The sequence below is a fragment of the Pseudenterobacter timonensis genome (assembly GCF_900021175.1).
GTDB classification, from domain to species: domain Bacteria; phylum Pseudomonadota; class Gammaproteobacteria; order Enterobacterales; family Enterobacteriaceae; genus Enterobacter; species Enterobacter timonensis.
Genome location: NZ_FCOP01000007.1, coordinates 228,698 through 273,637, shown reverse-complemented (window position 1 = coordinate 273,637; position 44,940 = coordinate 228,698). Strand labels below are relative to the sequence as shown.

The window sequence follows — 44,940 nt, the reverse complement described above, 5'->3', positions numbered from 1 at the left end:
GTGTTAGGCCTGCCGCCAGCGTTCAATCTGAGCCATGATCAAACTCTTCAATTTAAAAGTTTGATGCTCAAAGAATTAAACTTCGTAATGAATTACGTGTTCACTCAATGAGACTTGGTATTCATTTATTGTCCGAAGACATTAAGAATCCATGTCACCTGAGTGCCCACACAGATTGTCTGATAAATTGTTAAAGAGCAGGTGCGACGCGGCTTTCAGCTCACCGTCGCGAGGTGGCGTATATTACGCTTTCCTCTTTCAGAGTCAACCCTGTTTTTCAGGATTTTTTCTCTTCAACCAACCGGCTGTTTCTGAAGTGATTCACATCCGCCGTGTCGATGGAGGCGCATTATAGGGAGTTCTCTGCAGGCCGCAATAGAAAAATTGCAGAAAAATGACTGACTGCTGCATTCCCCAGCAAAACCCCGCCTTATACCCTGTTACACACAGAGTTATCCACATCACCTCGAAAAGATGAAAATTCGCGAGCGTTGCGCAAACGTTTTCGTTAAAATGCTCGCGCTAAATAAAGATGCCCCGTCAGATGTGTTAGCTGAGTTTTTCAGAGGAAAATTCATCTAACGCTCTCTGTAATCGTGAAATCCAGGGGATTTACCATGCAACAACGTCGTCCAGTCCGCCGCGCGCTGCTCAGTGTTTCTGACAAAGCCGGTATCGTCGAATTTGCTCAGGCGCTTTCTGCGCGTGGCGTGGAGCTGCTTTCCACAGGCGGTACCGCCCGCCTGCTGGCAGATAAAGGTCTGTCGGTCACCGAAGTGTCTGACTATACCGGTTTCCCGGAAATGATGGATGGGCGCGTCAAGACGCTACACCCGAAAGTGCACGGCGGTATTTTGGGCCGTCGCGGTCAGGATGATGGCATTATGGAAGAGCATGGTATCGCGCCGATCGATATGGTGGTTGTGAACCTCTACCCGTTCGCCCAGACCGTAGCCCGCGAAGGTTGCTCGCTGGAAGACGCGGTAGAAAATATCGATATCGGCGGCCCGACCATGGTCCGCTCCGCGGCCAAGAACCATAAAGATGTAGCTATCGTCGTTAAGAGCAGCGACTACAACGCCATTATTAGTGAGATGGATGCCAACGACGGCTCTCTGACCCTGGAGACGCGTTTCGATCTGGCGATTAAAGCGTTCGAACACACCGCCGCCTATGACAGCATGATTGCGAACTACTTCGGCAGCATGGTTCCTGCCTACCATGAAGAGAGCAAGGAGCCTTCAGGCCGCTTCCCGCGTACCCTGAACCTGAACTTCATTAAAAAGCAGGATATGCGTTACGGGGAAAACAGCCACCAACAGGCTGCCTTCTATATAGAAGAAGAGATCAAAGAGGCTTCCGTCGCCACCGCGCAACAGGTACAGGGTAAAGCGCTCTCCTATAACAACATCGCCGATACCGACGCGGCGCTGGAGTGTGTCAAAGAGTTTAGCGAGCCGGCCTGTGTGATCGTGAAGCATGCTAACCCATGCGGCGTGGCGGTAAGCAGCTCGATTCTGGAGGCTTACGATCGCGCCTACAAAACCGACCCCACCTCCGCTTTCGGTGGCATCATCGCTTTTAACCGCGAACTGGATGCGGAAACTGCCCGTGCCATTATCTCCCGTCAGTTTGTGGAGGTGATTATTGCCCCTTCTGCAACAGAAGAGGCGCTGAGCATCACCGCGGCGAAACAGAATGTTCGCGTCCTGGTTTGCGGCGCGTGGGGTGAGCGTGTACCGGGCCTGGACTTCAAACGCGTCAACGGCGGTCTGCTGGTACAGGATCGCGATCTGGGAATGGTCACTGCGGGCGAACTGCAGGTCGTCACCAAACGCCAGCCGGACGAGCAGGAGCTGCGTGATGCGCTGTTCTGCTGGAAAGTGGCGAAGTTCGTAAAATCGAACGCTATTGTCTATGCCAAAGAGAACATGACCATTGGCATTGGCGCCGGGCAGATGAGCCGCGTCTACTCCGCGAAAATTGCCGGTATCAAAGCAGCCGACGAAGGGCTGGAAGTGAAAGGCTCCGCAATGGCCTCTGACGCCTTCTTCCCGTTCCGTGACGGTATCGATGCCGCCGCCGCCGTTGGGGTGACCTGTGTCATTCAGCCGGGCGGCTCTATCCGCGATGAAGAAGTCATTGCCGCCGCCGACGAACACGGTATTGCGATGATCTTCACCGATATGCGCCACTTCCGCCATTAATGGAGCAGACGATGAAAGTTTTAGTAATTGGTAACGGCGGGCGCGAGCACGCGCTGGCGTGGAAAGCGGCGCAGTCGCCCAAAGTGGAGACCGTTTTTGTCGCCCCGGGCAACGCCGGCACCGCCCTGGAGCCGACCCTGCAGAACGTCGCGATTGATGTCACCGATATCCCGGCGCTGTTAAGCTTTGCGCAGAATGAGAAGATCGATCTGACCATTGTCGGCCCGGAAGCGCCGCTGGTCATTGGCGTAGTGGATGCGTTTCGTGCCGCAGGACTGAAAATTTTTGGTCCTACCGAGGGCGCCGCCCAGCTGGAAGGCTCGAAAGCCTTTACCAAAGATTTCCTCGCGCGACATAACATCCCGACCGCCGAATACCAGAATTTTACCGAGGTTGAGCCCGCGCTCGCTTATCTGCGTGAGAAAGGGGCGCCCATCGTCATCAAAGCCGACGGCCTGGCTGCCGGTAAAGGGGTGATTGTGGCGATGACCCTCGAAGAAGCCGAAGCGGCCGTTCAGGATATGCTGGCAGGCAACGCCTTTGGCGACGCGGGGCACCGTATCGTTATCGAAGAGTTCCTCGACGGCGAAGAGGCGAGCTTTATCGTTATGGTGGACGGCGAGCATGTCCTGCCGATGGCCACCAGCCAGGACCACAAGCGCGTAGGCGATGGCGATACTGGCCCGAACACCGGCGGTATGGGCGCTTACTCCCCGGCGCCAGTCGTTACCGACGAGGTCCATCAGCGCACCATGGAACGTATCATCTGGCCAACCGTGAAAGGAATGGCGATGGAGGGGAATACCTATACCGGCTTCCTGTATGCGGGTCTGATGATCGATAAACAGGGGAATCCGAAGGTCATTGAGTTTAACTGTCGCTTTGGCGATCCGGAAACTCAGCCGATCATGCTGCGCATGAAATCCGATCTGGTCGAGCTCTGCCTGGCCGCCTGTGACGGCAAGCTGGACGAGAAAACCTCAGAATGGGACGAGCGCGCCTCGCTGGGCGTGGTGATTGCCGCAGGCGGATATCCGGGCAGCTATCGTACCGGCGATGAGATCCACGGCCTGCCGCTGGAAGCGCTGGACGCCGCGAAGGTCTTTCATGCCGGTACTACGCTTTCGGATGACGACCGGGTGCTGACCAACGGTGGCCGCGTACTGTGTGCCACGGCGCTTGGCTCGTCGGTCGCAGAAGCGCAGCAGCGCGCCTATGCGCTGATGGCGGATATTCACTGGGACGGTAGCTTCAGCCGCCGGGATATCGGCTATCGTGCCATTGCGCGCGAGCAAGGCAAATAACGTTCCCCGTAACGCGTTCCTCCCGGTAATGACGAGGGGAGCGCGTTAAAAATCCTCTTCCGTTGGCTGCCAGGTGCAGTAATCTTCGTTCGCCACCAGCAACAGCTGTGCCCCTTCCGGCGCTTCCAGCCAGGCGATGCTCACTTCAAGTGAGGAATGACGCTGCCGGCGTTGAATATGCGCGATCTCCCAGCTTTCCAGCTCAGGCTTTACCGTCTGTCCTTCGCAGGTGGTAACCGACCCATCGGCATGCCAGCGTCCCTGACGTAACACCACCTGCCCCAGACGCAACGCATCGCTGGTCTGACGCACCTGTGCGGCGCGATAGCGGTAGAGATCGATTTGATCGCTGGAGAGCTGCTGTTTATGGCCGCTAACCTCATGCTGCATAAAACTCACGTCACCGTTATCGTCGAAACGAACGCGCACATGCTCTGGCGTTTTGCTGTAGATATTGAGGTCGATCAGCGCCAGCATCTCCCCCTGCCAACGGTATTCCGCCGTCGTGGTATTGCCGGTATGCCATGGGCTAAATGCGGTGAGGAGGTGAACGTCGTTGCCGGTATCTTTGCGCCAGATGCGGACCGCGCCCTGGTTATCGGCGTAGCCGCTGGCGGTGAAGGGCGGCAGAGAGGAGTCGTGGCTACAGGCCGTGAGCAGCAGCGCTCCCGCCAGCATCGCCATACGCCAGACAGACAAAAGGGGCGAAACCGCCCCTCCGTTAAATCTGTTCACTGCCACGCGTCTTACTTAACTGCGTCTTTCAGTGCTTTACCAGAAACAAATGCCGGTACGTTAGCCGCGGCGATTTTGATCTCTTTACCGGTCTGCGGGTTGCGGCCAGTACGCTCAGCGCGGTGGTTCACTTTGAAGGTACCGAAACCTACCAGTTGTACAGCATCGCCTTCTTTCAGAGACTCAGTAATTGCAGCCAGGGTGGATTCCAGAGCAGCTTTCGCCTGCACTTTAGACAGGTCAGCCTTGTCAGCAATTACATCAATCAGTTGAGTCTTGTTCATAAGTTATCCTTACAATGTGTTTATCGCTTGCTAAGCATCGAGTGCGACGAAAAGGCCTGAAAAGCACTCTCCTGCATACACGCACCGATAGCCACTTTTTTTCGCCCCCCAAATGTAGACCAGACGGGGGGCGGATGGGAAGAGTCGAGGCATGACAAAACGGACGTTAAATCACGTTTTGTTGTCTCATTGATTAATTTTTATACCGATATTGCTCTCGCCCGCCTCGCGCAGGTCCGCACGCAGCCCTTTAATCAGTTCAGGATCGCGTTCTTCACAGGCGGCCAGCAGGCGAAATATCTCCCACTGAATATCCCATTCCTGCTCAACGGCCGGGTTAACGCGCAGTTCATCGTCCGTCATTTCCCGCCCTTCCTGGGTCATCTCCAGCATCGCCACGGTGGTAATAGACGCCTTGCTCACTTCAATAGCATGCTCCAGCGTTTCGCCGCTCAGACGGGAGTGAATCAGCTCGCTTAACGCCACGCAGGCGTCAATGGCCGGATAGACGCCATAGATATCGTAATCATCCGCCGCCGGGATCGCCTCTTCGAGCTTTTCGAGCTGGGAGTCGAAGTTCACCTTCGCATCCTTCACCGTCAGCGTCTCCCAGATCAGGTCGAGAATGCGGCGGTAGATATGGCCGTCGCCAAACCCGGTCTCCTTGCAGAAGGCGGCATAATTAGGGTACATGCGCTCGCACAGGCAGGCCATAAAGGTGACGTGCTGCCAGCTCTCCAGTTTCTCCAGGCGCAGATGGATCGGGTTTTGTAGCATGATGATCTCTCGAATCGGAAATTGGCGGCAGTTTACCTGAATCAGCGCTGAATTTCTTGCCAACGAACAAAGGCCGGACGTCCCGATGCGACGGCATCGGCCCAGCGGGTTGGCTCCGGCAGGCGGTAGCCCTTCATACAGCGCTGGACCCATGCCAGAGCGGTATCCACGCTCACCCGGTGGCCGGTGGCGACAAACAGGGGATTACAGCGCGCTTTACTGCGCCAGACCCACGCCAGCTGCTCGCCTTTATCGATAAGCGGCGCCAGCGCGCCCGGTTCGGCGGAGAGAGGCTCAAATTTGCCGCAGAGGCGTTTTTTCGCCACGCCGATGGTCGGGACATCCACCAGCAGGCCAAAATGACTGGCGACGCCGAGCCTGCGCGGGTGTGAAATACCGTGACCATCCACAAACAGCAGATCGGGTTTTTGCGAGAGTTGCTCCCACGCTGCCATCAGCGCGGGATATTCACGAAAGGAGAGAAAGCCGGGAATATAGGGCATGGTGGTGGGAATGCGCGCCACCTTGTACTCCACCAGCTCCAGTTCCGGCCAGGACAACAGCACCATCGCCGCTCGCGTCACCTCCCCGCCCTGCTCAAATCCGACGTCTGCGCCGCCTATCAGCCGCGGCGGGTCCTTTTCCAGACGATCCTCACGGATAACCGATGAGGCCAGTTCGATTTGTTGCGCGCGTAATGACGCGAGATCCATAACAGCTCCTTAGCGGTGGTACTGCGCAGAAAGTCGGTGTACCGCCTCTACAAACGCGCCAGCGTGTTCTGGCGGCACATCCTGATGAATGCCGTGGCCCAGGTTAAAGACGTGGCCTTCCCCCTGACCAAAGCCGGCAAGTATAGTGGCAACCTCTTCCTCGATGCGGGCGGGCGCTGCATAAAGCATAGACGGATCCATATTGCCTTGCAGCGCCACCTTGTCGCCCACGCGACGACGCGCATCGGCGATATCGGTGGTCCAGTCGAGTCCCAGCGCGTCGCAGCCGGTCTGCGCCATCGCCTCCAGCCACTGGCCGCCCCCTTTGGTAAAGAGCGTCACCGGCACGCGACGGCCGTCGTTTTCACGCAGCAGGCCATCGACGATTTTATGCATGTAGTAGAGGGAGAACTGCTGATAGTCGCGCCCGGTCAACACGCCGCCCCAGGTGTCAAAGATCATGACCGACTGCGCGCCCGCTTTGATTTGGGCGTTAAGGTAGAGGGTAACGCTTTTCGCCAGCTTATCGAGCAGGGCATGCAGCGTCAGCGGCTCGGCGTACATCATCTTCTTGATGACCGTAAAAGCCTTGCTGCTGCCGCCTTCCACCATATAGGTCGCCAGCGTCCATGGGCTGCCGGAAAAGCCGATCAGCGGCACCTCCCCCCTCAGTTCACGGCGAATGGTCCGTACCGCGTTCATCACATACCCCAGCTCCTGCTCCGGGTCGGGAACGGGCAGCTTGTCTACATCCGCTTTGTTCTTAACCGGCGAGGTAAAGCGCGGACCTTCGCCCGTCTCGAAGTAGAGTCCCAGCCCCATGGCGTCAGGGATGGTGAGGATGTCTGAAAAAAGGATCGCCGCATCCAGCGGGTAACGGCGCAGCGGCTGGAGGGTCACCTCGCAGGCCAGCTCCGCGTTTTTGCACAGCGACATAAAATCGCCCGCCTGGGCGCGCGTGGCTTTGTACTCCGGCAGATAGCGGCCCGCCTGGCGCATCATCCACACGGGGGTAACATCCACGGGCTGGCGCAGCAGCGCACGCAGATAGCGATCGTTCTTCAGTTCGGTCATTTTGCTGTTCCTTAATGCGTCAGACGCCTAGTGTAACATCACTCATACTCTGCCCGACACAGCGCCACCGTATCTTCAATTAAGCGCCGCGCCACGGTGCCCGGCGGCGGTAACAGCGGTAGATCGTCGTAGCGATACCAGTTCGCCTCCAGCAGCTCTTTCGGATCGATAACGATATCCCCGCTCTCATACTCCGCCATAAAGGCGGTCATCAGCGACTGCGGGAAGGGCCACGGCTGCGAGGTGACATAGCGCAGATTTTTGACTTTGATGCCGCTCTCTTCCATCACCTCGCGGGCTACCGTCTGCTCCAGCGTCTCGCCCACTTCAACGAAGCCGGCCAGTACGGTATGAATACCGTTGCGATGGCGGGTATGTTGCGCCAGCAGGATGGAATCCTCCCGACGGATGGCGACGATGATGCACGGCGCGATTTGCGGGTAGTAGCGCTCACGGCAGTGGCCGCAGAGCATCGCCCACTCGGTTTTGCTCGGATGCATGGGGTGGCCGCAATAGCCGCAGAACTTATGCGAGCGGTAAAATTCAGCCAGCTGCACGCCGCGTCCCGCCAGCTGAAACAGGCCGGGATCCCGATCCAGTAGCTGACGAAGCGATCCCATCTCCTGGCGACGCGCCTGCTGGATCAACCACACCGGCTCGCCCTGCCATTCCCCGATTACGCGTGCGTGCTGGCCCACAAGATCGAAATTTACAGCCTCGCCGTATGGTAAATCTCCGCCGGGCATCCATAATTTTTGTTCATGGCTGACGATCCACCAGCCACGATCTGATTTTTCAATTATACGATCCATATCTATTGCACAACCTTTGCTTCACAGGCATGTTGGTAACATTATTCTTACATTTGGTGGGCAGCTTTTAATCTTAAACTTGCGGAGTCAAAAAGGGAGCAGCCCGAATTTTGCCGGTGCCAATATTTTTCCTCAGCTGGAAGCCAATACCCAGCGCATCATGGATTATTACGACTCCACGCTGGAGAACGCCATCGATCACGATAACTATCTGGAGTTTCAGCAGGCGTTATCCGATCTGGGCGAGGCGCTGGAAGAGCGCTTTACGCTGGAAGATGCCCTGATTGTTCTGGCGCTGGCGAATCCGCTTAACGCCAGCAACGAAGAGAACATGGTGCGACCCGCTTGAGTTCTTAATCATTAACGCGTAATTTACAAACACCGCTCCTGCTCTGCAGGAGCCTTTTCTTGTCGGAGTGCCCATTCGGGCTGAGACCGTTAATTCGGGATCCGCGGAACCTGATCAGGCTAATACCTGCGAAGGGAACAAGAGTCAATCAGCTGTTGCATCGCCTGCGGGCGATCTCCTCTTGCTTCATCCGTCGTCTGGCAAGCCATATCCTTCACTTTTGGAATGAGCTATGTCTGCAACAAAACTGACCCGCCGCGAACAGCGCGCACAGGCACAACACTTTATCGATACGCTGGAAGGCACCGCTTTCCCTAACTCAACACGCATTTACATTACCGGCTCGCGCCCGGACATTCGCGTTCCTGTGCGCGAAATCCAGCTCAGCCCGACGCTGACGGGTGGGACGAAGGCGCAGCCGCAGTTCGAAGAGAATGAACCGATTCCGGTGTATGACACCTCCGGTCCTTACGGCGATCCCGACGTCGCGATTAACGTCCAGCAGGGGCTGGCTAAGCTGCGTCAGCCGTGGATTGAGGCACGCGGCGACAGCGAAGCCCTTCCTGACCGCAGCTCCGCCTATACCCGCGAGCGGCTTGCCGATGACGGACTGGACGAGCTGCGCTTTACCGGCCTGCAGACACCAAAGCGTGCCCGACCAGGCCAGCGCGTTACCCAGCTGCACTATGCCCGCCGCGGGATTGTGACGCCGGAGATGGAGTTTATCGCGATCCGCGAAAATATGGGCCGCGAGCGCATACGCGCCGACGTGCTGCGCCGCCAGCATCCGGGAGAGGGTTTCGGCGCACGCCTGCCGGAAAACATCACGCCGGAGTTTGTCCGTGACGAAGTGGCCGCAGGCCGCGCCATTATTCCGGCTAACATTAACCATCCGGAATCGGAGCCGATGATCATTGGCCGCAACTTCCTGGTCAAAGTGAATGCCAATATCGGCAACTCGGCGGTGACCTCCTCCATCGAAGAGGAGGTAGAAAAGCTGGTGTGGGCCACCCGCTGGGGAGCCGACACGGTGATGGATCTCTCCACCGGACGCTATATTCACGAAACCCGCGAATGGATCCTGCGCAACAGCCCGGTTCCCATCGGCACGGTTCCCATCTACCAGGCGCTGGAGAAGGTTAACGGTATCGCCGAGAACCTCACCTGGGAAGCGTTCCGCGACACCCTGCTGGAGCAGGCGGAGCAAGGAGTGGACTACTTCACCATTCATGCGGGCGTGCTGCTGCGCTACGTGCCGATGACCTCCAGACGGCTGACCGGTATTGTCTCGCGCGGTGGTTCGATCATGGCGAAGTGGTGCCTCTCCCGGCACCAGGAGAATTTCCTCTATGAACATTTTCACGAGATTTGTGAAATCTGCGCCGCCTATGACGTCTCGCTGTCGCTGGGCGACGGCCTGCGTCCCGGCTCTATTCAGGATGCCAACGACGAAGCGCAGTTTGCCGAACTGCATACGCTCGGCGAACTGACCAAAATCGCCTGGGAGTATGACGTCCAGGTGATGATCGAAGGCCCTGGCCATGTGCCAATGCAAATGATCCGCCGCAATATGACCGAGGAGCTGGAGCACTGCCACGAAGCGCCGTTTTATACGCTGGGGCCGCTTACTACCGATATTGCACCGGGCTACGACCACTTCACCTCCGGCATCGGCGCGGCGATGATCGGCTGGTTTGGCTGCGCCATGCTCTGCTACGTCACGCCGAAAGAGCACCTCGGCCTGCCAAACAAAGAGGATGTTAAGCAGGGGCTAATCGCCTACAAAATCGCCGCCCACGCAGCCGATCTGGCGAAAGGTCATCCCGGCGCGCAGATCCGCGATAACGCCATGTCTAAGGCGCGCTTTGAGTTCCGCTGGGAAGATCAATTCAACCTGGCGCTAGACCCGTTCACCGCCCGCGCCTGGCACGACGAAACCCTGCCGCAGGAGTCGGGCAAAGTGGCGCACTTCTGCTCCATGTGCGGGCCGAAGTTCTGCTCCATGAAAATCAGCCAGGAGGTGCGGGACTACGCGGCGGCCCAGGCCATTGAAGCGGGCATGGCGGAGCAGTCAGAAAACTTCCGCGCCAGAGGCGGCGAAATCTACCTGCGCAGGGAGGAAGCGTAATGTATCAGCCCGATTATCCGCCGGTTCCCTTTCGCCTGGGGCTTTACCCGGTAGTGGAGAGCGTGGTGTGGATCGAGCGCCTGCTGGATGCTGGCGTGCGCACCCTCCAGCTGCGCATCAAAGATAAGCGCGACGATGAGGTGGAAGCCGATGTAGTGGCCGCCATCGCGCTGGGACAGCGCTATAACGCCCGGCTGTTTATTAATGATTACTGGCGGCTGGCGATAAAGCATCAGGCGTACGGCGTCCATCTCGGTCAGGAGGATCTACAAACTACCGACCTTAAGGCGATTCGCGAGGCGGGTTTACGCCTGGGCGTCTCGACCCATGACGATATGGAGATCGACGTAGCGCTGGCGGCCCGCCCTTCCTATATCGCTCTCGGCCACGTCTTTGCGACGCAAACCAAACAGATGCCCTCCTCCCCGCAGGGGCTGGCGCAACTGGCGCGTCATGTTCAGCGTCTTGAGGATTACCCTACCGTCGCCATCGGCGGCATCAGCCTGCAACGCGCGCATGACGTACTGGCAACGGGCGTGGGCAGCATCGCGGTGGTCAGCGCCATTACCCAGGCTCACGACTGGCGGGCGGCCACGGCGCGGCTGCTGGAACTGGCGGGGGTGGGCGATGAATGACAGCGATTTCATGCGCTACAGCCGGCAGATCCTGCTGGAGGATATCGCCATTGACGGTCAGCAAAGGCTGCTGGCCAGCCGGGTGCTGATTGTCGGACTGGGTGGTTTAGGCGCCCCTGCGGCGCTCTATCTGGCGGGCGCGGGCGTCGGCACGCTGGTACTGGCAGATGATGACGAGGTACATCTTAGCAACCTGCAACGGCAGATCCTCTACACCATGGAGGATATCGCCACACCGAAAGCCCAGGCCGCCCGGACAAGGCTGGCGGCGTTCAACCCGGCCATCCGCCTGCTGGCAATGCAGGAAAAACTGGCAGGGGAGACCTTGCGCCAGCAGGTGGCGGAGGCGGACGTCGTGCTGGACTGCACCGACAACATAGCCACCCGACAGGCGATCAACGTTGCCTGCGTGGCGACCAACACGCCGCTGATTACGGCCAGCGCGGTGGGGCTGGGCGGGCAGGTAATGGTGCTGACGCCGCCCTGGCGCCAGGGCTGCTATCGCTGCCTGTGGCCAGATGACGCAGAGCCGCAGCGCAACTGCCGCACCGCAGGCGTGCTTGGCCCTGTGGTGGGCCTGATGGGTACGCTACAGGCGCTGGAGGCGATTACGCTGCTCAGCGGTATGGCCACGCCGCGCAACCAGCTTCGCCTGTTCGATGCCCGCGCAGGAAGCTGGCGCCAGCTGGCGCTGCAGCGGGCAGAGGGTTGTCCGGTATGCGGAGGTCATCATGCAAATCTGGTTTAACGACGAACCGATGCAGTGTGTGGACGGGTTTACCGTCGCGGTACTGCTCGACCAGCTTCGCCAGCTCAGGCCGGGAACAGCGCTGGCGCTTAATCAACAGATCCTGCCGCGCGAGCGGTGGGAGATTCAGCAGGTACGCGAAGGCGATAATCTCCTGCTTTTTCAGGTTATTGCAGGGGGCTGATATGTTACGTATTGCGGATAAAACTTTTACCTCGCATCTGTTTACCGGCACGGGAAAATTCGCCTCATCGCAGCTGATGGTCGATGCCATTCGGGAAAGCGGCAGCGAGCTGGTGACGCTGGCGCTAAAGCGCGTGGATCTGCGTAACCACAGCGACGCGATCCTTGCGCCGCTGCTGGAAGCCGGGGTGACGCTACTGCCTAACACCTCCGGCGCGAAAACCGCCGAAGAGGCGCTCTTTGCCGCGCGGCTGGCGCGGGAAGCACTCGGCACACACTGGCTGAAGCTGGAGATCCATCCCGATGCCCGCTGGCTGTTGCCCGATCCCATCGAGACGCTAAAAGCGGCTGAGCGGCTGGTAAAAGAGGGCTTTACCGTCCTCCCCTATTGCGGCGCCGATCCGGTGCTCTGCAAACGGCTCGAGGAGGCGGGCTGCGCGGCGGTGATGCCGCTCGGCGCGCCGATTGGCTCCAACCGGGGGCTGGAGACCCGCGCGATGCTGGAAATTATTATTGAGCAAGCAACAGTGCCGGTGGTTATTGACGCCGGGATTGGCGTGCCGAGCCAGGCGACGCAGGCGCTGGAGATGGGCGCCGACGCGGTGCTGGTGAATACCGCCATTGCGGTGGCGAACGACCCGGTAGCCATGGCCCGGGCCTTCCGGCTGGCCGTCGAGGCGGGCGTGCTGGCGCGTGAGGCGGGGCCAGGCGCACACGGTTTTGAGGCCCGGGCCACCAGCCCGCTGACCGGCTTTCTGGAGGCGTTTTGATGCTGACCTTTACCGACCGCTGGAGAGAGCTCGACTGGGACGACATCCGGCTTAAAATCAACACAGCCACCTCCGCCGACGTGGAGCGCGCCCTTAACGCCCGCCGCCTGACGCGCGACGATATGATGGCGCTACTCTCCCCGGCCGCCAGCGACTGGCTGGAACCCATGGCGCAAAAGGCCCGCCGTCTGACCCGCCAGCGGTTCGGCAATACGGTGAGCTTTTACGTGCCACTCTATCTTTCTAACCTGTGCGCTAATGACTGCACCTACTGCGGCTTCTCCATGAGCAATCGCATCAGGCGCAAAACGCTTGATGCTGACGATATCGCCCGGGAATGTACGGCGATCCGCGAAATGGGATTTGAGCATCTGCTGCTGGTGACCGGCGAGCACCAGGCAAAGGTGGGAATGGATTATTTTCGCCAGCATATCCCGGCCATTCGCCGCCGTTTCGCCTCGCTGCATATGGAGGTGCAGCCGCTTTCCACGGCGGAATATGCGGAGCTAAAAAACCTGGGGCTGGATGGAGTGATGGTCTACCAGGAGACCTATCATCAGGCGACCTACGCCCGCCACCATCTGAAGGGGAAAAAGCAGGATTTCATTTTCCGGCTGGAAACCCCCGATCGGCTGGGCAAGGCGGGCATTGATAAGATTGGGCTTGGCGCGCTGACGGGCCTTTCCGACAGCTGGCGCGTGGATAATTATATGGTGGCGGAGCATCTGCTGTGGCTGCAGCAGCATTACTGGCAGAGCCGCTATTCCGTCTCCTTTCCGCGTCTGCGTCCCTGCGCGGGCGGTATCGAACCGGCATCGCTGATGGATGAGCGCCAGCTGGTACAGACGATCTGCGCGTTTCGCCTCTTCGCCCCGGAAGTGGAGCTTTCTCTCTCCACGCGTGAATCCCCGGCTTTTCGCGACAGCGTCGTACCGCTGGCCATCAATAACGTCAGCGCCTTCTCGAAAACGCAGCCCGGCGGCTATGCCGATAACCGCCCTGAACTGGAACAATTTGCTCCGCACGATGGGCGAACGCCCGACGCTGTCGCGAAGGCGCTGGCAGCTCAGGGGTTACAGCCGGTCTGGAAAGACTGGGACGGCTGGCTGGGACGCAGCTCGCAAACGTGATGAATGCGGCGGTAAAAGGATAAAAAACTGTCGAGCCGCGACGCAAAGCCTGCAACGGGTCGTTGTCCGGTACGGCCCGCGTTTTTATTCTCTCGTCGTCAGCAACGGATGCTGACCAGGGCGAAAAAGCTTCTTCCTCGTTTCGCCCTGCCCTCCGAAAAATCGGGATTATTTAGAATGTTCTTAAGATAAATCATTTTGAACAAATTGACGGTGCTTATAATAGATACGCCTCGTTAGCGGACAACCGGGGTTAGCCTTCTCTTTTCATCTGTTTTTCTTCAGGACTGATAGGCAATTCATGGCATTTCACAGCAGAAAACTCTCTTTTACCACGCCGATTCTGGTGAGTTTTGCAGGCATCTTTTTCAGCTTTCTGCTTATTGCTGTATTTATCACTCTTACTCAGAGAAATGATGTTCTTGAGAATTATCACGAGATTAACCATAAATTCACCCATAACCTGGCGGTAAATTACACCGAGTCGATTCTGCGTGAGAACGACTATATCCTGGCCCGCGCAGCCAACTTCTTTTCCGTCGACGATCGGCTGGAGGAGACGATCAACCGCGATCCCGGGCGCGGTTTGCAGCTCCTGATGCAGCTGCAAACCCTGATGCCCGCCGTTTCATCCATCTCGCTGGCGGATACCCGAGGGCATTACTTACGCGCACCAGAAGTATCCGCAACCGATGCGAATAAGCGGTTTGATGTCCGTCGCTCGCCCTGGTATGTGGTACAGGCTGAAGCCAGCACTTTCAATCGTTATACCCGCGTCTACATGGATAACTTTACTCACCAACCGACGGTGACCGTCTACAAACCGGTTATTACGGCGGGCGGCAGGCTGAAAGGAAGCCTCGCGTTTCATCTCGATCTCGCCGCCATGGGTTATACCCTGCGTCATATGGCGGCGCCAACGCAGGGAGAGTTTTTCATTGTGGAGCGTGACGGCCGGGTGGTGCTGCATCCCAATACGGGAGCGCTCTTTAAACGCTACGTCAGCGACACCCTGATGGAAAAAATGACCAGCGGCGAAGGGCATATTTACGATCCAGAGAGCCGGGAATGGTATTACTATTACTCATTCACCAATCCCGACTGGTTTGTCATCTACCGGGTCTCCGACGCTACGCTGAATAACCTCACCCGCCATGCCACCACGATGGTGATCTGGGGTTTTGCGCTGGCCGCCTTCGTCATTGTGCTGTTCGGGCTCTATCTGCGCCACGCCTCGCGCACGGTGCTAATGAATATCATCCAGGCCATTAAAACCGGAGAAGTAAATCGCGTACCGCGTCTGGAGGCGATGCTCAGCAAGGCGATCGAATCCAGCAAAGCGCGCGAACAGGCTTATGCCCGGCAGGCGACCCATGATGCTCTGACCGGCTGTAAGAACCGTCGCGCCTTTGACAGCGATATCGCGGCGCTGATGAACGATCATCAACCATTTATCCTGGCGCTGGTCGATGTCGATAACTTTAAGTTTATCAACGATACCTGGGGGCATCTCACCGGTGATGTCGTGCTGCGCCATATCGCCCATGAAGGGCTTAAAATTTTTCATCCGCACAATGTCGCTCTCTACCGCTATGGCGGAGAAGAGTTTGCGGTCATCTTTACCGCATCGCAAATGCATGAGGCCTGCCCCCTGCTGGAAGCGTGGCGCCAGCGCGTGGCGGCGCGAAGCTGGCGTGAAAAAGGGCTGCAGGTAACCTTTAGCGCAGGCTATGGCGAGTGGCAGTTTGAACCGCTGGAAAATCTCCTCAGCAGCGTTGACGAAGCGTTGTACACGGCTAAACGACAGGGTAAAGATCGTATCCTTTCTGTCACTTCCCGCTGATCGTTCGCGGATAAAAAAGCCTGTTACAACAGGCTTTCTGCCGTTGCAGGCAAAATTGTAACCGGTTTCATAAAAATAGACCTTTCTTTGTGATGCCTGGCACACAATCATCGCAAAGCGATTGTTGTCGCGCTCCGCACGGGCTAATTATCCTTAGACACATGTACATCGAGGCTGATTATGAAGAACATCGTTTTATGCTGTGCAGCGGGAATGTCAACCAGCATGCTGGTTCAACGTATGAAAGATGCCGCTCAGAAGAAAGGGGTTGAAGTCACGATTAAAGCCGTGCCGGTTGCGGAGTTTAAGGAAAACATCGCCACAGCCGATATCGTTCTCCTGGGGCCACAGGTGAAATACGAGCAGGCCAAACTGCAGGCGCAGGCGGAGCCGCTGGGTAAAAAGGTGGCCGTAATCGATATGATGGATTACGGCATGATGAAAGGCGATGCCGTCCTGGAAAAAGCGCTTAAACTGCTGGAGTGAGCCATGGAAGATTTAGAAACGACCATTATGGAACTGCTGGTTAACGCAGGCGCCGCGCGAAGCGCTGCCCTCACCGCTCTGCAGATGGCACGTAAAGGCGACTTTGCCGAAGCCGAAAAGGCGATGGAGGAGTCGCGAGAATATGTTAAGCATGCGCATACTATCCAGACGCAGCTGATCGGGCTTGATGAGGGTACCGGCAAGCTGCCGGTGAATCTCATCACCGTCCACTCTCAGGACCATCTTATGAACGCGATGGTCATTCAGGATCTGGCGGGGGATATGATTGAGCTTTATCGACGGATCCCGTTAGTAAATTGAAGATATACAGATGTAAAAAAACCCGCCGAGGCGGGTTTTTTATTGTCGGGTGGCGCTACGCTTAGCCGACCTACGATTTATATGCCCGGTAATTTTCACCACCGGGCATCAACGATTACTCGTTGTCGGAACCGCCCAGACCTGCGTTCAGCAGTTCTGCCAGGCTGGCAGAAGCTTCTTCTGCGCTAACCTGCGGTGCAGCCGGCATTTCGCCCGCCGCGCGACGGCGCATACGATCCTGGTGGTACGCATAACCGGTACCCGCCGGGATCAGACGACCCACGATGACGTTCTCTTTCAGACCGCGCAGTTCGTCGCGTTTGCCCGCAACGGCTGCTTCGGTAAGCACACGCGTGGTCTCCTGGAACGATGCCGCGGAGATGAAGGACTCGGTTGCCAGAGACGCTTTGGTGATACCCAGCAGATCGCGTGCGTAAGTCGCACCCACCTTGCCGTTCGCTTCCAGATCGCGGTTAGCGATCTTAACGCGAGAGTATTCCACCTGCTCACCTTCGAGGAACTCGGAGCTGCCCGCGTTCACGATGGTGGCTTTACGCAGCATCTGACGAACGATAACTTCGATGTGCTTATCGTTGATCTTAACGCCCTGCAGACGGTAAACGTCCTGCACTTCGTTCACGATGTAACGAGTTACCGCGTGAACGCCACGCAGACGCAGAATGTCGTGCGGCGCTTCCGGACCGTCGGAAACCACGTCACCACGTTCTACGCGTTCACCTTCGAACACGTTGAGCTGACGCCATTTCGGAATCATCTCTTCGTACGGCTCGCTACCGTCAACCGGGGTGATCACCAGACGGCGTTTACCTTTGGTCTCTTTACCGAAGGAGATAATACCGCTGATTTCCGCCAGGATTGCCGGCTCTTTCGGACGACGTGCTTCGAACAGGTCCGCAACGCGCGGCAGACCACCGGTGATGTCCTTGGTACCGCCGGATTCCTGCGGAATACGCGCCAGGGTGTCACCAGAGCTGATCTGTACGCCATCTTCCAGCTGAACAATCGCTTTACCCGGCAGGAAGTACTGAGCAGGCATATCGGTGCCTGGGATCAGAACGTCGTTGCCCTGAGCGTCAACAATTTTCAGCGCCGGACGCAGGTCTTTACCACCGGTAGTACGTTCCGCAGAATCCAGAACCACCAGAGAAGAGAGACCGGTCAGTTCGTCGGTCTGACGAGTAATCGTCTGGCCGTCGATCATGTCGGTGAAGCGGATGAAACCCGCCACTTCGGTGATAACCGGCATGGTGTGCGGATCCCAGTTTGCTACGGTTTCACCGCCTGCAACCTGCTCGCCGTCGCCTTTCGCCATCACCGCGCCGTAAGGCACTTTATAGCTCTCTTTGGTACGACCAAATTCGTCGATCAGCTTCAGTTCAGTGTTACGGGAGGTAATCACCAGTTTACCGCTGGAGTTCACAACCGACTTCGCGTTGCTGAGCTTGATGCTACCTTTGTTTTTCACCTGGATGCTGGATTCAGCAGCCGCACGAGATGCCGCACCACCGATGTGGAACGTACGCATCGTCAGCTGAGTACCCGGCTCACCGATGGACTGTGCCGCGATAACGCCGATGGCTTCACCTTTGTTGATGATGTGGCCACGCGCCAGGTCACGACCGTAGCAGTGCGCACATACACCAAAGTCGGTGTCACAGGATACGACGGAACGGACTTTGACAGAGTCAACGGAGTTCGCTTCCAGCAGGTCACACCACTGTTCGTTCAGCAGAGTGTTACGCGGAACCAGAATATCCGCAGTGCCCGGCTTCAGAACGTCTTCAGCAGTTACACGACCCAGTACGCGATCGCGCAGTGGCTCTTTAACATCGCCACCCTCGATAACCGGAGTCATGACGATACCTTCCAGCGTGCCGCAGTCATCCTCGGTCACGACCAGATCCTGCGCCACGTCAACCAGACGACGAGTCAGGTAACCGGAGTTCGCCGTTTTCAGTGCGGTATCCGCCAGACCTTTACGCGCACCGTGCGTGGAGATGAAGTACTGGAGTACGTTCAGACCTTCACGGAAGTTCGCGGTGATCGGCGTTTCGATGATGGAGCCATCCGGCTTCGCCATCAGACCACGCATACCCGCCAGCTGACGAATCTGTGCAGCAGAACCACGCGCACCGGAGTCGGCCATCATGTAGATGCTGTTGAAGGAAACCTGCTGCTCTTCCTGACCGTCACGGTTAATCACGGTTTCGGTTTGCAGGTTATCCATCATCGCTTTGGATACACGATCGTTCGCCGCAGCCCAGATATCGATAACTTTGTTGTAGCGTTCGCCCGCGGTCACCAGACCAGACTGGAACTGCTCCTGGATTTCGGCAACTTCAGCTTCCGCTTCGGAGATGATCTCGTGTTTCTTCTCCGGAATTACCATATCGTCGATACCAACAGATGCACCTGAACGCGCTGCATAAGCAAAGCCGGTGTACATCGTCTGGTCAGCGAAAATTACGGTCGGCTTCAGGCCCAGAATGCGGTAACAGGTGTTCAGCATTTTGGAGATAGCCTTCTTGCCCAGCGCCTGGTTGACGATGGAGAAAGGCAGACCTTTCGGCACGATCATCCAGAGAATCGCACGGCCAACAGTCGTGTCTTTCAGGCTGGTTTTCGCGACAAATTCGCCGTTAGCATCTTTTTCATATTCGGTGATACGCACTTTAACGCGCGCATGCAGAGAGGCCAGGCCAGCGCGATAAATACGCTCAGCTTCTTTCGGGCCAGTCAGCACCATGCCTTCGCCTTTGGCGTTAACACAGTCGCGGGTCATGTAGTACAGACCCAGTACAACGTCCTGAGACGGAACGATGATCGGTTCGCCGTTCGCCGGAGAGAGGATGTTGTTGGTAGACATCATCAGCGCACGCGCTTCGAGCTGGGCTTCCAGCGTCAGCGGTACGTGAACAGCCATCTGGTCACCATCGAAGTCGGCGTTATAGGCCGCACAAACCAGCGGGTGCAGCTGGATCGCTTTACCTTCGATCAGAACCGGTTCAAACGCCTGAATACCCAGACGGTGCAGGGTCGGCGCACGGTTCAGCAGTACCGGGTGTTCGCGGATCACTTCATCCAGGATATCCCAGACGACAGCTTCTTCACGCTCAACCATTTTCTTCGCGGCTTTGATGGTGGTGGCGAGGCCACGCAGTTCCAGCTTGCCGTAAATGAACGGTTTAAACAGCTCCAGCGCCATTTTCTTCGGCAGACCGCACTGATGCAGACGCAGGTATGGACCTACGGTGATTACAGAACGACCGGAGTAGTCAACACGCTTACCGAGCAGGTTCTGACGGAAACGACCCTGCTTACCTTTGATCATATCGGCCAAAGATTTCAGCGGACGCTTGTTAGAACCGGTGATCGCACGACCGCGACGACCGTTATCCAGCAGGGCATCTACCGCTTCCTGCAGCATACGTTTTTCGTTGCGTACGATGATGTCCGGCGCAGCCAGATCCAGCAGACGCTTCAGACGGTTGTTACGGTTGATGACGCGACGATAGAGATCGTTCAGGTCAGACGTTGCGAAACGACCACCATCCAGTGGAACCAGCGGACGCAGATCTGGCGGCAGAACCGGCAGAACGGTCAGGATCATCCACTCTGGCTTGTTGCCAGACTGTACGAACGCTTCCAGCAGTTTGATACGCTTGGTCAGCTTCTTACGCTTGGTTTCAGAGTTAGTTTCGTTCAGCTCTTCACGCAGCTGCTCGCACTCTTGCTCCAGATCCATGCTCTTCAGCAGGGCCTGGATCGCTTCTGCACCCATCTTCGCGTCAAATTCGTCACCGAACTCTTCCAGCGCGTCAAGATACTGCTCTTCGGTCAGGATCTGGTTACGTTCCAGATTGGTCATACCGCCTTCGATAACCACATAGGATTCGAAGTACAGAACGCGTTCGATATCGCGCAGCGGCATATCCAGCAGCAGGCCGATACGGGACGGCAGAGATTTCAGGAACCAGATGTGCGCGGTCGGAGAGGCCAGCTCGATGTGGCCCATGCGCTCACGACGCACTTTGGTCTGGGTCACTTCAACGCCGCACTTCTCACAGATCACACCACGGTGTTTCAGGCGCTTGTACTTACCGCACAGGCACTCGTAATCTTTTACTGGCCCGAAGATACGCGCGCAGAAAAGGCCGTCACGTTCAGGTTTGAACGTACGGTAGTTAATGGTTTCCGGCTTCTTAACTTCACCGAAAGACCATGAACGGATCATGTCTGGCGAAGCCAGAGCAATTTTGATCGCATCAAACTCTTCGGTTTTAGTTTGCGCTTTCAGAAACTTTAATAAGTCTTTCACGGATTTGCTCCCGTCGGAGTTAGCACACTCCGCTGTCGGGTTTTACCCCGACAGCGGTGACCTGTTTGAGCGAGAATTACTCGTCTTCCAGTTCGATGTTGATACCCAGCGAACGAATCTCTTTCAACAGTACGTTGAAGGATTCCGGCATGCCCGGTTCCATCTGATGGTTGCCGTCCACGATGTTCTTATACATCTTAGTACGGCCGTTCACGTCATCAGACTTAACGGTGAGCATCTCCTGCAGGGTGTAGGCGGCGCCGTAAGCTTCCAGCGCCCACACTTCCATCTCCCCGAAGCGCTGACCACCGAACTGCGCTTTACCACCCAGCGGCTGCTGAGTAACCAGGCTGTAAGAGCCGGTAGAACGAGCGTGCATCTTGTCGTCGACCAGGTGGTTCAGTTTCAGCATGTACATGTAACCTACGGTTACCGGACGCTCGAACTGTTCACCGGTACGGCCGTCAAACAGCGTGATCTGACCGGAAGTCGGCAGGTCACCCAGCTGCAGCAGCTCTTTGATTTCAGCTTCTTTCGCACCGTCGAATACCGGCGTTGCGATCGGCATACCTTTGCGCAGGTTCTCTGCCAGACGCAGCACTTCTTCATCGCTGAAGGTGTTCAGGTCGACTTTCTGACGAACGTCGGCGCCCAGATCGTACGCACGCTGGATGAACTCGCGCAGTTTCGCGACTTCCTGCTGCTGTTTCAGCATGGCGTTAATCTTGTCGCCGATACCTTTCGCAGCCATACCCAGGTGGGTTTCAAGAATCTGACCGATGTTCATACGAGACGGTACGCCCAGCGGGTTCAGTACGATATCTACCGGCGTACCGTTAGCATCGTGCGGCATATCTTCGATCGGGTTGATCTTAGAGATAACACCCTTGTTACCGTGACGACCTGCCATCTTATCACCAGGCTGGATCTGACGTTTAACCGCCAGATAAACCTTAACAATCTTCAGCACGCCCGGTGCCAGATCGTCGCCCTGGGTGATTTTGCGGCGTTTCGCTTCGAGTTTTTTCTCGAACTCGTGTTTCAGTTCGTCATACTGCTCAGCCAGCTGTTCCAGCTGATTCTGTTTCTCTTCGTCGGTCAGGCCCAGTTCCAGCCAGCGATCGCGCGGCAGTTTGTCGAGCTTCTCAGCTTCAACGCCACCGGCAACCAGCACCGCATAGATACGGCTGAACAGACCTGCTTCGAGGATCTGCAGTTCTTCAGACAGGTCTTTCTTAGCCTGTTTGAGCTGCATCTCTTCGATTTCCAGCGCACGCTTATCTTTCTCAACGCCATCACGAGTGAAGACCTGAACGTCGATAACCGTACCGGAAACGCCGTTCGGTACGCGCAGAGAAGAGTCTTTCACGTCAGACGCTTTCTCACCGAAGATCGCGCGCAGCAGTTTCTCTTCTGGCGTCAGCTGGGTTTCGCCTTTCGGCGTCACTTTACCAACCAGAATATCGCCGCCGGTCACTTCCGCACCGATGTAAACGATACCGGATTCATCCAGTTTGGAGAGCGCAGCTTCACCCACGTTCGGGATGTCAGCGGTGATCTCTTCCGGCCCCAGCTTGGTGTCACGGGAGACACATGCCAGTTCCTGAATGTGAATCGTGGTGAAACGATCTTCCTGGACCACACGCTCGGAAACGAGGATGGAGTCTTCGAAGTTGTAACCGTTCCACGGCATGAACGCTACGCGCATGTTCTGACCGAGCGCCAGTTCACCGAGGTCGGTGGACGGACCGTCTGCCAGCACGTCGCCGCGTTCAACTGGCTCACCCAGAGATACACAAGGCATCTGGTTGATACAGGTGTTCTGGTTAGAACGGGTGTATTTGGTCAGGTTGTAGATGTCGATACCCGCTTCGCCCGGATACATCTCGTCTTCGTTAACTTTGATAACGATACGGGATGCGTCCACGTACTGAACGGTACCGCCACGCTTAGCAACCGCGGTAACACCGGAGTCAACGGCAACAGCACGTTCCATACCGGTACCAACCAGCGGCTTGTCGGCGCGCAGAGTCGGAACCGCCTGACGTTGCATGTTCGCACCCATCAATGCACGGTTGGCGTCATCGTGTTCCAGGAACGGGATCAGGGACGCACCGACGGAAACCACCTGCTGGGTGGAAACGTCCATGTAGTCGACCTGGTCGCTGCTGAACAAGCTGGACTCACCTTTACTACGGCAGGTAACGAGATCGTCAACGAAGCGACCTTCTTCGTCCAGGTTGGTGTTCGCCTGGGCGATAACGTAGTTACCCTCTTCGATAGCAGAGAGGTAATGAATTTCGTCGGTTACCACACCGTCGGTCACTTTACGGTACGGAGTCTCAAGGAAGCCGTACTCGTTCGTCTGTGCGTACACGGACAGGGAGTTGATCAGACCGATGTTCGGACCTTCAGGCGTTTCGATTGGACATACGCGGCCGTAGTGGGTCGGGTGTACGTCTCGAACTTCGAAGCCTGCGCGCTCACGGGTCAGACCGCCCGGGCCGAGTGCAGAGATACGACGTTTGTGCGTAATCTCAGACAGCGGGTTGTTCTGGTCCATAAACTGAGAGAGCTGGCTGGAACCGAAGAACTCTTTCACCGCCGCCGAAATCGGCTTGGCGTTGATCATGTCCTGCGGCATCAGGGTATCCAGATCGCCCAGAGAGAGACGCTCTTTCACCGCACGCTCTACACGCACCAGGCCAACGCGGAACTGGTTTTCCGCCATTTCGCCCACGGAACGGATACGACGGTTGCCGAGGTGGTCGATATCATCCACTTCGCCTTTACCGTTACGGATATCGATGAGCTTCTTCATGACATCAATGATGTCTTCTTTGCTCAGGATACCGGAACCTTCAATCGCATCGCGCAGCAGGGAACGGTTGAACTTCATGCGGCCCACTGCGGAGAGATCGTAGCGGTCTTCGGAGAAGAACAGGTTCTCAAACAGGCTTTCAGCCGCTTCACGGGTCGGCGGCTCGCCCGGACGCATCATACGGTAGATTTCTACCAGCGCGCTCAGACGGTCATTGGTTGGATCGACGCGTACGGTTTCAGAGATATACGGGCCATGGTCCAGATCGTTGGTGAACAGCGTTTCGATACGCTTGTGACCAGACTGGCTCAGCTTCGCCAGCAGATCCAGGCTCAGCTCCATGTTCGCCGGGCAGATCAGCTCACCGGTGGACTCGTCCACATAATCTTTCGCGGCTACTTTTCCAGCAATGTATTCAACCGGTACTTCGATGTGTTTGATATCATCTTTTTCCAGCTGACGGATGTGGCGCGCGGTAATGCGGCGACCTTTTTCCACATACACTTTGCCGTTGGCTTCGATGTCGAACGACGCGGTTTCGCCACGCAGACGTTCCGGCACCAGCTCCATCTGCAGCTTGTTGTCGCGGATTTCAAAGATCACTTTTTCAAAGAACAGGTCGAGGATCTGCTCAGTGGTGTAGTTCAGCGCACGCAGAATGATGGTTGCCGGCAGCTTACGACGACGGTCGATACGGACAAACAGGTTGTCTTTCGGATCGAATTCGAAGTCCAGCCAAGAACCGCGGTAAGGAATGATGCGCGCGTTGTACAGTACTTTACCGGAAGAGTGTGTTTTACCTTTATCGCTGTCGAAGAAGACGCCCGGGCTACGATGCAGCTGGGAAACGATAACACGCTCGGTACCGTTGATAACGAAAGTACCGTTGTCGGTCATGAGCGGGATTTCGCCCATGTAGACTTCTTGTTCTTTAATGTCTTTAACGGTGCCTTCCGGCGCTTCGCGCTCGTAGATCACCAGACGCAGTTTTACGCGCAGCGGTGCGGAGTAGGTCACGCCACGGATCTGACATTCCTGAACGTCAAACACCGGTTCGCCAAGGCGGTAGCTGACGTACTGCAGCTCGGAGTTACCGCTGTAGCTCTGAATCGGGAATACGGAACGGAATGCAGCTTCCAGACCATACTGCCCTTCAGGATCTTGCTCGATAAACTTCTGGAACGAGTCAAGCTGGATAGAAAGGAGATAGGGCACATCCAGAACTTGTGGACGTTTACCAAAATCCTTACGAATACGTTTTTTCTCGGTATAGGAGTAAACCATAGGGTTCCTCAGCTCGCTGACAAGTCGACCCATCTGTCCATTGGTCGGACAGTTTGTGCAACACCATTTTGTTGACCGGAAAATGGAACACTTTCCGCAATGCCTGTTGCTATCACGCTTAAACCATTTCATTGCGATTTACACAGAGCAGGCACTCTGTCGCAGTATATTAAGTCGTCGATAGAAACAAGCATTGTCAGGACAACCAGTAGTCAAACAGTGTGAAATGCTACTGGCGCCTTACAGCGCAAAAAGGCTGGTGACCAAAAAGTCACCAGCCATCAGCCTGATTACTCAGGCTGCAACCTGAAGGGTTGGCTTATTTAACTTCAACTTCTGCGCCAGCTTCTTCCAGGGATTTTTTCAGAGCTTCAGCGTCATCTTTGCTCACGCCTTCTTTCAGAGCGGCCGGAGCAGATTCTACCAGGTCTTTAGCTTCTTTCAGACCCAGGCCAGTTGCGCCACGTACTGCTTTGATTACAGCAACTTTGTTCGCACCAGCAGCTTTCAGAATTACGTCGAATTCAGTTTTTTCTTCAGCAGCTTCAGCAGCCGGGCCAGCAGCTACAGCTACAGCGGCAGCAGCGGAAACACCGAATTTTTCTTCCATTGCAGAGATCAGCTCAACAACGTCCATTACGGACATAGCGGATACTGCTTCAATGATTTGATCTTTAGTGATAGACATTTAAATTGTTCCTGAATATCAGAATAAGTTTATACGTAAGCAGATGCTTGATAAAGAAAACTGCGATTAAGCAGCTTCTTTCGCATCGCGTACAGCAGCCAGAGTACGAACCAGTTTGCCAGCCGAAGCTTCTTTCATGGTTGCCATCAGGCGTGCAATTGCTTCTTCGTAGGTCGGCAGAGTTGCCAGGCGGTCGATCTGAGACGCCGGGATCAGCTCACCTTCAAAGGCAGCGGCTTTGACCTCAAATTTTGCATTCGCTTTCGCGAACTCTTTGAACAGACGAGCAGCAGCGCCCGGGTGTTCCATAGAGTATGCAATCAGGGTCGGACCAACAAACGTGTCTTTCAGGCACTCGAACGGAGTACCTTCAACGACGCGGCGCAGCAGGGTGTTACGAACAACACGCATGTAAACGCCAGCTTCACGACCTGCTTTACGCAGTTCAGTCATTTTATCTACAGTTACGCCACGGGAATCCGCAACTACTGCAGACAGCGCGCCTTTGGCTACTTCGCTGACTTCAGCAACAATCGCTTGTTTGTCTTGAAGATTTAAAGCCATTAGCTTTGCTCCTGGATGTTTGCCAGAGCTCATGCTCTGGAACTCACTTCACTCTCCCCAACGGAAAGAGCGTCTTAATACGGTGAGCAGAAACAAGCCAGAATATCCAAAAATAATCTTAGCGTTCTGTCACCGTCTACGCAGGGGATTAAGCCTCTTGCGAGACGCCTGCGGTCTTCGACGGAGGCCTGGATAGGCCAGGCTCCAACGAACAATTTGGTTACCTGCTAACCATCGTTAGCAAACGTGGGCAAAGATTGTAGACAAAATCACCGCCCACGTAAAGGTATTAGTTTGCAGCAGCGCTCAGGCCAGCCTGGTCAACTGCAACACCTGCACCCATGGTGGTGGAGATGCTAACTTTCTTGATGTACACGCCTTTCGCCTGAGTCGGTTTTGCTTTTTTCAGCGCAACCAGCAGAGCTTCCAGGTTTTCTTTCAGTTTGTCAGCGTCAAAGTCCACTTTACCAATGGTGGTGTGGATGATGCCGTTTTTGTCGTTACGGTAACGAACCTGACCTGCTTTAGCATTCTTAACCGCTTCAGCAACGTTCGGGGTAACAGTACCGACTTTCGGGTTTGGCATCAGGCCACGCGGACCCAGAACCTGGCCCAGCTGGCCAACAACGCGCATTGCATCCGGGGAAGCAATAACAACGTCAAAGTTCATTTCGCCTTTCTTGATCTGTTCAGCCAGATCTTCCATACCTACCAGCTCTGCGCCAGCAGCTTTAGCTGCTTCAGCGTTTGCGCCCTGGGTAAATACGGCAACGCGAACGGAACGGCCAGTACCGTGCGGCAGTACAGTCGCGCCACGTACGTTCTGGTCAGATTTACGCGCGTCGATGCCGAGGTTTACGGCAACGTCAACGCTTTCTACGAACTTAGCGGTAGCCAGTTCTTTCAGCAGAGAGATAGCTTCGTTGATGTCGTACTGTTTGGTCGCATCAACTTTCTCACGGATCACACGCATGCGCTTGGTCAGTTTAGCCATTTCTTAGTCCTCCACTACCAGGCCCATGGAACGTGCAGTACCTTCGATGGAGCGAGTCATCGCTTCAATGTCGGCACCGGTCATGTCGGCAGCTTTGGTCTGCGCGATTTCCTGCAGCTGAGCGCGGGAAATTTTACCTACTTTGTCTTTGTTCGGCTTGCCGGAACCAGACTTGATACCAGCCGCTTTTTTCAGCAGAACTGCTGCCGGCGGAGTCTTGGTAACGAAGGTGAAAGAACGGTCAGCGTAAACGGTGATAACAACCGGAATCGGCAGACCTTTTTCCATGGAATCAGTTTTTGCGTTGAACGCTTTGCAGAATTCCATGATGTTAACGCCCTGCTGACCCAGTGCTGGACCAACCGGCGGACTCGGGTTTGCCATACCAGCTGCAACCTGCAGCTTGACATAGGCTTGTACTTTCTTAGCCATGTAACTTTCCTCTGAATGGGTAATAACGCCTCAGCGAGGCTCCCCGTGATAAAAAATCGTTTTACGGGCGTAGCCCATAAAAACAAAAGGCGCGAAATTGTATTCCAATCTCGCGCCCTGTGCAACGATTAAATCGCCGCTTTTTTGATCGCTGGTTAGGCTTTTTCGACCTGGGCGAAATCCAGCTCTACCGGGGTCGCACGACCGAAGATAGAGACGGATACTTTCAGGCGGGACTTCTCGTAGTCCACCTCTTCCACCACACCGTTAAAGTCAGCGAACGGACCGTCGTTAACACGAACCATTTCACCCGGTTCAAACAGCGTTTTCGGACGCGGCTTATCACCTACCTGCTGCAGGCGGTTCATAATCGCATCAACTTCTTTATCGCTGATTGGCGCCGGACGGTCGGACGTGCCGCCGATAAAGCCCATTACGCGCGGTACGCTGCGAACTAAATGCCAGCTTGCGTCGTTCATAACCATCTGAACCAGCACGTAACCCGGGAAGAATTTGCGCTCGCTCTTGCGACGCTGGCCGCCACGGATCTCAACCACTTCTTCGGTTGGAACCATAACTTCGCCAAACAACTCTTCCATATTGTGTAATTTGATATGCTCACGCAGCGAAGTCGCTACGCGGCCTTCAAAACCGGAAAACGCCTGAACGACGTACCAGCGCTTTTTAGGGGCTTCAGACATCTCAGAACCTCAGGCCAGTGATAAAGGATACCAGGCGAACCAGAATACCATCCAGTCCCCACAGGATCAGTGACATTACAGCGGTAACCGCCGCTACGATCAGCGTGGTGTGCAATGTTTCCTGGCGAGTCGGCCAAATTACCTTGCGGACTTCGGTACGCGCTTCGCGGGCAAACGCGACGGTCGCTTTGCCTTTAGTCGTCAACAGCGCGACACCACCCGCCGCAGCAATCAGAATAACCACTGCAAGCGCGCGTAGCGGCAGCATAATGTCACGATAAAGGTAGTTGCCGACAATCGCTACGATCAGCAGTACGGCTACAACTACCCATTTCATCGCTTCCAGGCCGCGCCCGCTCCCTTGAGCTTCGGTATTCGCACTCATAAACCAACCTGTCAGAAGTATTCTACAAACATTTTCACCCCGCGATCGCGAGGCAAACCAAATCGAAACGCTTATTAGCTTTTCGGATTATACGCTCTCTTCAGAGCCTGTCTCAGCAATGATTATGACAAAATTAATCACTGATGAGCCAGGTTCTGGTGTGAAAGCGTGCAAAAAGGGCATCAAATGATGCCCTTTTATTGCGCATTGCGTCAAATGTTATCAGCGATTAGCCGAGAACTTTAGCAACAACGCCCGCGCCAACGGTACGGCCGCCTTCACGGATTGCGAAACGCAGACCGTCGTCCATCGCGATCGGGTGGATCAGGGTAACAACCATCTTGATGTTGTCGCCCGGCATTACCATCTCTACGCCTTCCGGCAGTTCGATGGTGCCAGTCACGTCAGTTGTACGGAAGTAGAACTGCGGACGGTAGCCTTTGAAGAACGGAGTGTGACGGCCGCCTTCGTCTTTGGACAGAATGTACACTTCAGATTCGAACTTGGTGTGCGGCTTGATGGTGCCCGGCTTAGCCAGTACCTGACCACGTTCGATCTCTTCACGCTTGATACCACGCAGCAGAACACCAACGTTCTCACCGGCACGGCCTTCGTCCAGCAGTTTGCGGAACATTTCAACGCCAGTACAGGTGGACTTCGCAGTCTCTTTGATACCAACGATTTCAACTTCTTCGCCAACCTTGATGATACCGCGCTCTACACGACCGGTAACAACGGTACCACGACCGGAGATGGAGAATACGTCTTCGATCGGCAGCAGGAACGGCTTGTCAATCGCACGCTCTGGTTCCGGAATGTAGGAATCCAGGAAGCCAGCCAGTTCGATGATCTTCTCTTCCCACTCAGCTTCGCCTTCCAGCGCTTTCAGAGCAGAACCACGAACGATCGGCGTGTCGTCGCCCGGGAAGTCGTACTGGGACAGCAGTTCGCGAACTTCCATCTCAACCAGTTCCAGCAGCTCTTCGTCATCAACCATGTCGCACTTGTTCAGGAACACGATGATGTACGGAACGCCTACCTGACGACCCAGCAGGATGTGCTCACGGGTCTGCGGCATCGGGCCGTCAGTCGCAGCAACAACCAGGATCGCGCCGTCCATCTGCGCAGCACCGGTGATCATGTTTTTAACATAGTCGGCGTGGCCCGGGCAGTCTACGTGCGCGTAGTGACGGGTCGGGGTGTCATATTCAACGTGAGAGGTGTTGATGGTGATACCACGAGCTTTTTCTTCCGGCGCGTTATCGATCTGGTCGAATGCGCGAGCAGAACCACCGTAGGTTTTAGCCAGAACGGTAGTGATTGCAGCGGTCAGGGTAGTTTTACCATGGTCAACGTGGCCGATAGTACCGACGTTGACGTGCGGTTTTGTACGTTCAAATTTTTCTTTAGACATCGATTGTCCCTCTAAGACACGGATAAATCGGTGATATCACCACATCAACCAGGCAATATGCCTGAACTGTTGAATGCTTTTAAATGTAAACAGAGAGAAACGGGAAGGAGAAGTGAAGTGGTGCTGATACCCAGAGTCGAACTGGGGACCTCACCCTTACCAAGGGTGCGCTCTACCAACTGAGCCATATCAGCACGTCTGGAGCGGGCAGCGGGAATCGAACCCGCATCATCAGCTTGGAAGGCTGAGGTAATAGCCATTATACGATGCCCGCATCCTGAAACTCGGCTACCCAGTTCTTTCTGTATTAAAGGAGAAGAACACTCTCCATTCGAGCCGGTGAGTACTGCTTCCGACTCTGGCTCCGCAATCGCGTTGCCGAAGATGGTGGTGGGGGAAGGATTCGAACCTTCGAAGTCTGTGACGGCAGATTTACAGTCTGCTCCCTTTGGCCGCTCGGGAACCCCACCTGGCTTGATGGTGCCGACTACCGGAATCGAACTGGTGACCTACTGATTACAAGTCAGTTGCTCTACCTACTGAGCTAAGTCGGCATCAAGTAGCGCGCATTCTAGGGAGACATGGACGCGCATGCAACTAAAAATTTGCATAAAACGCTCTTTCGCTCACATTTTGCACGAACGGAGCAACAAACGCTGCCATTTCATACGCTCACGGTTAATTATTCAGCATAAAAGGCCCGTTTCAGGCGGTTATTCACTACCGTGACGACGTCAGCGTAACGCATCACTTTCCATCTTTTTTCTTATTATTCGTCTCATCTGGTGTTAACCTCCTGCCCATTGTCCAAATAACTGTAACGAACCCACGTCAGCCGCCGCTGTTGCGCTGATGTAAAAGGTTCGCTGAAGCATGCTTATGAGCAAAAAAGAGCAATTGTTGACGACACCCTACCTGCAGTTCAATCGTAGCCAGTGGGCTGCCCTGCGTGACTCCGTGCCGATGACGCTGACGGAAGGTGAAATCGCGCGCTTAAAAGGGATAAACGAAGATCTCTCTCTGGAAGAGGTGGCGGAAATTTATCTCCCGTTATCGCGCTTGCTTAACTTTTACTACAGCTCCAACCTGCGCCGTCAGGCGGTACTGGAGCAGTTTCTCGGCACGAACGGCCAGCGCATTCCCTATATCATCAGCATCGCAGGCAGCGTCGCGGTCGGCAAAAGCACCACCGCGCGCGTGCTGCAGGCGCTCCTGAGCCGCTGGCCCGAGCATCGCCGCGTTGAGCTGATCACCACCGACGGCTTCCTGCACCCCAACCAGGTGCTGAAAGAGCGTGGCCTGATGAAGAAAAAAGGGTTCCCGCTCTCCTACGATATGCACCGTCTGGTGAAATTCGTTTCGGATATCAAATCGGGCGCGCCAAACGTGACCGCGCCGGTCTATTCGCATCTGATTTATGACGTGATCCCGGATGGCGATAAAACGGTCGCCCAGCCCGATATTTTAATTCTGGAAGGGTTAAACGTGCTGCAAAGCGGCATGGACTATCCGCACGATCCGCACCATGTTTTTGTCTCCGACTTTGTCGATTTCTCAATTTATGTTGACGCGCCGGAAGATCTGCTAAAAAACTGGTATATCAACCGCTTCCTGAAGTTCCGCGAAGGGGCGTTTACCGATCCCGACTCCTATTTCCACAACTACGCCCAGCTTTCAAAAGAGGAAGCGATTAACGTGGCGACCTCGCTGTGGAATGAGATTAACTACGTTAACCTCAAAGAGAACATTCTGCCGACGCGCGAGCGCGCGAGCCTGATTTTGACCAAGAGCGAAGATCACGCGGTAGACCAGGTCCGGCTGCGTAAATAGCTGACCGCCCGAAAGGAAAAAACCGGCAATCGCCGGTTTTTTTGTGGTTACAGCACCGGCTTTTCGCCGTTTTCATCCTGATCGACCGCGAAGCAGGCCACCAGCTGGCCGCCGTACTCCTTCAACTGCGGCTGAAGCTGGGTGCAGGGGCCGAAACGGCGGCGGCAGCGGGCGTTAAAGGCGCAGCCCGGCGGCGGGTTAAGCGGGCTCGGCAGTTCACCGGTGAGCTTAATGCGCTCGCGGCGATCGTCCGGGTTCAGGCGCGGCGTGGCGGAGAGCAGGGCCTGAGTATAGGGATGGCGCGGGTTAGAGAAGATCTGCTCTTTCGTCCCTTTCTCCACGCAGCGGCCCAGATACATCACCATCACTTCGTCCGCAATATGCTCGACTACCGAGAGGTCGTGCGAAATAAAGACGTATGACAGCCCCAGATCCTGCTGCAAATCCATCATCAGGTTGAGCACCTGGGCGCGCACCGACACATCCAGCGCGGAGACCGGCTCATCGGCGATCACCACGTCAGGATCGAGCATCAGACCGCGGGCGATAGCGATACGCTGACGCTGACCACCGGAGAACATATGCGGATAGCGGTCGTAGTGTTCGGTTTTTAGCCCCACCTTCGCCATCATCGCCAGTGCCTTTTCGCGCCGTTCCGCTTTACTGAGCGAGGCGTTAATCAGCAGCGGCTCTTCCAGAATCTGCCCCACCTTTTTGCGCGGGTTAAGCGAACCGTAGGGGTTCTGGAACACAATCTGGATCTTCTGGCGACGCAGCTTCTGCGCCTGCGGATCGTGCTTAAGCAAATCCTGGCCCTGGTAATAAAGCTCGCCGCCGGTCGGCGTTTCGATCATGGTCAGCAGGCGGCCCAGGGTTGATTTCCCGCAGCCGGACTCCCCCACCACCGCCAGCGTCTTACCGCGCTCAAGGCTAAAGGAGACGCCGTCCAGCGCTTTCACCAGGCGTTCCGGGGCGAACAGCCCCTTCTTAACCGGGTAGTGTTTTTTCAGGTCGATAGCCTGCAACAGCGGCTGTTGCAGGGTGGCCTCTTGCGTACTCATAGTGTGGGCCTCCCGGCATCATCGAGTGGATAGTGGCATTTGGACTGGCGGCCGCCGTCAACGGTATTGAGCGCGGGCTCTTCCGCGCGGCACCTGTCGGTAGCATAGGGGCAGCGAGGATTGAGCAGACAGCCGCTCGGGCGGTCATATTTGCCCGGCACCACGCCCGGCAGCGATGCCAGGCGCGCTTTATCCTGCGCAAACTCAGGTAAGGCGCGCAGCAGCGCCTGGGTATAGGGGTGGCGCGGCGCGCGGAAGATATCGTGCGAGCTGCCCGTTTCAACCACCTGCCCGGCGTACATCACAATGATTTTATGCGCCGCTTCCGCCACCAGCGCCAGATCGTGGGTGATCAGCACCAGCGCCATATTTTCTTTCTGCTGGAGCTCCAGCAGCAGCTCGATAATCTGCGCCTGGATGGTCACATCCAGCGCGGTAGTCGGTTCGTCCGCGATCAGCAGCTTCGGCCGGCAGGCGATGGCCATGGCGATCATCACGCGCTGGCTCATGCCACCGGAGAGCTGATGCGGGTAGACGTCCAGACGCGACGCCGGATCGGGGATCCCCACCTGAGTCAGCAGGTCAATCGCCCGTTGGCGGCGGGTTTTCTTGTTGCCCCCCTGGTGAACCTTGATCGCTTCCATAATCTGGAAGCCGACGGTGTAGCAGGGATTAAGACTGGTCATCGGATCCTGGAAGATCATCGCCACTTCGGCGCCCACCAGCTGGCGGCGCTCTCGTTCGGAGATACGCTTCAGATCCTGACCGTTAAAGAGCAGGTTCTCCGCCATCACGCGGCCCGGGTAATCAATCAGGCCCATAATCGCCAGCGAGCTGACCGATTTACCGGAGCCGGATTCGCCTACAATGCCTACCACTTCGCCCTGATTTACGCTGTAGCTGATGCGGTCCACGGCGCGAAATTCGGTTCCAACGTCGCCGAAGTGAACCGATAGTTGATCTACATTTAATAACGCCATCTCGTGCCTCTTACTGCTTCAGTTTGGGATCGAGCGCATCGCGCAGCCCGTCGCCCATCAGGTTAAATGCCAGCACCGTCAGCAGAATTGCCACCCCCGGGAAGGTGACAACCCACCAGGCGCTCTGCGCGAACTGCAATACGTCGGAGAGCATGGTGCCCCACTCCGGCGTCGGCGGTTGCGCACCCATGCCCAGAAAGCCGAGTGCTGCCATATCGAGAATGGCGTTAGAGAAGCCGAGCGACGCCTGAACGATCAGCGGCGCAAGGCAGTTCGGGAAGATATTCACAAACATCTGGCGCATCGCACCGGCGCCCGCCACGCGAGAGGCGGTGACATAGTCGCGGTTGACCTCCACCAGCACCGCAGCACGCGTTAAGCGTACATAGTGCGGCAGCGCGACGAAGGTCAGCGCCAGGGCGGCGTTACCAATCGACGGGCCGAAGATCGCCACCAGCACCAGCGCCAGCAGCAGGCTCGGCAGCGCCAGCATGATGTCGACGACGCGCATAATGATGTTATCGATAATGCCGCCAAAGTAGCCCGCTACCAGCCCGAGGATAATCCCCAGCACCAGCGACAGTACCACTACGAGGCAGCCCACCAGCAGCGACAGGCGCGCGCCATACATCAGACGCGACAGCACGTCGCGGCCCACGTCGTCGGTTCCGAGCAGATGCGCCAGGCTACCCCCTTCCTGCCAGGCGGGCGGCGCCAGCAGCGCGTCGCGGAACTGCTCCGCCGGGTTATAGGGCGCCAGCACATTCGCGAACAGAGCGATAACGATCATAATGACCACATAGACCAGCCCCACCACCGCGCCTTTGTTACGCTTGAAGTAGTGCCAGAACTCCTGCATCGGCGACATCGGCACCGGTGCAGCAACCACTTTATTTTCCGTTACTTGTGACATGATGGCCCCTTACTTCTTATGACGAATACGCGGGTTCACCACGCCGTACAGCAAATCGACCAGCAGGTTGACGAGGATAATCATCGTCGCTACCAGCAGCACACCGCCCTGCACCACCGGATAATCGCGGCGCTGTAGCGCGTCGATCAGCCAGCGACCCAGGCCTGGCCAGGAGAAGATGGTTTCCGTCAGGATCGCCCCGGCCAGCAGCGTACCGACCTGCAGGCCGATAACGGTTACTACCGGCAGCATGGCGTTGCGCAGGGCATGTACGATAATCACGCGCATGCGGGTCAGCCCTTTGGCGCGGGCGGTGCGGATATAATCTTCACCCAGCACCTCCAGCATGGAGGAGCGGGTCATACGCACGATTACCGCCAGCGGGATGGTGCCGAGCACTACGGCAGGCAGCACCATATGGGCCAGCGCGTCAATAAAGTTGCCCTCTTCGCCCCAGATGGCCGTATCGATCAACATAAAGCCGGTGAGCGGATTCGTATCATCGAGAAAGACCATGTCGCTGACGCGGCCGGAAACCGGCGTCAGGTTCCACTGAACCGAAACCAGCATGATCAGCATCATGCCCCACCAGAAGATGGGCATGGAATACCCGGTAAGCGCAAGGCCAACCGCAGTATGATCAAAGATAGAGCCGCGTTTCACCGCAGCCAGAACGCCGACAGGAATGCCTACCGCGACTGCAAAAATCATGGCGCAGATACCGAGCTCCAGCGTCGCTTTAAAACGCGGCACGAACTCGTCCCACACCGGGAGACGGCTTTTCAGCGAGATCCCTAAATCACCGTGCAGTACGCCCCAGATATAGTGGAGATACTGCTGCCACAGCGGCTTATCCAGGCCAAGTTCGGCCAGCAGCTGCGCATGACGTTCAGGGGAGATACCACGCTCGCCCGCCATAATCATTACCGGGTCGCCGGGGATCATATGGACGAAAGCGAAGGTGAGAAGGGTAATACCGATAAACGTCGGGATGACAAGCCCCAGACGTCGGAGGATGAACTGCAACATAACCCGGATTCTCTGTAATGACGCCCCGCCTGGTGACGGTTCGTCTGTATTGCTCACAATCTCATTCCCGATAAACGGGAATAAAGCACTGCTGCCGGGTGACGCTACGCTTATCCGGCCTACACGCGTAGGCCCGGGCAAGCGCAGCGCCGCCGGGCATGGGGTGCAGTCGCACCCCCTGACTTTTAATTATTCGACAGATACGTTTTCGAAGTGGTGTTTGCCAAGCGGATCAACCACATAGCCTTTGACCTCTTTACGCACCGGCTCATAGACGGTGGAGTGGGCGATGATCAGCGCTGGCGCCTGGTCATGCATCACTACCTGAGCCTGTTTGTAGAGCTCAATACGCTTGTTGTGATCTTCTGCTGCACGCGCCGGCTGAATCAGATCTTCAAACGGCTTATAGCACCAGCGAGAGTAGTTAGAGCCATCTTTCGCCGCCGCGCAGCTGAACAGGGTGGCGAAGAAGTTATCCGGATCCCCGTTATCACCGGTCCAGCCCATCATCACCGCCTGGTGTTCACCCGCTTTGGCGCGCTTCAGGTACTCGCCCCACTCGTAGGTAACAATCTTGGCCTGAACGCCAATTTTCGCCCAGTCAGCCTGAATCATCTCGGCCATACGGCGCGCATTCGGGTTGTAAGGACGCTGTACCGGCATCGCCCACAGCTCAACGGTAAAGCCTTTATCCTGACCCGCCTCTTTCAGCAGCGCTTTCGCTTTTTCAGGATCGTAGGAGTAGTCTTTAACGTCGTCGTTATAGCCCCACATGGTTGGCGGGATCAGGTTTTTCGCCGCCACGCCGGCACCCTGGTAAACGGCTTTGATGATCGCCTCTTTGTTTACCGCGTAGGTCAGCGCCTGACGCACCTTCACATCATCAAACGGTTTCTTCTCGGTGTTGAAAGAGAGGTAGCCCACGTTCAGACCCGCCTGCTCCATCAGGTTGATATTTTTATCCTGCTTCATGCGGGCGATATCTGCCGGGTTCGGGTATGGCATCACCTGGCACTCATTTTTCTGCAGCTTGGCGTAACGCACGGAGGCGTCAGGCGTGATGGAGAAAACCAGACGATCGATCTGCGGCTTGGTGCCCCAGTAGCCCGGGAAGGCTTTATAGAGAATGCGGGAGTCTTTCTGGTATTGCAGCAGCTGGAACGGACCGGTGCCGATCGGGTTCAGGTCGACTTTCTCCGGCGTACCGGCTTTCAGCATGTTGTCCGCATACTCTTTAGAGAGGATAGAGGCGAAGTCCATCGCCAGGTCAGCGAGGAACGGCGCTTCCGGACGGGTCAGCACGAACTGGACGGTCTTATCGTCTACTTTTTTCACTTCACTGATCAGATCCGGCAGGCCCATCCCTTCGAAGTATTCATAGCTGCCGCCTGATACTTTGTGATACGGGTTTTGCGCGTTTTTCTGGCGATCGAAAGAGAAGACCACGTCATCGGCGTTCAGGTCGCGCGTTGGTTTAAATTCTTTGCTGTCCTGCCACTTCACGCCCTGACGCAGGTGGAAAGTATAGGTTTTACCGTCTTCGCTGATTTCCCACTTTTCCGCCAGACCCGGAATAACTTCCGTAGTACCGGTTTTAAATTCAACCAGACGATTATAAACAGGCACAGAGCTTGCGTCGTAAGTGGTGCCTGAAGTGAAAAGCTGTGGGTTAAAGCCTTCCGGCGAGCCTTCAGAACAGTAAACCAGGGTTTTGGCCTGCACGCTTGCCGCAACGGTCATTGCCACCAGGCTGAGACCAAGCTTCAGCATCCCTGACTTCTTCAAGGAAATACTCATTATTCTGCTCCAATGTGATGTTTTGCTTGTTGTGTTACTCCGCCAGCCTTTATTTATTTTTTACCCGGTCTGGTCGGTGATGCCCGAAGGCGTTATGAGGGATGGAGATTCCTTTCAGGTAAGCATCTGAGCAGCAGCGCAGATCCTCCCTGAAATGCCCCTCGTGCCCTACAATCTGTCAACAGAATGTGAAAACGTCAATACAGGTGGCGGGGATTTACGCAGAGTGTGAGAAACGGCAAACAAAGATTAAAAAAACTCATCGGGTGTGTTTGCAGCAGGGAAATTTATGCTACCCGCCGATACTCAGCACAATTCGCTTCATAATTTGCAACATTCAGTGATTAACTTTTATTCAGTTATCGTCAATTTTCTTACAAACCGGTGAATATCTGAGCACTAAATGCCGCGAACGTTAAAACGCACAGGCAAAAATGCTGAGGTTATCCATAAGCAACGCGAAAAAAGATCAATCCATATATAAAAAAATACAATGGAATATGTCACAAAAACGTTAACAGGCAGGGGAAAACGGGGATAAGGGGAATTTTTCTACGTTAGCGCACAAAAAAGGGTAAAACAGGCTGTGCCGGGTTAGCGCAGCGAGTTTGTTATTTTGCCGGGTGGCGCTTCGCTTACCCGGCCTACAAATGGCGCTCGCCCCCGGAGCTTCTCATCCTCACGGGCTTTAATAGCAAAAAACCCTGCTCATTGAGCAGGGTTTTAAATTTGGTCGGTGATAGAGGATAACTCGCCACTGCGTGGCTCGCCCTGCGGGCCGTTGCTGGCGCAACGTTCCCTCGCTTCGCTCGGGTCGAACCTCTCGCCCGCCGGAGGTTCTCATCCTCACGGGCTTCAATAGCAAAAAACCCTGCTCATTGAGCAGGGTTTTAAATTTGGTCGGTGATAGAGGATTCGAACCTCCGACCCCTTCGTCCCGAACGAAGTGCGCTACCAGGCTGCGCCAATCACCGAATGCGGGGCGCATCTTACTGCTGAGGCGCCCGCCCGTCAATCCCTTATCATAAAAAAGCCATTCGATCGGCGAGAAACTCGCCAGACCGGTTATTTAGCAGCTTTTGCCGTCCCGTCGGGAATATGGCACCAGTTATTGTGCTCGTTAATCCCACCATCTGGCGAGGTGTAGCCCAGGCACCCCATAATGGTGTCATACAGTTCCACATGCCGGCGCGGCACCTTGATTTCCGCCTCGTGCTTCAGCTGCGCAAACATCTTCGCCTTATCCGGCTGGGCAAGATATTTATCCGACATCCAGACCATCATCGGCACGCGGAACTGCTCCGGCGGCGCCAGCTTGCGCGGCGTACCGTGGAGGTGCTGTTTATCGTTAATCGACTCGCCGTGATCAGAGGCGTAAATCACAATCGCCTTTTTATCACGCAGCTCATCAATAACGCGGTCAATAAAGGTATCCACATAAAGGATGGAGTTATCGTAGGCGTTAATCAGCTCCTGCTTGCTGCAGTCCTTATTAATGCCGACGCACTCCGGCTGCCACTTCGCAAAATCACGCGTATAACGCTGATAGTAGCTGTAGTGCGACCCTTTGGTATGCAGGATAATCATATGCTTGCCGTTCGGATGATTTTCCAGCGAACGGGACATCTCCTGCAGCAGCAGCATATCGTCAACGTTCTTACCGCGGTTGCGCGGCTCGGCGCCAATCTGCTCGCGATAGGCGATATTGTCCGCCAGAGTATTGGTGTAGAACCACATCTCGCTCTGCATCGAGAAGAGATCGGCACTAAAGCCAAGCTGTTTTAGCACCGCAAACACGTTCTGCTCTTTCAGCGTACGCTGCGGGTTATCGCTCGCCCCGCCCTGACGTACGAACATGCAGCGCAGGGAGAGTTTCGTGGCGGTATCGCAGGAGTAGCCGCGATAGGCCACCAGGTTCTTCTCCTGGGCGAGTTTCGGCGTCGTGTCGCGCTCATAGCCGAGCATACCCATGTGATCCCAGCGCGTGGTCTCGCCAATAATAAAGACCAGATAGGTGTCATCCAGCTCGTTGCCCGGCGCCACATAGGTGAATTTTTTAGCTGGATCGATCAGCGATTTCACGTCCGTAGACTCATCGGCCTGCGCCCAGGCGTAAAGACCCAGCGCAGAGAGCCAGTTAGAAGGCAGGTAGGAGTTCGCCACCACCCCGCCGTAGCTTGGCATGTCGATGCCAGTCGCTTTCTCGATGCGCTTTTGCTGCTTCTCCATCAGGCGAATCGGCGCCCAGACCAGCAGGCCAGCCAGTATAACCACGGTAATATTACGCAGTCGCTGACCGCGGGTACGCAGCTGGCGCAGCAGCGTATAACGGCAGCGGTTGCTCCAGATAAAGAACAGCGGAATCAGACAGGTCAGGATCGTCCAGACCACAAAGCCACGCCCCACCACCTCTTTTGAGAGGTCGATATCGGTCGTCATCACCGAGGCTACAATCCCGTAGCCAATCACCACGTTAAGGAAGGTCATGTAATAGCTTGCCGCGGCGGAGATAATTACCACCAGCGAGGCGAGGATCTGCCATGCCCGACGGCCAAACAGAGAGAGGAGCCGTAATAAAAAGAAGGTCGCCAGAATGGAGCCGAACAGCTCAATCGCAGCAAAAATTCCATTTCTTAAAGTGAAGTGTTCGAGATAACTTTCCACTCGTCTGAACAAAACTGCGCCATTCAGAAAGAGACCAATATAGACAGCCAGCAACAGGCAAAGCCTCTGCTGGGTAAGGGACCTAATGTATTTCATGCAAACAACCCTGGGAAAAGGGGTATATAAACCCGCTGAATATCGCTGGGATACCAGACAGACTAAGTAAGTGCGATAGAAATCGTTATCAGAAACGTCTACAAGCGCGGTAAGTAGACCACAGAGGAAGGTAAAAGTGGCAGCAGAGAATGTGATCGGAACAGATATTTACAAAATAACAGGACGATTCCGGACAAAAGATACAAAAAGAGGCCGCATGGCGGCCTCTTACATTGCCTCAGGCGTGTGCTTCGCTTAAGCGTTCACGCTGCGGCTGACGAATGGTTGTGGAGAGCGCCAGCGAGAGGATCAACAGGACGAAGATAACGCAGAAGGTGACATGGAAGCCGCCAAACAGCGATGCGATAAGCGAACCGCAAATACTGCCAATTCCGAAGCCCAGATAAATGACGCCGTAGTTTTTCGCCAGATTGTTGAGGCCAAAAAATTCACTTACCAGCGACGGGAATACGGTGATGGTGCCGCCGAAGTTAAAGGCGACGCAGGCGATAGCGGCAAAGAAGGTCATGGCGTTCAGCGGAGCAAAGAGCAGCGCCGCCATACCCACCAGTGAAACCACCTGGCCCAGAGTAATTACGCGAATACGGGCGATCTTATCGGAGAGAATACCCAGCACCAGACGGCCGGAGAGGTTGGCGATGGAGATAATCGTCACCGCATTCGCAGCCGTGGCCGCATCCAGTTTGACCATACCCTGAGCGATATCTTTCGCCACGCCAATAACATACAGGCCGCTCATGCAGGCGGTCAGGAACATCACCGCCAACATCCAGTACTGCGGCTTACGCATGGACTGCGCCAGGGTAAAGTCATTTTCTACCACGCCGCCTTTGGTGCTGACCTCCTGCAGTGGCGCATCTTTCATCAGCGTCGCGCCGAAGAGGATCATCACCATCACGATAGCGCCCCAGATCATAAAGGTCTTTTCCAGCCCTACCGTCGCCAGCAGCTGCGAGTCGATAAACTTAAAGCCGAGGCTGCCCAGCCCGTAAGAACCGATGGAGAAGGCGGAGATCAGCCCTTTACGCTCCGGGAACCACTTCACGCAGTTGGAAAGGGTTAACAGATACCCTGCCCCGTCAGCCAGCCCAACAAGCACCCCGGCGCTCAGCCAGAGCATCATCAGGTTATTGGAACAGGCGGTGAGGAAAAAGCCTACGCCGAGCAAAATTCCCGACGCCATGGTGACGCGTTTCACGCCAAAACGTTCCTGTAATTTTCCCGCCACGGAGGAGGAGAGCGCCAGCCCGAGGCTTAACAGGCCGAAGGAGAACGCCACCTGGCTTATCGGCGCGTCCAGCTTATCGGAAAGCGCACTGTTAAACAGGCTCCAGGTATAGACCGAGCCCAGCGCAAACTGCGTCACAATGGTGCCGAAAAGGGTCAACCAGCGCGTACGGTTATTAGAAGAAGTATTCATGGCAGTTGTCCTGCAAGAGAAATTAAGGAAATTCACTGCTGACAACAATAAACAAAACCCTGCGCTGGCCGGGGGAAAACGGCATGAGATGCTGCAGAAACGGAATGAAATGCCTGGATTGAGGCATGAATGACCTTGCCCCGCAAAAAGACTCGCGCAGACCGGGCTCATATTGTATATGGAATGTTACTTATGCGTTGAAATAATTAAGTTTTTTTAGAAACGTGCGCTCACCCCAAGCGTGTAGAGGAAATTCTCCCCGGTGGCGGTGTTATCCGCCTGTGATAACGAGGCGTAGGCGGCCATATGGGGATGGAACAGCATATCGGCGCCGACCGTCACATCTGTCCAGTTGCCATACTGCAGGGAGGCGGGCAGCCGGCTCATCCCTGACTGAGACTTCCACTGGTTTTCCCCAAACTGCTGGTTATAGCTGATTTGCGCCCAGGGACGGAGATTACCGTAGCGGGTATCGAGACGCCAGCCAAGCGTACTGACGCTGGCATGCCAGAGCGGATCGGTCAGCGAGGTAGTATTTACGCTGTCGCCAAATTCGTTGTAGGTCGACTGTGGTGAACCGTCGTAATGCCATTCCGCCACCGGCCCGGTTCTGATACGCCGCCCCACGGGCATACTCCACCCTACGCTCATGGTACTTTGCGCATCCGCAGGATAGTTATCCGGCGTATTCATCTGCAGTCCCGGGCCGTTTTGCGACGAGCGAATACGTTCTGCGAGAATATCCTCATAACGCGGTTGGTGATCGGCGTCCCATGTATAACGCTCGGTCATATTATTTTGGGCGTCTGAAACGATATATTCCTGTTGCCAGGCAAATGCTGTGTGACAAAAAAGCAGACAGGTTCCCAGACCCGCCAGGCGATAAAGGACCTGGCGACCACTGTTTATTTTTATCATCATCAAAGCGACTCCAGAGAGAGCCGAGTTCGGCGATATTAGTCGTTGTTCATAAAGAGATATCGGGGTATATCCCCTCTTTAACTATTGTCTCTTTAACAGGCACGTCAAGCCGGGCGATAAAAAATTTCGGCATCAGAATCAGTAAGGGAGATAACCTATGCAACGCTGCGGTTGGGTGAGCCAGGACCCATGCTATATCGACTATCACGATAACGAGTGGGGCGTGCCGGAAACCGACGGGAAAAAGCTTTTTGAGATGATCTGTCTGGAAGGGCAACAGGCGGGGCTGTCGTGGATCACGGTGCTGAAAAAACGTGAGAACTACCGCCGCGCCTTTCACAATTTTGATCCCGTGGCGGTCGCCGCCATGACCGGGGACGATGTGGAGCGGTTGATGCTTGATGCGGGCATTATCCGCCACCGGGGGAAAATTGAGGCGATTATCAACAATGCCCGCGCCTGGCTGGCGATGGAACAAAACGGTGAATCCTTCTCCCGCTTTGTCTGGTCTTTTGTCGACCATACTCCACAGCTGACGCAGGCGGTTTCTCAGGATCAGATCCCCTCGTCCACCGCTGCCTCGGACGCGCTCTCCAGGGCGCTAAAAAAGCGCGGTTTTAAGTTTGTCGGCTCCACTATTTGCTACGCCTTTATGCAGTCCTGCGGGCTGGTAAATGACCATATCACGCGCTGTTTCTGTCACCCCGGAGGTCAGCATGATTCGCATATGGCAAAGTGACGATATCACAGCCCTGCTGCGTTTATGGCTGGAGAGCACCACGGCAGCCCACCCGTTTATCGATGCAAATTACTGGATCGAGAGCGAAGCGCTGGTACGCGACGCTTACCTTCCCGGCTCTGAAACCTGGGTCTGGACGGAGGCGGATGAAATCCTCGGTTTTATCAGCGTCATGCAGTCGCAATTTATCGGCGCGCTGTTTGTCGCCACCGACCATATCGGCAAAGGGATAGGCCAGGCGCTGATTTCACACGTTAAGCAGCGCTACCCCTCCTTAAGCCTGGAGGTGTACCAGAAAAACAGCCGGGCAGTGAACTTCTACCACGCGCAGGGCTTTCGCATCGAGGACAGCGCCTGGCAGGATGAAACGCACCACCCGACGTGGATTATGCGCTGGCAGGCGGATCGAATGCCGTAAGCGCGGGTGCCGCGCCGTGATATTTCTCCACCCACGCCAGCGCCGTATTCCCGGCGCAGCCGTTCCCCAGCTTCGAGCTGGGGAGATCTTTGGTCAGCATATTCACCGCTCCGTTTTTACACAGGCCGCCTTCGTCGGGATCGGGCCAGGCGCCCTGATGAATGCAGATCACCCCCGGCCTGATGCCGTCGCTCACGACAGCGCCGGCCAGCACCTGCCCGCGCCCGTTCCAGACGCGCACCAGATCCCCGTCGGCAATGCCGCGCGCCTTCGCATCCTCCCGGTGGATCACCATCGGCTCACGCCCCGCCACCGCGTAATGCTCGCGCAGCGACGAATAGTTAAGCTGGCTGTGCAGACGGTGCGCCGGATGCGCCGACAACAGCTGTAGCTGTCCCGGCTGCGCATTGCCGTGCCACTCGTCCGGCGCAAGCCACATGGGGTGCGGCGGGCAGTCACCATAGCCAAATTCGGCGATCCGCCGGCTGTAGATCTCTATCTTGCCGCTTTCAGTTTTGAGAGGATGCTTTTCCGGATCGCGACGAAAATCGGCGAAGCGCACAAACCGCGCGTTCTGCTCGCTTTCAGGCATCTCCAGGATCGCATTCGCTTCCCAGAACGTTGCAAACGGCGGTAACGTCACTCCCTGGGCCGCGCCGCGCTCTCCGGCAATCCGGTAGAAGCTCTCCAGCCACTGAAGATCGGTTTTGCCTTCAGTAAAGCGCTCCCGTCCCCCCGCTTCCCAGCGCTCGCTGAGGTCAGCAAACACCTCGAAGTCATCCCGCGCCTCGTCGCGGGGAGCGACCACGCGCTTCATCGGCACCATGTGCTGGTTGCTGTAGTCACCGGTCATGGTGAGATCGTTACGCTCAAATGAAGTCGTGGCGGGCAGAACAATATCGGCGTGTTTCGCCGCCGCCGTCCAGAAAC

The 44,940-nt window shown here is 55.9% G+C and carries 39 protein-coding genes, 5 tRNA genes, 1 other RNA gene, 1 pseudogene and 1 riboswitch (1 of these 47 running past the window's edge); of the genes and pseudogenes, 16 read left to right on the top strand and 30 right to left on the bottom strand.

Going from position 1 to position 44,940, the window contains the following annotated elements:
- The first annotated feature begins 617 nt into the window (after positions 1-617).
- Both purH and purD read left to right on the top strand, forming a co-directional pair.
- The gene (gene purH, locus BN3796_RS02305) at positions 618-2,207 is read left to right on the top strand and encodes a bifunctional phosphoribosylaminoimidazolecarboxamide formyltransferase/IMP cyclohydrolase (protein WP_061706816.1); all 1,590 of its coding nucleotides are present in this window, start codon (positions 618-620) and stop codon (positions 2,205-2,207) included.
- Between the two features lie 11 nt (positions 2,208-2,218).
- Positions 2,219-3,511: a phosphoribosylamine--glycine ligase gene (purD, locus tag BN3796_RS02300; protein ID WP_061706815.1), complete on the top strand. Its 1,293-nt coding sequence runs from the start codon at positions 2,219-2,221 to the stop codon at positions 3,509-3,511.
- 45 nt (positions 3,512-3,556) lie between these two features.
- Here purD and BN3796_RS02295 read toward each other — a convergent pair whose 3' ends face one another.
- The 6 genes from BN3796_RS02295 to nudC form a co-directional block, all read right to left on the bottom strand.
- Positions 3,557-4,246, bottom strand: a complete 690-nt coding sequence (locus tag BN3796_RS02295) for a DUF1481 domain-containing protein (RefSeq protein WP_081430624.1) — start codon at positions 4,244-4,246, stop codon at positions 3,557-3,559.
- An 11-nt stretch (positions 4,247-4,257) separates the two neighbouring features.
- The gene (gene hupA, locus BN3796_RS02290) at positions 4,258-4,530 is read right to left on the bottom strand and encodes a nucleoid-associated protein HU-alpha (RefSeq protein ID WP_002445246.1); all 273 of its coding nucleotides are present in this window, start codon (positions 4,528-4,530) and stop codon (positions 4,258-4,260) included.
- A 186-nt stretch (positions 4,531-4,716) separates the two neighbouring features.
- Positions 4,717-5,307, bottom strand: a complete 591-nt coding sequence (locus BN3796_RS02285) for a YjaG family protein (protein ID WP_061706813.1) — start codon at positions 5,305-5,307, stop codon at positions 4,717-4,719.
- A 41-nt stretch (positions 5,308-5,348) separates the two neighbouring features.
- Positions 5,349-6,020, bottom strand: coding sequence for a deoxyribonuclease V (gene nfi, locus BN3796_RS02280; RefSeq protein WP_061706812.1), 672 nt, complete (start codon positions 6,018-6,020; stop codon positions 5,349-5,351).
- Between the two features lie 9 nt (positions 6,021-6,029).
- Positions 6,030-7,094 (bottom strand): uroporphyrinogen decarboxylase, encoded by a 1,065-nt coding sequence (gene hemE, locus BN3796_RS02275; RefSeq protein ID WP_061706811.1) that lies wholly within the window; start codon positions 7,092-7,094, stop codon positions 6,030-6,032.
- 38 nt (positions 7,095-7,132) lie between these two features.
- Positions 7,133-7,906, bottom strand: a complete 774-nt coding sequence (nudC, locus tag BN3796_RS02270) for an NAD(+) diphosphatase (RefSeq protein WP_061706810.1) — start codon at positions 7,904-7,906, stop codon at positions 7,133-7,135.
- Between the two features lie 91 nt (positions 7,907-7,997).
- Between nudC and BN3796_RS20645 the strand changes: the two are divergent.
- From BN3796_RS20645 to BN3796_RS02220, 10 genes and pseudogenes are all read left to right on the top strand, one after another.
- A pseudogene (locus tag BN3796_RS20645) lies at positions 7,998-8,255 on the top strand (Rsd/AlgQ family anti-sigma factor); the annotation flags it as partial.
- A gap of 53 nt (positions 8,256-8,308) precedes the next feature.
- A riboswitch (TPP riboswitch) is annotated at positions 8,309-8,409 on the top strand.
- Positions 8,410-8,487: 78 nt separating this feature from the next.
- Positions 8,488-10,383, top strand: coding sequence for a phosphomethylpyrimidine synthase ThiC (thiC, locus tag BN3796_RS02260; RefSeq protein WP_061706809.1), 1,896 nt, complete (start codon positions 8,488-8,490; stop codon positions 10,381-10,383).
- Entirely contained in the window at positions 10,383-11,018 is a 636-nt protein-coding gene (gene thiE / locus BN3796_RS02255) for a thiamine phosphate synthase (protein WP_061706808.1), read from the top strand. The genes thiC and thiE overlap by 1 nt, the downstream gene beginning before the upstream one ends.
- Entirely contained in the window at positions 11,011-11,766 is a 756-nt protein-coding gene (locus BN3796_RS02250; protein WP_061706807.1) for a HesA/MoeB/ThiF family protein, read from the top strand. Before thiE ends, BN3796_RS02250 begins: the two co-directional genes overlap by 8 nt.
- Positions 11,750-11,950 carry a sulfur carrier protein ThiS gene (gene thiS, locus BN3796_RS02245; protein WP_061706806.1) on the top strand — a complete coding sequence of 67 codons (201 nt, stop codon included), beginning with the start codon at positions 11,750-11,752 and terminating at the stop codon, positions 11,948-11,950. The genes BN3796_RS02250 and thiS overlap by 17 nt, the downstream gene beginning before the upstream one ends.
- A gap of 1 nt (position 11,951) precedes the next feature.
- Entirely contained in the window at positions 11,952-12,719 is a 768-nt protein-coding gene (thiG, locus tag BN3796_RS02240) for a thiazole synthase (protein ID WP_061706805.1), read from the top strand.
- Positions 12,719-13,849 carry a 2-iminoacetate synthase ThiH gene (gene thiH / locus BN3796_RS02235; RefSeq protein WP_061706804.1) on the top strand — a complete coding sequence of 377 codons (1,131 nt, stop codon included), beginning with the start codon at positions 12,719-12,721 and terminating at the stop codon, positions 13,847-13,849. Before thiG ends, thiH begins: the two co-directional genes overlap by 1 nt.
- A 301-nt stretch (positions 13,850-14,150) precedes the next feature.
- Positions 14,151-15,692, top strand: coding sequence for a sensor domain-containing diguanylate cyclase (locus BN3796_RS02230; RefSeq protein ID WP_061706803.1), 1,542 nt, complete (start codon positions 14,151-14,153; stop codon positions 15,690-15,692).
- Positions 15,693-15,872: 180 nt separating this feature from the next.
- Complete coding sequence (locus BN3796_RS02225) at positions 15,873-16,178, top strand: PTS sugar transporter subunit IIB (protein WP_061706802.1); 306 nt, start codon at positions 15,873-15,875, stop codon at positions 16,176-16,178.
- A 3-nt stretch (positions 16,179-16,181) separates the two neighbouring features.
- Entirely contained in the window at positions 16,182-16,499 is a 318-nt protein-coding gene (locus BN3796_RS02220; protein ID WP_061706801.1) for a PTS lactose/cellobiose transporter subunit IIA, read from the top strand.
- Between the two features lie 115 nt (positions 16,500-16,614).
- On the opposite strand, the gene rpoC is transcribed toward BN3796_RS02220, so the two are convergent.
- From rpoC to BN3796_RS02155, 13 genes are all read right to left on the bottom strand, one after another.
- Positions 16,615-20,838 carry a DNA-directed RNA polymerase subunit beta' gene (gene rpoC / locus BN3796_RS02215; RefSeq protein ID WP_061706800.1) on the bottom strand — a complete coding sequence of 1,408 codons (4,224 nt, stop codon included), beginning with the start codon at positions 20,836-20,838 and terminating at the stop codon, positions 16,615-16,617.
- Between the two features lie 76 nt (positions 20,839-20,914).
- On the bottom strand, positions 20,915-24,943 hold the full coding sequence (gene rpoB / locus BN3796_RS02210) for a DNA-directed RNA polymerase subunit beta (protein ID WP_061706799.1): 4,029 nt from the start codon (positions 24,941-24,943) through the stop codon (positions 20,915-20,917).
- 319 nt (positions 24,944-25,262) lie between these two features.
- The gene (gene rplL, locus BN3796_RS02205) at positions 25,263-25,631 is read right to left on the bottom strand and encodes a 50S ribosomal protein L7/L12 (protein WP_007727297.1); all 369 of its coding nucleotides are present in this window, start codon (positions 25,629-25,631) and stop codon (positions 25,263-25,265) included.
- A gap of 66 nt (positions 25,632-25,697) precedes the next feature.
- On the bottom strand, positions 25,698-26,195 hold the full coding sequence (gene rplJ, locus BN3796_RS02200; protein ID WP_004097644.1) for a 50S ribosomal protein L10: 498 nt from the start codon (positions 26,193-26,195) through the stop codon (positions 25,698-25,700).
- Positions 26,196-26,484: 289 nt separating this feature from the next.
- Positions 26,485-27,189, bottom strand: coding sequence for a 50S ribosomal protein L1 (gene rplA, locus BN3796_RS02195; protein ID WP_061706798.1), 705 nt, complete (start codon positions 27,187-27,189; stop codon positions 26,485-26,487).
- Between the two features lie 3 nt (positions 27,190-27,192).
- A complete protein-coding gene (rplK, locus tag BN3796_RS02190) occupies positions 27,193-27,621 on the bottom strand; it encodes a 50S ribosomal protein L11 (RefSeq protein WP_006688357.1) in 429 nt (142 codons plus the stop codon).
- A gap of 155 nt (positions 27,622-27,776) precedes the next feature.
- Positions 27,777-28,322 carry a transcription termination/antitermination protein NusG gene (gene nusG, locus BN3796_RS02185; protein ID WP_003862341.1) on the bottom strand — a complete coding sequence of 182 codons (546 nt, stop codon included), beginning with the start codon at positions 28,320-28,322 and terminating at the stop codon, positions 27,777-27,779.
- A 1-nt stretch (position 28,323) separates the two neighbouring features.
- On the bottom strand, positions 28,324-28,707 hold the full coding sequence (secE, locus tag BN3796_RS02180; RefSeq protein ID WP_013094999.1) for a preprotein translocase subunit SecE: 384 nt from the start codon (positions 28,705-28,707) through the stop codon (positions 28,324-28,326).
- A gap of 229 nt (positions 28,708-28,936) precedes the next feature.
- Positions 28,937-30,121, bottom strand: a complete 1,185-nt coding sequence (gene tuf, locus BN3796_RS02175) for an elongation factor Tu (protein ID WP_061706797.1) — start codon at positions 30,119-30,121, stop codon at positions 28,937-28,939.
- A 118-nt stretch (positions 30,122-30,239) separates the two neighbouring features.
- Positions 30,240-30,315: transfer RNA gene (locus BN3796_RS02170), tRNA-Thr, on the bottom strand.
- Between the two features lie 5 nt (positions 30,316-30,320).
- Positions 30,321-30,395: transfer RNA gene (locus BN3796_RS02165), tRNA-Gly, on the bottom strand.
- Positions 30,396-30,506: 111 nt separating this feature from the next.
- A tRNA-Tyr gene (locus tag BN3796_RS02160) sits at positions 30,507-30,591 on the bottom strand.
- An 8-nt stretch (positions 30,592-30,599) separates the two neighbouring features.
- Positions 30,600-30,675, bottom strand: a tRNA-Thr gene (locus BN3796_RS02155).
- 325 nt (positions 30,676-31,000) lie between these two features.
- On the opposite strand from BN3796_RS02155, the gene coaA reads away from it, so the two are divergent.
- On the top strand, positions 31,001-31,951 hold the full coding sequence (gene coaA, locus BN3796_RS02150) for a type I pantothenate kinase (protein ID WP_061706826.1): 951 nt from the start codon (positions 31,001-31,003) through the stop codon (positions 31,949-31,951).
- Between the two features lie 47 nt (positions 31,952-31,998).
- Here coaA and dppF read toward each other — a convergent pair whose 3' ends face one another.
- From dppF to BN3796_RS02105, 9 genes are all read right to left on the bottom strand, one after another.
- A complete protein-coding gene (gene dppF, locus BN3796_RS02145; protein ID WP_061706796.1) occupies positions 31,999-33,012 on the bottom strand; it encodes a dipeptide ABC transporter ATP-binding subunit DppF in 1,014 nt (337 codons plus the stop codon).
- Positions 33,009-33,992: a dipeptide ABC transporter ATP-binding protein gene (gene dppD, locus BN3796_RS02140; RefSeq protein WP_061706795.1), complete on the bottom strand. Its 984-nt coding sequence runs from the start codon at positions 33,990-33,992 to the stop codon at positions 33,009-33,011. The genes dppF and dppD overlap by 4 nt, the downstream gene beginning before the upstream one ends.
- Before the next feature lie 10 nt (positions 33,993-34,002).
- The gene (dppC, locus tag BN3796_RS02135) at positions 34,003-34,905 is read right to left on the bottom strand and encodes a dipeptide ABC transporter permease DppC (protein ID WP_061706794.1); all 903 of its coding nucleotides are present in this window, start codon (positions 34,903-34,905) and stop codon (positions 34,003-34,005) included.
- Between the two features lie 9 nt (positions 34,906-34,914).
- Positions 34,915-35,934, bottom strand: coding sequence for a dipeptide ABC transporter permease DppB (gene dppB / locus BN3796_RS02130; protein WP_061706793.1), 1,020 nt, complete (start codon positions 35,932-35,934; stop codon positions 34,915-34,917).
- A 189-nt stretch (positions 35,935-36,123) separates the two neighbouring features.
- Complete coding sequence (gene dppA / locus BN3796_RS02125; RefSeq protein WP_061706792.1) at positions 36,124-37,731, bottom strand: dipeptide ABC transporter periplasmic-binding protein DppA; 1,608 nt, start codon at positions 37,729-37,731, stop codon at positions 36,124-36,126.
- 730 nt (positions 37,732-38,461) lie between these two features.
- Positions 38,462-38,595: non-coding RNA, RtT sRNA (locus tag BN3796_RS02120), on the bottom strand.
- Positions 38,596-38,628: 33 nt separating this feature from the next.
- Positions 38,629-38,705 (bottom strand) — tRNA-Pro (locus tag BN3796_RS02115).
- Positions 38,706-38,796: 91 nt separating this feature from the next.
- Positions 38,797-40,491, bottom strand: coding sequence for a kdo(2)-lipid A phosphoethanolamine 7''-transferase (eptB, locus tag BN3796_RS02110; protein ID WP_061706791.1), 1,695 nt, complete (start codon positions 40,489-40,491; stop codon positions 38,797-38,799).
- A gap of 238 nt (positions 40,492-40,729) precedes the next feature.
- On the bottom strand, positions 40,730-41,932 hold the full coding sequence (locus BN3796_RS02105) for an L-lactate MFS transporter (protein WP_061706790.1): 1,203 nt from the start codon (positions 41,930-41,932) through the stop codon (positions 40,730-40,732).
- Between BN3796_RS02105 and BN3796_RS21070 the strand changes: the two genes are divergently transcribed.
- Complete coding sequence (locus tag BN3796_RS21070; protein ID WP_262360307.1) at positions 41,931-42,065, top strand: hypothetical protein; 135 nt, start codon at positions 41,931-41,933, stop codon at positions 42,063-42,065. The two genes, BN3796_RS02105 and BN3796_RS21070, sit on opposite strands and share 2 nt — an antisense overlap.
- An 83-nt stretch (positions 42,066-42,148) precedes the next feature.
- Here the strand turns inward: BN3796_RS21070 and BN3796_RS02100 are convergent, their stop codons facing one another.
- Positions 42,149-42,853 (bottom strand): autotransporter domain-containing protein, encoded by a 705-nt coding sequence (locus BN3796_RS02100; RefSeq protein WP_061706789.1) that lies wholly within the window; start codon positions 42,851-42,853, stop codon positions 42,149-42,151.
- A gap of 157 nt (positions 42,854-43,010) precedes the next feature.
- On the opposite strand from BN3796_RS02100, the gene tag reads away from it, so the two are divergent.
- Positions 43,011-43,592 carry a DNA-3-methyladenine glycosylase I gene (gene tag, locus BN3796_RS02095; RefSeq protein ID WP_061706788.1) on the top strand — a complete coding sequence of 194 codons (582 nt, stop codon included), beginning with the start codon at positions 43,011-43,013 and terminating at the stop codon, positions 43,590-43,592.
- Complete coding sequence (locus BN3796_RS02090; RefSeq protein ID WP_061706787.1) at positions 43,570-44,010, top strand: N-acetyltransferase; 441 nt, start codon at positions 43,570-43,572, stop codon at positions 44,008-44,010. The genes tag and BN3796_RS02090 overlap by 23 nt, the downstream gene beginning before the upstream one ends.
- On the opposite strand, the gene BN3796_RS02085 is transcribed toward BN3796_RS02090, so the two are convergent.
- A protein-coding gene (locus BN3796_RS02085) for a molybdopterin guanine dinucleotide-containing S/N-oxide reductase (RefSeq protein WP_073885044.1) crosses the window boundary here: on the bottom strand, positions 43,979-44,940 show its end. The gene runs 1,360 nt beyond the window's last position; only the last 962 of its 2,322 coding nucleotides appear in the window; its start codon lies off the right edge, out of view — the gene reads right to left on this strand; it ends in the stop codon at positions 43,979-43,981. The two genes, BN3796_RS02090 and BN3796_RS02085, sit on opposite strands and share 32 nt — an antisense overlap.

What these genes read in the sequence shown, in the direction of transcription:
- purH (WP_061706816.1), top strand. Translation starts at nt 618, where the DNA reads ATGCAACAACGTCGTCCAGTCCGCCGCGCGCTGCTCAGTGTTTCTGAC.
- purD (WP_061706815.1), top strand. Translation starts at nt 2,219, where the DNA reads ATGAAAGTTTTAGTAATTGGTAACGGCGGGCGCGAGCACGCGCTGGCG.
- hupA (WP_002445246.1), bottom strand. Translation starts at nt 4,530, where the DNA reads ATGAACAAGACTCAACTGATTGATGTAATTGCTGACAAGGCTGACCTG.
- BN3796_RS02285 (WP_061706813.1), bottom strand. Translation starts at nt 5,307, where the DNA reads ATGCTACAAAACCCGATCCATCTGCGCCTGGAGAAACTGGAGAGCTGG.
- nfi (WP_061706812.1), bottom strand. Translation starts at nt 6,020, where the DNA reads ATGGATCTCGCGTCATTACGCGCGCAACAAATCGAACTGGCCTCATCG.
- hemE (WP_061706811.1), bottom strand. Translation starts at nt 7,094, where the DNA reads ATGACCGAACTGAAGAACGATCGCTATCTGCGTGCGCTGCTGCGCCAG.
- nudC (WP_061706810.1), bottom strand. Translation starts at nt 7,906, where the DNA reads ATGGATCGTATAATTGAAAAATCAGATCGTGGCTGGTGGATCGTCAGC.
- thiC (WP_061706809.1), top strand. Translation starts at nt 8,488, where the DNA reads ATGTCTGCAACAAAACTGACCCGCCGCGAACAGCGCGCACAGGCACAA.
- thiE (WP_061706808.1), top strand. Translation starts at nt 10,383, where the DNA reads ATGTATCAGCCCGATTATCCGCCGGTTCCCTTTCGCCTGGGGCTTTAC.
- BN3796_RS02250 (WP_061706807.1), top strand. Translation starts at nt 11,011, where the DNA reads ATGAATGACAGCGATTTCATGCGCTACAGCCGGCAGATCCTGCTGGAG.
- thiS (WP_061706806.1), top strand. Translation starts at nt 11,750, where the DNA reads ATGCAAATCTGGTTTAACGACGAACCGATGCAGTGTGTGGACGGGTTT.
- thiG (WP_061706805.1), top strand. Translation starts at nt 11,952, where the DNA reads ATGTTACGTATTGCGGATAAAACTTTTACCTCGCATCTGTTTACCGGC.
- thiH (WP_061706804.1), top strand. Translation starts at nt 12,719, where the DNA reads ATGCTGACCTTTACCGACCGCTGGAGAGAGCTCGACTGGGACGACATC.
- BN3796_RS02230 (WP_061706803.1), top strand. Translation starts at nt 14,151, where the DNA reads ATGGCATTTCACAGCAGAAAACTCTCTTTTACCACGCCGATTCTGGTG.
- BN3796_RS02225 (WP_061706802.1), top strand. Translation starts at nt 15,873, where the DNA reads ATGAAGAACATCGTTTTATGCTGTGCAGCGGGAATGTCAACCAGCATG.
- BN3796_RS02220 (WP_061706801.1), top strand. Translation starts at nt 16,182, where the DNA reads ATGGAAGATTTAGAAACGACCATTATGGAACTGCTGGTTAACGCAGGC.
- rpoB (WP_061706799.1), bottom strand. Translation starts at nt 24,943, where the DNA reads ATGGTTTACTCCTATACCGAGAAAAAACGTATTCGTAAGGATTTTGGT.
- rplL (WP_007727297.1), bottom strand. Translation starts at nt 25,631, where the DNA reads ATGTCTATCACTAAAGATCAAATCATTGAAGCAGTATCCGCTATGTCC.
- rplJ (WP_004097644.1), bottom strand. Translation starts at nt 26,195, where the DNA reads ATGGCTTTAAATCTTCAAGACAAACAAGCGATTGTTGCTGAAGTCAGC.
- rplA (WP_061706798.1), bottom strand. Translation starts at nt 27,189, where the DNA reads ATGGCTAAACTGACCAAGCGCATGCGTGTGATCCGTGAGAAAGTTGAT.
- rplK (WP_006688357.1), bottom strand. Translation starts at nt 27,621, where the DNA reads ATGGCTAAGAAAGTACAAGCCTATGTCAAGCTGCAGGTTGCAGCTGGT.
- nusG (WP_003862341.1), bottom strand. Translation starts at nt 28,322, where the DNA reads ATGTCTGAAGCCCCTAAAAAGCGCTGGTACGTCGTTCAGGCGTTTTCC.
- secE (WP_013094999.1), bottom strand. Translation starts at nt 28,707, where the DNA reads ATGAGTGCGAATACCGAAGCTCAAGGGAGCGGGCGCGGCCTGGAAGCG.
- tuf (WP_061706797.1), bottom strand. Translation starts at nt 30,121, where the DNA reads ATGTCTAAAGAAAAATTTGAACGTACAAAACCGCACGTCAACGTCGGT.
- coaA (WP_061706826.1), top strand. Translation starts at nt 31,001, where the DNA reads ATGAGCAAAAAAGAGCAATTGTTGACGACACCCTACCTGCAGTTCAAT.
- dppF (WP_061706796.1), bottom strand. Translation starts at nt 33,012, where the DNA reads ATGAGTACGCAAGAGGCCACCCTGCAACAGCCGCTGTTGCAGGCTATC.
- dppD (WP_061706795.1), bottom strand. Translation starts at nt 33,992, where the DNA reads ATGGCGTTATTAAATGTAGATCAACTATCGGTTCACTTCGGCGACGTT.
- dppC (WP_061706794.1), bottom strand. Translation starts at nt 34,905, where the DNA reads ATGTCACAAGTAACGGAAAATAAAGTGGTTGCTGCACCGGTGCCGATG.
- dppB (WP_061706793.1), bottom strand. Translation starts at nt 35,934, where the DNA reads ATGTTGCAGTTCATCCTCCGACGTCTGGGGCTTGTCATCCCGACGTTT.
- dppA (WP_061706792.1), bottom strand. Translation starts at nt 37,731, where the DNA reads ATGAGTATTTCCTTGAAGAAGTCAGGGATGCTGAAGCTTGGTCTCAGC.
- eptB (WP_061706791.1), bottom strand. Translation starts at nt 40,491, where the DNA reads ATGAAATACATTAGGTCCCTTACCCAGCAGAGGCTTTGCCTGTTGCTG.
- BN3796_RS21070 (WP_262360307.1), top strand. Translation starts at nt 41,931, where the DNA reads ATGGCAGTTGTCCTGCAAGAGAAATTAAGGAAATTCACTGCTGACAAC.
- BN3796_RS02105 (WP_061706790.1), bottom strand. Translation starts at nt 41,932, where the DNA reads ATGAATACTTCTTCTAATAACCGTACGCGCTGGTTGACCCTTTTCGGC.
- BN3796_RS02100 (WP_061706789.1), bottom strand. Translation starts at nt 42,853, where the DNA reads ATGATGATAAAAATAAACAGTGGTCGCCAGGTCCTTTATCGCCTGGCG.
- tag (WP_061706788.1), top strand. Translation starts at nt 43,011, where the DNA reads ATGCAACGCTGCGGTTGGGTGAGCCAGGACCCATGCTATATCGACTAT.
- BN3796_RS02090 (WP_061706787.1), top strand. Translation starts at nt 43,570, where the DNA reads ATGATTCGCATATGGCAAAGTGACGATATCACAGCCCTGCTGCGTTTA.